Origin of the sequence: Propionispira raffinosivorans DSM 20765 (genome assembly GCF_000381065.1) — a bacterium.
In the GTDB taxonomy this organism is placed as follows: Bacteria; Bacillota; Negativicutes; order Selenomonadales; family Selenomonadaceae; genus Propionispira; species Propionispira raffinosivorans.
The window spans coordinates 1-45,334 of record NZ_KB905868.1; the positions used below are offsets into that span (position 1 = coordinate 1).

60 protein-coding genes are annotated in these 45,334 nt (G+C 38.6%); 6 read left to right on the plus strand and 54 right to left on the minus strand.

The window, feature by feature from the left end; all coding sequences use genetic code 11:
- Nucleotides 1-358: 358 nt before the first annotated feature.
- From F606_RS0117445 to F606_RS0117715, 52 genes are all read right to left on the minus strand, one after another.
- Nucleotides 359-1,360: an HNH endonuclease gene (locus tag F606_RS0117445; protein WP_019555181.1), complete on the minus strand. Its 1,002-nt coding sequence runs from the start codon at nucleotides 1,358-1,360 to the stop codon at nucleotides 359-361.
- Nucleotides 1,342-3,180, minus strand: a complete 1,839-nt coding sequence (locus F606_RS0117450) for a DNA cytosine methyltransferase (RefSeq protein WP_019555182.1) — start codon at nucleotides 3,178-3,180, stop codon at nucleotides 1,342-1,344. Before F606_RS0117450 ends, F606_RS0117445 begins: the two co-directional genes overlap by 19 nt.
- Nucleotides 3,181-3,694: 514 nt before the next feature.
- The gene (locus F606_RS0117455; protein WP_019555183.1) at nucleotides 3,695-4,531 is read right to left on the minus strand and encodes a LamG domain-containing protein; all 837 of its coding nucleotides are present in this window, start codon (nucleotides 4,529-4,531) and stop codon (nucleotides 3,695-3,697) included.
- Nucleotides 4,532-4,800: 269 nt separating this feature from the next.
- Nucleotides 4,801-5,295, minus strand: coding sequence for a hypothetical protein (locus tag F606_RS0117460; RefSeq protein ID WP_154651206.1), 495 nt, complete (start codon nucleotides 5,293-5,295; stop codon nucleotides 4,801-4,803).
- A 42-nt stretch (nucleotides 5,296-5,337) separates the two neighbouring features.
- Nucleotides 5,338-5,949: a hypothetical protein gene (locus F606_RS21565; RefSeq protein ID WP_019555185.1), complete on the minus strand. Its 612-nt coding sequence runs from the start codon at nucleotides 5,947-5,949 to the stop codon at nucleotides 5,338-5,340.
- Nucleotides 5,950-5,976: 27 nt separating this feature from the next.
- A complete protein-coding gene (locus tag F606_RS0117470; protein ID WP_019555186.1) occupies nucleotides 5,977-6,180 on the minus strand; it encodes a hypothetical protein in 204 nt (67 codons plus the stop codon).
- Nucleotides 6,161-6,328, minus strand: coding sequence for a hypothetical protein (locus F606_RS21570; protein ID WP_211210097.1), 168 nt, complete (start codon nucleotides 6,326-6,328; stop codon nucleotides 6,161-6,163). Before F606_RS21570 ends, F606_RS0117470 begins: the two co-directional genes overlap by 20 nt.
- A gap of 27 nt (nucleotides 6,329-6,355) precedes the next feature.
- A complete protein-coding gene (locus tag F606_RS0117480; RefSeq protein ID WP_019555188.1) occupies nucleotides 6,356-6,550 on the minus strand; it encodes a hypothetical protein in 195 nt (64 codons plus the stop codon).
- 50 nt (nucleotides 6,551-6,600) lie between these two features.
- The gene (locus F606_RS23280; RefSeq protein WP_019555189.1) at nucleotides 6,601-6,744 is read right to left on the minus strand and encodes a hypothetical protein; all 144 of its coding nucleotides are present in this window, start codon (nucleotides 6,742-6,744) and stop codon (nucleotides 6,601-6,603) included.
- Nucleotides 6,737-7,108 (minus strand): hypothetical protein, encoded by a 372-nt coding sequence (locus tag F606_RS0117490; protein ID WP_019555190.1) that lies wholly within the window; start codon nucleotides 7,106-7,108, stop codon nucleotides 6,737-6,739. The genes F606_RS23280 and F606_RS0117490 overlap by 8 nt, the downstream gene beginning before the upstream one ends.
- Before the next feature lie 11 nt (nucleotides 7,109-7,119).
- Nucleotides 7,120-8,643, minus strand: a complete 1,524-nt coding sequence (gene pilV / locus F606_RS23565; RefSeq protein ID WP_019555191.1) for a pyocin knob domain-containing protein — start codon at nucleotides 8,641-8,643, stop codon at nucleotides 7,120-7,122.
- Nucleotides 8,636-9,187, minus strand: a complete 552-nt coding sequence (locus tag F606_RS0117500; RefSeq protein ID WP_019555192.1) for a putative phage tail protein — start codon at nucleotides 9,185-9,187, stop codon at nucleotides 8,636-8,638. The genes pilV and F606_RS0117500 overlap by 8 nt, the downstream gene beginning before the upstream one ends.
- Nucleotides 9,180-10,244 carry a baseplate J/gp47 family protein gene (locus F606_RS0117505; RefSeq protein ID WP_019555193.1) on the minus strand — a complete coding sequence of 355 codons (1,065 nt, stop codon included), beginning with the start codon at nucleotides 10,242-10,244 and terminating at the stop codon, nucleotides 9,180-9,182. The genes F606_RS0117500 and F606_RS0117505 overlap by 8 nt, the downstream gene beginning before the upstream one ends.
- Complete coding sequence (locus F606_RS0117510) at nucleotides 10,244-10,657, minus strand: DUF2634 domain-containing protein (RefSeq protein WP_019555194.1); 414 nt, start codon at nucleotides 10,655-10,657, stop codon at nucleotides 10,244-10,246. The genes F606_RS0117505 and F606_RS0117510 overlap by 1 nt, the downstream gene beginning before the upstream one ends.
- Before the next feature lie 4 nt (nucleotides 10,658-10,661).
- Entirely contained in the window at nucleotides 10,662-11,069 is a 408-nt protein-coding gene (locus F606_RS21575) for a DUF2577 domain-containing protein (protein WP_019555195.1), read from the minus strand.
- The gene (locus tag F606_RS0117520; RefSeq protein ID WP_051083369.1) at nucleotides 11,066-12,031 is read right to left on the minus strand and encodes an XkdQ/YqbQ family protein; all 966 of its coding nucleotides are present in this window, start codon (nucleotides 12,029-12,031) and stop codon (nucleotides 11,066-11,068) included. The genes F606_RS21575 and F606_RS0117520 overlap by 4 nt, the downstream gene beginning before the upstream one ends.
- A gap of 1 nt (nucleotide 12,032) precedes the next feature.
- The gene (locus tag F606_RS21580) at nucleotides 12,033-12,737 is read right to left on the minus strand and encodes a hypothetical protein (RefSeq protein ID WP_019555197.1); all 705 of its coding nucleotides are present in this window, start codon (nucleotides 12,735-12,737) and stop codon (nucleotides 12,033-12,035) included.
- Nucleotides 12,737-14,833 carry a tape measure protein gene (locus F606_RS0117530; protein ID WP_019555198.1) on the minus strand — a complete coding sequence of 699 codons (2,097 nt, stop codon included), beginning with the start codon at nucleotides 14,831-14,833 and terminating at the stop codon, nucleotides 12,737-12,739. Before F606_RS0117530 ends, F606_RS21580 begins: the two co-directional genes overlap by 1 nt.
- 112 nt (nucleotides 14,834-14,945) lie before the next feature.
- Complete coding sequence (locus F606_RS0117535; protein ID WP_019555199.1) at nucleotides 14,946-15,509, minus strand: hypothetical protein; 564 nt, start codon at nucleotides 15,507-15,509, stop codon at nucleotides 14,946-14,948.
- 226 nt (nucleotides 15,510-15,735) lie between these two features.
- Complete coding sequence (locus tag F606_RS0117540) at nucleotides 15,736-16,167, minus strand: phage tail assembly chaperone (protein WP_019555200.1); 432 nt, start codon at nucleotides 16,165-16,167, stop codon at nucleotides 15,736-15,738.
- A 16-nt stretch (nucleotides 16,168-16,183) separates the two neighbouring features.
- Entirely contained in the window at nucleotides 16,184-16,663 is a 480-nt protein-coding gene (locus F606_RS0117545) for a phage tail tube protein (protein ID WP_019555201.1), read from the minus strand.
- Nucleotides 16,664-16,684: 21 nt separating this feature from the next.
- Nucleotides 16,685-18,040: a phage tail sheath C-terminal domain-containing protein gene (locus F606_RS0117550; RefSeq protein ID WP_019555202.1), complete on the minus strand. Its 1,356-nt coding sequence runs from the start codon at nucleotides 18,038-18,040 to the stop codon at nucleotides 16,685-16,687.
- A gap of 6 nt (nucleotides 18,041-18,046) precedes the next feature.
- Nucleotides 18,047-18,256: a hypothetical protein gene (locus F606_RS21585; protein WP_019555203.1), complete on the minus strand. Its 210-nt coding sequence runs from the start codon at nucleotides 18,254-18,256 to the stop codon at nucleotides 18,047-18,049.
- A 2-nt stretch (nucleotides 18,257-18,258) separates the two neighbouring features.
- A complete protein-coding gene (locus tag F606_RS0117560) occupies nucleotides 18,259-18,693 on the minus strand; it encodes a phage tail terminator family protein (protein WP_019555204.1) in 435 nt (144 codons plus the stop codon).
- Nucleotides 18,683-19,243, minus strand: a complete 561-nt coding sequence (locus F606_RS0117565) for an HK97 gp10 family phage protein (RefSeq protein ID WP_019555205.1) — start codon at nucleotides 19,241-19,243, stop codon at nucleotides 18,683-18,685. Before F606_RS0117565 ends, F606_RS0117560 begins: the two co-directional genes overlap by 11 nt.
- Nucleotides 19,243-19,626, minus strand: coding sequence for a hypothetical protein (locus F606_RS0117570; RefSeq protein WP_019555206.1), 384 nt, complete (start codon nucleotides 19,624-19,626; stop codon nucleotides 19,243-19,245). The genes F606_RS0117565 and F606_RS0117570 overlap by 1 nt, the downstream gene beginning before the upstream one ends.
- Nucleotides 19,623-19,970, minus strand: coding sequence for a phage head-tail connector protein (locus tag F606_RS0117575; RefSeq protein WP_019555207.1), 348 nt, complete (start codon nucleotides 19,968-19,970; stop codon nucleotides 19,623-19,625). The genes F606_RS0117570 and F606_RS0117575 overlap by 4 nt, the downstream gene beginning before the upstream one ends.
- Nucleotides 19,971-19,975: 5 nt before the next feature.
- Nucleotides 19,976-20,974, minus strand: a complete 999-nt coding sequence (locus F606_RS0117580) for a major capsid protein (RefSeq protein ID WP_019555208.1) — start codon at nucleotides 20,972-20,974, stop codon at nucleotides 19,976-19,978.
- Between the two features lie 15 nt (nucleotides 20,975-20,989).
- On the minus strand, nucleotides 20,990-21,610 hold the full coding sequence (locus F606_RS0117585; protein WP_019555209.1) for a phage scaffolding protein: 621 nt from the start codon (nucleotides 21,608-21,610) through the stop codon (nucleotides 20,990-20,992).
- Nucleotides 21,607-21,771, minus strand: coding sequence for a hypothetical protein (locus F606_RS23570; protein WP_019555210.1), 165 nt, complete (start codon nucleotides 21,769-21,771; stop codon nucleotides 21,607-21,609). The genes F606_RS0117585 and F606_RS23570 overlap by 4 nt, the downstream gene beginning before the upstream one ends.
- Before the next feature lie 79 nt (nucleotides 21,772-21,850).
- A complete protein-coding gene (locus F606_RS23285; protein ID WP_019555211.1) occupies nucleotides 21,851-22,000 on the minus strand; it encodes a hypothetical protein in 150 nt (49 codons plus the stop codon).
- Nucleotides 21,961-23,829, minus strand: coding sequence for a minor capsid protein (locus F606_RS22810; RefSeq protein ID WP_019555212.1), 1,869 nt, complete (start codon nucleotides 23,827-23,829; stop codon nucleotides 21,961-21,963). The genes F606_RS23285 and F606_RS22810 overlap by 40 nt, the downstream gene beginning before the upstream one ends.
- A complete protein-coding gene (locus F606_RS0117605; protein WP_019555213.1) occupies nucleotides 23,816-25,225 on the minus strand; it encodes a phage portal protein in 1,410 nt (469 codons plus the stop codon). The genes F606_RS22810 and F606_RS0117605 overlap by 14 nt, the downstream gene beginning before the upstream one ends.
- Nucleotides 25,226-25,238: 13 nt before the next feature.
- Nucleotides 25,239-26,486 (minus strand): PBSX family phage terminase large subunit, encoded by a 1,248-nt coding sequence (locus F606_RS0117610; protein ID WP_245542147.1) that lies wholly within the window; start codon nucleotides 26,484-26,486, stop codon nucleotides 25,239-25,241.
- The gene (gene terS / locus F606_RS0117615) at nucleotides 26,476-27,219 is read right to left on the minus strand and encodes a phage terminase small subunit (RefSeq protein WP_019555215.1); all 744 of its coding nucleotides are present in this window, start codon (nucleotides 27,217-27,219) and stop codon (nucleotides 26,476-26,478) included. The genes F606_RS0117610 and terS overlap by 11 nt, the downstream gene beginning before the upstream one ends.
- A gap of 593 nt (nucleotides 27,220-27,812) precedes the next feature.
- A complete protein-coding gene (locus F606_RS21595) occupies nucleotides 27,813-28,322 on the minus strand; it encodes a sigma-70 family RNA polymerase sigma factor (RefSeq protein ID WP_019555217.1) in 510 nt (169 codons plus the stop codon).
- Nucleotides 28,323-28,358: 36 nt separating this feature from the next.
- Nucleotides 28,359-28,586: a hypothetical protein gene (locus F606_RS0117630; protein ID WP_019555218.1), complete on the minus strand. Its 228-nt coding sequence runs from the start codon at nucleotides 28,584-28,586 to the stop codon at nucleotides 28,359-28,361.
- Nucleotides 28,583-28,777: a hypothetical protein gene (locus tag F606_RS0117635; protein WP_019555219.1), complete on the minus strand. Its 195-nt coding sequence runs from the start codon at nucleotides 28,775-28,777 to the stop codon at nucleotides 28,583-28,585. Before F606_RS0117635 ends, F606_RS0117630 begins: the two co-directional genes overlap by 4 nt.
- A gap of 46 nt (nucleotides 28,778-28,823) precedes the next feature.
- Nucleotides 28,824-29,111: a hypothetical protein gene (locus tag F606_RS0117640; protein WP_019555220.1), complete on the minus strand. Its 288-nt coding sequence runs from the start codon at nucleotides 29,109-29,111 to the stop codon at nucleotides 28,824-28,826.
- On the minus strand, nucleotides 29,108-29,452 hold the full coding sequence (locus F606_RS0117645) for a hypothetical protein (protein WP_019555221.1): 345 nt from the start codon (nucleotides 29,450-29,452) through the stop codon (nucleotides 29,108-29,110). Before F606_RS0117645 ends, F606_RS0117640 begins: the two co-directional genes overlap by 4 nt.
- A gap of 202 nt (nucleotides 29,453-29,654) precedes the next feature.
- Nucleotides 29,655-30,248, minus strand: coding sequence for an HNH endonuclease signature motif containing protein (locus F606_RS0117655; RefSeq protein ID WP_019555223.1), 594 nt, complete (start codon nucleotides 30,246-30,248; stop codon nucleotides 29,655-29,657).
- A gap of 1 nt (nucleotide 30,249) precedes the next feature.
- Nucleotides 30,250-30,483, minus strand: a complete 234-nt coding sequence (locus F606_RS0117660; protein WP_019555224.1) for a hypothetical protein — start codon at nucleotides 30,481-30,483, stop codon at nucleotides 30,250-30,252.
- Nucleotides 30,484-30,496: 13 nt separating this feature from the next.
- Entirely contained in the window at nucleotides 30,497-30,898 is a 402-nt protein-coding gene (locus F606_RS0117665) for a RusA family crossover junction endodeoxyribonuclease (RefSeq protein ID WP_019555225.1), read from the minus strand.
- The gene (locus F606_RS0117670) at nucleotides 30,882-31,121 is read right to left on the minus strand and encodes a hypothetical protein (protein ID WP_019555226.1); all 240 of its coding nucleotides are present in this window, start codon (nucleotides 31,119-31,121) and stop codon (nucleotides 30,882-30,884) included. The genes F606_RS0117665 and F606_RS0117670 overlap by 17 nt, the downstream gene beginning before the upstream one ends.
- A 334-nt stretch (nucleotides 31,122-31,455) precedes the next feature.
- On the minus strand, nucleotides 31,456-33,699 hold the full coding sequence (locus F606_RS0117675) for an AAA family ATPase (protein ID WP_026329476.1): 2,244 nt from the start codon (nucleotides 33,697-33,699) through the stop codon (nucleotides 31,456-31,458).
- A 2-nt stretch (nucleotides 33,700-33,701) separates the two neighbouring features.
- Nucleotides 33,702-35,291: a DEAD/DEAH box helicase gene (locus tag F606_RS0117680; protein ID WP_019555228.1), complete on the minus strand. Its 1,590-nt coding sequence runs from the start codon at nucleotides 35,289-35,291 to the stop codon at nucleotides 33,702-33,704.
- Nucleotides 35,291-35,752 (minus strand): hypothetical protein, encoded by a 462-nt coding sequence (locus F606_RS0117685; RefSeq protein WP_019555229.1) that lies wholly within the window; start codon nucleotides 35,750-35,752, stop codon nucleotides 35,291-35,293. Before F606_RS0117685 ends, F606_RS0117680 begins: the two co-directional genes overlap by 1 nt.
- A 23-nt stretch (nucleotides 35,753-35,775) precedes the next feature.
- A complete protein-coding gene (locus tag F606_RS0117690) occupies nucleotides 35,776-36,987 on the minus strand; it encodes an ATP-binding protein (RefSeq protein WP_019555230.1) in 1,212 nt (403 codons plus the stop codon).
- Nucleotides 36,987-38,288, minus strand: coding sequence for an AAA family ATPase (locus tag F606_RS0117695; RefSeq protein ID WP_019555231.1), 1,302 nt, complete (start codon nucleotides 38,286-38,288; stop codon nucleotides 36,987-36,989). The genes F606_RS0117690 and F606_RS0117695 overlap by 1 nt, the downstream gene beginning before the upstream one ends.
- A 44-nt stretch (nucleotides 38,289-38,332) precedes the next feature.
- Complete coding sequence (locus F606_RS0117700; RefSeq protein WP_019555232.1) at nucleotides 38,333-38,632, minus strand: hypothetical protein; 300 nt, start codon at nucleotides 38,630-38,632, stop codon at nucleotides 38,333-38,335.
- Between the two features lie 268 nt (nucleotides 38,633-38,900).
- On the minus strand, nucleotides 38,901-39,227 hold the full coding sequence (locus F606_RS0117710) for a LysM peptidoglycan-binding domain-containing protein (protein ID WP_019555233.1): 327 nt from the start codon (nucleotides 39,225-39,227) through the stop codon (nucleotides 38,901-38,903).
- 5 nt (nucleotides 39,228-39,232) lie between these two features.
- Nucleotides 39,233-39,541 (minus strand): hypothetical protein, encoded by a 309-nt coding sequence (locus F606_RS0117715; protein ID WP_019555234.1) that lies wholly within the window; start codon nucleotides 39,539-39,541, stop codon nucleotides 39,233-39,235.
- 229 nt (nucleotides 39,542-39,770) lie between these two features.
- On the opposite strand from F606_RS0117715, the gene F606_RS0117720 reads away from it, so the two are divergent.
- On the plus strand, nucleotides 39,771-40,592 hold the full coding sequence (locus F606_RS0117720) for a hypothetical protein (protein ID WP_019555235.1): 822 nt from the start codon (nucleotides 39,771-39,773) through the stop codon (nucleotides 40,590-40,592).
- Between the two features lie 217 nt (nucleotides 40,593-40,809).
- Here the strand turns inward: F606_RS0117720 and F606_RS0117730 are convergent, their stop codons facing one another.
- Both F606_RS0117730 and F606_RS0117735 read right to left on the minus strand, forming a co-directional pair.
- Complete coding sequence (locus F606_RS0117730) at nucleotides 40,810-41,016, minus strand: hypothetical protein (RefSeq protein ID WP_019555237.1); 207 nt, start codon at nucleotides 41,014-41,016, stop codon at nucleotides 40,810-40,812.
- A gap of 59 nt (nucleotides 41,017-41,075) precedes the next feature.
- Nucleotides 41,076-41,285 carry a hypothetical protein gene (locus F606_RS0117735; protein ID WP_019555238.1) on the minus strand — a complete coding sequence of 70 codons (210 nt, stop codon included), beginning with the start codon at nucleotides 41,283-41,285 and terminating at the stop codon, nucleotides 41,076-41,078.
- A gap of 181 nt (nucleotides 41,286-41,466) precedes the next feature.
- On the opposite strand from F606_RS0117735, the gene F606_RS22465 reads away from it, so the two are divergent.
- The 5 genes from F606_RS22465 to F606_RS0117760 all read left to right on the plus strand — a co-directional run bounded on the left by F606_RS22465 (nucleotide 41,467) and on the right by F606_RS0117760 (nucleotide 45,183).
- Nucleotides 41,467-41,934: a helix-turn-helix domain-containing protein gene (locus F606_RS22465; protein WP_019555239.1), complete on the plus strand. Its 468-nt coding sequence runs from the start codon at nucleotides 41,467-41,469 to the stop codon at nucleotides 41,932-41,934.
- A gap of 4 nt (nucleotides 41,935-41,938) precedes the next feature.
- A complete protein-coding gene (locus F606_RS22055; RefSeq protein WP_019555240.1) occupies nucleotides 41,939-42,364 on the plus strand; it encodes an ImmA/IrrE family metallo-endopeptidase in 426 nt (141 codons plus the stop codon).
- Nucleotides 42,365-42,434: 70 nt separating this feature from the next.
- Complete coding sequence (locus F606_RS0117750) at nucleotides 42,435-43,055, plus strand: Fic family protein (protein ID WP_211210099.1); 621 nt, start codon at nucleotides 42,435-42,437, stop codon at nucleotides 43,053-43,055.
- Nucleotides 43,056-43,145: 90 nt separating this feature from the next.
- The gene (locus F606_RS0117755) at nucleotides 43,146-43,838 is read left to right on the plus strand and encodes a Fic family protein (protein WP_281166782.1); all 693 of its coding nucleotides are present in this window, start codon (nucleotides 43,146-43,148) and stop codon (nucleotides 43,836-43,838) included.
- A gap of 130 nt (nucleotides 43,839-43,968) precedes the next feature.
- Nucleotides 43,969-45,183 carry a tyrosine-type recombinase/integrase gene (locus F606_RS0117760; protein WP_019555243.1) on the plus strand — a complete coding sequence of 405 codons (1,215 nt, stop codon included), beginning with the start codon at nucleotides 43,969-43,971 and terminating at the stop codon, nucleotides 45,181-45,183.
- The last annotated feature ends 151 nt before the right edge of the window (nucleotides 45,184-45,334 follow it).

Genomic DNA, 45,334 nt, shown 5'->3' on the forward strand with positions numbered 1-45,334 from the left:
ACTTTTATAAAATAAAAAACGCTCCCGAACCTCGGAAGCGGTGTATTCATTGGTGCGACTGCCGCGATTCGAACGCGGGACCCACGGCTTAGAAGTGCGAAAAATGGGCATCACCAGCCCTAACAATCCAGTAAAATCAGCACTTTGTTTCTCGTAAACTCTCAAAAAGCACATATTAAAACCTATTTTTTATAGACTATTGCACACCTATTGCACACCTCAAAAGTTTAACAAAAGCTTTGACTAATACACAATTCTCGTTGCTAGAGCTTCAAGAATTGATGTTATAAGAGGGGAACAGTCATTTTGTCTTCTAAATTAGAATTAAACATCTTCTAACTGCGTGGTTTGAACTTTATTAGTTTTTATATACTTCTATTCTATGATAAGCCAAATAAATTATTCTTTTATTATCTAATGGCAATTTATCAATAAATTTATCCTGATAAATCCCCAATCTTTTCTGATTCATAGGAGAAAGCCACGGTGACACAATCAATCGTTTGTCATCAGAAAAACTAATAAAGCCTTGATCAAATAACTTATCATATGTAGGTGTCAAAATAAACCCGTTTTTGCAATCAACTTTTTCTTTGTCATTTGACTTTGCCCAAGGTTTAATATGCGATGCTATTAATAAACGTTCATCATTCACCATAGTAAATGGACAATACATACAATCCTCCAATAACTTTTCCCGATACATTCCTTGACCGATCCTTGCTTTTATTAGCCGTTCCTTTTCTTTTGCCTTTATTTCTGTATTATCTTCTATATTCTTTAGTTCTGAAATTTCAATAGGAGAATTGTATTTCAGAATATCAGATTTATAATCCAAAAACATTTTATAATAATAATAAATTTTGCCGGTTTTACTCTTCAATTTTAATATAGAAACATAAGATATATTGGGTAATCCTATCCGGCGCATAAATAAATAATACTCAGAATTTGAATTAATATATATTCGAGGCGGTTGTACCTCTGAACAAAATATTTTAAAATTTAAAATGGCATTTTTATATTTACTTGCCTCACTTTCTAAATTCGAAAAATTCTCCCTCATTTCATTTTTATTGACATATGGCTGCTGTGGATTATAATATTCATCTTTAGCATTTTGCAAATACTTTATAAAATCATTTCCCACAAAAAAACATTCTCCTTGAAAATCGCCAAAGAAATCCTTTATATGTTGCTTAGTCACATTTCCAACATATAGCTTCCCCTCGCCATGCCCACTTCCAATCTTATTATCCTTTATAATAGAATCCGCCAACGTTATATTTTCCAAGGCATCTAAAACTTCATAAGATTCATCTAAAATATTTATTTTACTGCTTATAAATTCTTCAGACATATTCTTTCCTCCAATAATTCAGGGTAAGAGTCCAGTACTTTTTTCATTATTGCAATCAAAACATCGACTACTATAGAGTTGCCAGCCTGTTGGTACATTGATGTATCTGCTACTACTTGTTGAAAGCTATCACAAAACCCCATTAAGCGCAGACATTCTCTCGGAGTAAGTTTCCTAAGTCTTCCCTCTGTTGTAACGTAATTATCCACACCAGCACGATGCATTTTGTGCATTGTTGTCAATAAAGGTCGTGCTATATCCAAATCAACTTTTGGTCGCGAATAAAACCCTTTCGTCCCAGATGCAAGAACATATTTTTTTACTTTTTCTGATAAAAAATATTTTTCAAGATCCTGCATTGTTTTTTCTTTATCTTTGTTTTCTTCAACAAAGACAAAATCGCCATGCCAATTGAATTGCTGATTTTTCTTTTGACACAACTGGATTTCTCCATCAATCTGTGTAAATTTTTTCGTCAAATTTTTTTCTTTGGTTACAAATTCCACGCCTTTTTTATTTAGGTAATATTTCCCTGACACATTATCTAACAAAAAATCTTTTACTGTCGTTTCCAACTTTATAGGATCAGGGAAGTAAAACTTTTTTTTCAAATGAAGATCATTTCTAAATCCTACAACAAACACTCGTTCTCTATTTTGAGGAATCCCATAATCTTTTGCATTGAGCACATGGTGTTCCCATTGATATCCTAAATCATCAAAAACTTTTTTCATTGTTTCCCATGTATTTCCATTATCATTGCTAAGTACAGCTTTTACATTTTCATAAATAAAAACTTTAGGTCGTATTATGCTAATCAAACGTGCATACTCATAAAATAATGTTCCTCTTGTATCTTCCAACCCACGCTGTTTTCCTACCATACTAAAAGATTGACAGGGGCTTCCACCAACAAATAAATCTATTTTATCTTTATAATATTGCCCATCAATTAATGAGACATTCCAGTGAAAGTTTTGGGGGGCAAGGTCATAATTTGCTAAATAACTTTTCCGAACATGATTTTGCAATATATATGGCTTATATAATGCATCGACTACGGCCTTTTTCTCTTTAGAACTCAACAATGAGGCAATTTTCTTTTTTAAATGATATTCATTGATTTTTTCATGTAACATCCCCACTCGTTCAGCTATGTCTCGTATTTGTTTTATGATTTTTTTCCCTTGAATATCTTCCAAAATCATGTATGCAGCCGATAATTCATCAATTACAGGTTTCCAGTCTATATTGTCTGTACTTTCAAAGATGACCATACTTGTATTAAAATCCGAACGATGAGTCTTCTGGTCAAGATATTGTAAATCATTATTTTTTTTGAAGTCATTTATACATTCAACGGTATACTGAAGTCTTTTCAAAAAAAGATCTTGCCTGTTACTTGCCTGTTCCAGCCTGTCTAGAAATCCCTTATATTCTTTAATACGTATTTTCTTTATGTCTTGTTGTGCCACAATCTTTTTTAGTACTATTTCTATATGCGATGTTGAAAATGTGTCTATTTTTTTATCAATCAACTCTGACACTTCAAAATAAGCGTCAAGATTACTTTGAAGTGTCTCTTCCATCTGTTTTTTATACAACCTATCATCATTAGTTTCAGGAACATATTCCATTATTTTCTCTTTAAGATATAAAAATTCCTCATTAATCTTATCAATATTGACATCGATCTTCTTGCTAAATATATCCACATCACCATTGTCACATGCAAAAACAATCTCATGATTTAGATTCATACGTCGCAATGCTTGTTCAATAGCTCCTATGCCACTAAATACTGTACCTAATTTAATCATTAGAAACTCCTCTTCACTCACAACTTAAAGTATCATTATATCACATTTTATCATATAACGAGCTATGAAAGAACAAATGATCTATTATTTTATTTTTGCGTAAACTTATCGTTTTCCAGTCTATTGATAGATTCCCGTACTGCTACCATAACAGCAATAAAAAAGTGTCCTGGATAACCTAACACTTTATCAATAAAATTTAATTTATAAACACGTGATAATAAATTAAATTACTTACGAAGTTACAGTCGTAATGTTACTCATATGTTCTCTACGATACTTCATAATCACATTACCATGTATATTCTAGTTTCACGATACCTTTTTTTACCCTCAACATTATAATCAACACCAACGCCAACATACTTACCATCATTCGTGATTTTTTTGCAACGGAATATCACTCCAATCCTGTATATCTTTTGGTGCATAGCTAACAGCATGCAGGATTTTGTACAAATAAACGGGACTACATCCAATTGGAAATAGTCCCGTTTACTAAATTTATTTACTTTTAAATGACTTCAAAACTGATAATTTTTTCAAATGCGACATATTCCGTACTTACCTGAGTACCAATCTTTTTGCTAAGGCCATAAGCATTCGTGTCTGTACTGGCATGGCGGTTGTACCATTTCACAAATGCTGCTATTTCCTCTGCTGAAAGCTGGTAATCATGATCACTGGAATCATTCAACGTAATCCGCAATAAATTATTAGTTTTAGTGGGCATAGGATCAAAGTTTTCTGTCCACCGAGCAATATTAGAAATACGGAATTCATCAATATAACCTGGGAAGAAAGAGTTATCAGCCACATCATATCCAATTGTTATATTTGCTGATGGAGCTAATATTGATAATGGACTTGTCGCAGTAGAAGTTAAAACTCCGTTTTTAAACCCATAAAACGTATTACCATTTCTTACTATAGCATAATGGTTTAATTGATTTAAATTTTGTGTACCAAGATTAAATCCATTTAATATATCCCAAGAAGAGCCATTTGATGTCAAGCATACATAGTTTGGTCCCCCATCAAGCGATGCTTGTCCGACAACAAAAGGTGGATATTTCCCTTGCATAACAGATAAAACTCGTGATGTTTTAGCAAAGCTTGTTCTATACTCCCACCAATCAATTGTAAAATCACCAGAACCAAAATTAAAATCGTTCGAATTTGGAGTTGTTAAATAGCTACTGCCATCCAAATATAAACTTTTTCCACCAAACTTACTTTGTACTGACGATATAGCCGCACTGCCATTAGCCGTCCACACTTTTCCCGTTTCATCTTTAAAATCACCGTCAAAGTGCAATAATGATACTGTATTTGTGTCAACTTGATACATAAATATTACCTCCAAATATTTTTTTATTGTCGCGTATATTTTTTAAACTAATATTTTTAAAACTCTTCGAACATTATTTATAAACAAAATGCTGGCCAGCATTGTTTATAAGGTAATCCATAAGCATGCATTCTTATCTTTACCAAAAATAGTATTCATTTCTATGTTTAATATCGAACACATGTTCTATTATAACACTTTTATAGAAATAAAAAAAGCGGTAGACACTACATTTTTATAGTATCTACCGCTTAAATTTAATAAATATTTTATTTTGCTACAGCATACCCCAAAGATAATGCCGCTATAGCTTCCCAGATATTCTTTTGTGTTTTTAGCTTACTCTGCAGTTTTTCCTGCTCCTGCTCGTATTTCTTGAAGGATTGATTCGCATTCTGCAATTCTTGATTGGCTATCTGCAAGGATTGCTGCGCTGCTGCTGTTTGAACTTTGAGCGTCGCTAACTGCGTTTGCAATGTTTGTATTTGATTCTGCGATTCGGTCAGCTGTTGTTTGAGCAGCTCGATTTGACTGGTCAAGATTGACGACTGTTCGCTCGCTGTCGTCAAGTCCTGACTGGACTGACTTAATAGCGTCTTCAGCTTTTCGTTGTTGCTCTGCAGTTGTGTCAAGTTGTTCTGTAACGTCGTTAGCTGTTGTTCCGTTATTTGGTACGTCTCGGAACAAAAACCAACCGAGGGCGATAAGAATAATGGCAGCAAGAATATAGCCACCGATACGTATATAAGTTTTAGTTTGTTCATTCAATTTTTCCACCCCTTAAAATAATTTGTACAAAGTCAATATTACTCAGCCTTAGCATTTTCTTCATATACAGGCACACCATATGCTGATAAATCCAAACTAGCGACATAATCAAATGTATTATCTGCTCGATTTGCATATCCTGTGGCATAATCTTCGCAACTTGCAGCCGATGCATACTGTTCATGAAATAAATCCCGTACTGTTGCCAGCGACCTAAGATCATAGCCTCTTTCTTGCCGACGCTGCAAAAACCTCGACACTACATAATGACTGGTTGGGCACCAAATACCGGCATAAATCGTACAACGGCTATCGTCAAGCGTTTCAACCTCCTGTAATGTATCCACATAAGTTGCAGTGTCTTCTGCTAGTAAAGCAATTTGTGCATCTTGACCTTCCTGTGAATCAAGCAACTGTGCTAATGAGTCAAGTTCACCAGCTGCCTCGATATCGCTATAAGTTCGCCCTGCATAATAGTCGCCACCTGGTATCGAAGATAGTAACGACTCTGCTCTGCCGCCTTCCCATTGTGAACAACCTATACTTGGATAATCACCGGCTGTGCTGCATGACACCGCATTAAATCCACCTTCAGCACCAGTATTTACAAGCCCTTTTGCTATTTCTCTAGCTAATTCTTCTTTTGTCATTTTTCATTGCCCCTTTTCATTTTTATTTTAAATTGATAAATCTTCCGGATAGGCGTATTTATCGCCGTCCTTATAATCGATATGCAACACTTGCCCATCAAAACTCACAAATCCATCGATGGAATTTTTTAAGCTTTCATTCGCGCAATTGCTGTCCTGAAAGATTGCCCGAATTTTATTGCGCTCTGTTTCTGTCAACGGTTTACCACCTTTAATTACTGTGATTATCATTTGTATCAACTCCTCTCTTTTCTGCTTTACCGCCCATATACCCAACCAAGCCGCTTGCAATGGACATTGCAAGTTCATTTAGTCCAAAAAAAATCGCCGTCATCAAAGCTGCAACCAGCCCGATTCCGACGATTTTTTCTGTATTCATTTTTTCACCCAAACCACATCATCCCCTTTAATTATGAATAGCACCATATATTGCAATGGCTGTTGTAATTGCCCATGCAATGGTATTGCTATACCCTTTTCCCGCTTTTTCACGTTCAGACAGCATAGTTTCTAATCTTGCTGTTCTTTCTGCCATTTCCCGAATTTGATCAGATAGATTATCTATTTTTCCATATAACCTTTGAATTGCATCATCACCCATGTGTACCTCCAAATTTTCGACATAAAGATAACCCTGCGACTGGCAGAGTTTTATTCATTTGTTTTAGCCTCTGCAATTTTAGCCGGTTCTGCTTTTTCTATAATCTCGCGCCGGAGATTATCCGGGCATTTTTTATTTTCACAATACCCTTTATCATTCACTTTTTTTGCACAAAACTTACACCGTTCAGCCATTGCTTACCGCCTCCAATTTACCCTGATATTCTTTCATTAAATCGGCATACTCTGCTTTAAGTTCTGCAATTGTATCTGTATCATCCGCAAGGGATGCCGTTGCTAATGAATCTTTTAGTGCATCAAGTTTTACTTTGTATTCAGACTCTAATGCAGCGAGTTTAGCAGATTTTATTTCTGTTGGAGTTTGAACAATCTCACGAATTTGAATTTTACCATCAACGACGCTTAAATCAGACGGATTAATCCATTGCTCATATTCCATTATTGTTGATTCGGTATCATCTTTATCAATAAGACCTTCTAATCTGCCTTTGTCTTCGCATAGGCAACTTACCTTTTCATTTTTAATTAAGTAAAACATACATTTTCCCCTTAATAATTAATACCATATATTTGTATAATACGTGAATTTTGAGTGGCTAATTTCCATACAGTTTCACTAGATAATGGATGATCAGCCGTACCACGTTTAGTATTTCCGTAAACATACCATTGTGTATCATCTAATGCTTTGTGTAGGCTAAAAAAATATGCTGTAGAAAAAGCAACGCTTAGTTCCCATTGTTCCCATAAGGATTGTCCATACGCCTCTGTATTATCATTAGTATATTCTATTAATATCTTATCAAAATTTTTGTATGACTGAGTTAAATAAATATCTCCATTCCCCTGCGCGGTTATACCTGTACCGGCATAATTACTAACTTCTAACCCTTTGCTGGTATTAAGTAATGGTGTAAATACGGGAGTGCCTCTCCCTGTTACTCTGTTTTTTAATGCATCAGCAGTATAACCATTTACGTTTCCTGCACCATTAGCATAATTAACGTTGAAATTAGATGGATTATATACATACATATTGGTTCCATCACTACCACCCCATAACCATGTTGGCTGTCCTGATTGACCAGACCAATTCCACGTCTTTCCGATTAGTTTGTTTGAATTATCTGCTGTACCATGTAAGGCTCCATTAAATCCGCCGTCAGCTTGAAAAACACCTTTAGTATATACATTTTTATCATTATAAGCACGAATCCAAGTAGCGTCAGACATATGCCAGCCGCCACCCCATTTTTGATTATACCAGCCTGTATCCCCAGTCGTTTTAAACCAATCGGGTGTATAAATTGTTGGAACAGTTAGTTGTCCGGTAAGTGTTCCACCCGTGAGAGGCAGCACCTTATCGGTTGTAGCAACTTGTTTCCATGCTGACCATACATTATTATTTTTGATTCTAGAATAAACAGTATTATCGTAGTTTGGTCCAAATTCAAAAGCCATTTGATGTGCGTATGCATCAGAATGTGCATGATGATATACATTTGCATCAGAAACACCGCTTGGCAAACCAGTAGTACAGTAATAGAACCCTGTGTTGAGAATCAAATTAGCATTTTCAAGCAGGTTCTTTTGAATACCAAGTCCAAATCCACTGGGTGCAAAAGCACTTGCATGTTTACCATCTACCGTATCCGCATTCGCTATCGTCCCATCCGTTGTGGCAACCTGCTTCCAGGCTGACCACACACCTTTTGTTTTCGTTCTTACAAATATAATACTGGGCGAATTATCCGAACCATATGAAGCGGCTTGTTGATAGTACCAGGCCGTGTCACTATGGCTCATATTAATAACATACCACCAGCCCCCCTGACTAGGAGTATTCGCAAGATTAGTGCCTCTATAAAATCCTGTTGCTCTATCAGCATTTAAATCTTGACCTGATATATCCGTTGCAGCAGTTCCTAGTCCAAAACCGGATGGTGCTTTTTTAATAACCAATTCCGTAAGTGCATCATCTATAAGATCTGCATTTTTATTAAAATCATCAACATTATAAAATTCTTCTTGCAAGGGTTTTATAAGTTTAAAATTTTGCGTAGAGTTAGCCATTTGGTATCACCTCGTTTCGTAATGTATTATGCGTATATTTTCTTAATTGTTCATGCGTCAATTTGCCAAGTGTAAAGTGCTGATTATACAGTAAATCAACAAATAACGTCATATTCATTGGTACAATTCTTTCTAACATTTCTTGCACTGATTCAAGATTTTTCTTGGCGATCAGCTCAACTCGAACCTCAAGGCTAAACAGATTATTCACCAAATTTATGCGATATCCATTCGCACCACATAAATTTGCTAATTTTTGTTTTAGATCGGGTACTGTGTAAGGTAACATTTCGTTATATCGCATCAATAATCTAAATTTGCGCTCATCTAACGTATCTGACGCTTTGGGTGTAATTTTAAGCATTATCTCACGTCTGGAAACACCGTTTTTTGTTGAATCTAAAATAAACTGATCGTTCAAGCAATCATCTAAAGCAAGCCAAATAATTTTAAACATTTCATTTTCTCTGGCAGCAATTTCATGAAATTCTTTTGCTTCTTTTACTACAGACGGATAGTATCTTGAAACATCTACATCACGCATGTATACTCCCCCTAACTGGAATTGAATCAGCGGGAATCGTAAAATTAGCGGCTGTGTCATTTATAGTTGTTCCCTCTACATCGAGAATTCCGGTAACATCTAGTATTCTTGTTTCAAGTTGACTGATTCTGACAATCAAGTTTTCATTATCTGCCCAATTTTTAGCTAATTCTTTGAAATAATCATCAATTACAACTTCAATATTTGTTTTGCACTCTTCGAATGACCACCCATTTTGGTATGTTAATTTAGCTGAAATATTTATTGTTTCTGCGCCAACGCCAAAAACAGTCACAACATGATCGATCGGTGCAATTCCAAGCCCATCACCGGCGTTTACGGTTGGATCAATTAAGGTCTGAACCTTATTAACCATTTCTGTAGATGGTGCTTTATATTCTGAATTAATAATCACCAGCTTTACCGTTCCGCCACCTTTCCATGCACGATACGGCTTCACGCCACCGACTCCATTAATTTTATTTACTTTTTCAATGTAATCAGCTCGATTGCCACCAAACGCAATATTTTCAAAACTTGCCAGATATCTTTTTCGAAAAGCCTCTGTCGTTTCTTCATCTTCGCCCGGGATTGTCACATCGCTGAGTCCAGCTGTTTGCAGTCCTGCAATATAATCAATCGATATCATGTTTCCGGTGGGTTTATTTCCAATCGTACCAGCCGTTTCACACTGCAATAAAAAAACGCCGCTACTGATTTTTTCAGTAACCGCGTAATTTACATCGTCATAGGAAAAGCGAGATCCAATCGGTATTTCGAGTGCTGCAGGTGTAAAAATCCCCTTCACCTGCGCATACGTGGCAGGCTCCGGACTAAGGCCTCTTTCTTTTGCACGTTTTATTAAATATGGCCGTTCCGCTGTATCACCATAGCTATTTTTCATGTAATAATCGCACATTGCATAAAGAAGCATAAATTCAATCGCCGCTGGCATAGCGCTGTCATAAACAACGCTGCCTTCACGCTTATCAATATCATTTGCTACATTTGACATCATTCGTTTAAAAATAACATCCTCTGTTTGATTTTCATACATTATCCAATCTTCACCACCTTGTCTACCTCAATCACTCCAGCAACAGTCACAGCCTTAAACTTTGCCAAAACATTCCCTTTATTATCATGTGATAAATCAAACTCCGTTACATCATTGATACGATCATCCTGCACCAGAGCTTCACGGATCCGACGCGGCAATTCCGAAAACACCCAGGGAATTGGTTTGCCGAAGAGTTCTTCTAATTCAACCCCATAATTCCAACTATAAATAACATATTTATAGCGTTCGGTGTTGAGGATTTTATAGATGGCCTGCTCAATCGCTGCGAGATCATCCGTCATCCCGACTATTTTTTCATCTTCGATTAGCATTTTATACGTTTTATTTGGCTGACTAACAATTGTCGCCGTTGTTGTTATCTCTATACCAGTATCCGGCAATAATCCCATGTAATCACCCCCACTGTCCGGACAAATTCGAATGGTTAAATGTACGGCTTAAAATACAATATTCCTGCCCTCCGGCCTGCCTCACCAAAATAACCGATTCCCCAACATGCAGACTATTAAAAACTCGAATCCGTTTACGACCAGTGTAATCATGATTATGTGATTCGTATGCTGGATAACCAGATCCGCCACCGCGATTTTCAGTAACATGATTTACTTCGATATCCACGTCATAGTCTCGAACGGCATCGGTCAATATAAGAAATTCTTCTGTAATGATGTCCCGCTGTTCAATACGTACAGACAAAGGATTTTCAGATTCAACCACACCGACAATATAATCTGTGAGTTTCCCGGCATCCATGGTCTGCTTCATTAAAGCTTGCATCGTTTGCATCAATTGAGCACTCATCCTGTAATCACATCCCCTCGCAATGTTAAATCCATTACATGCTGATTATTACTGAATTTATGTTTAACGGATTCCACGATAACCTGTTTTGTTAGCTGCATATCACCTAAATTCAAATTCACATAAAGCATGGTACCAGCCCGAGCCCGAACATCACCTGCAGCATTTTGAATGGACAACGTTCTTCTAACGCGATCGTGCATTTTTAACTTTGCATCTGCCATTTCTTTAAAGTTCAACGCTTTCTTTACATTTACAGATTCCGTAAGCTGCAGCACACCCCATTTTTTAATGGCTTCACTGTCATAAGGCTTCCATACATCGCGCTTTCCTGTTTCCTTATTATCATAATAAAGCTTGACGCGACTATACGTATCTTTATCGATCGAAGACTCATAAGAAAAGTTCTCGGCGGTTTCAGCATCAATCAGAATATCCAATTTTAGTTTTTCAATATCTACAAGTGTAAGCTTGCCAAAGTCATCGTATAAAACGTATATTTTTTTTGTATTTTCCATCGTCATATCAAGCATTGTCTGCATAATATCAAACAGTGCTTCATTACTGCCGCGATATTTGGGAATGAAATACTCGGTATCGGCGATATTACCAATCTTCAGCTGAAAATCTTCGGAAATCTGACGAATTGCATCACTGGCTTTCGTTTCGACAAAAGAATAAATATCCTTATTTTTCAGGTACCGCAATTGATCATAGGCTGTAACTGAAATGGAATTATCTTTATTTCGCTTTTTAATAAACACATACCCGTAAAATAAATTTGTGCCGCCGTAATTCATCTGTACCGTGTTGCCCTCATTAAAAATAAGAATACTATCTTTTAGCACCTTAAAGGTAAGCTTTCCCGGTGTTCCTTTACGATTTAATTCCCATATAACATCATCTTGAACGGCTGGCCAATAGTATTTATCCGTCTCACGATTATGAATAATAATTTGCATATCAGCCAAGGTGCAACACCGTACCTTCCATACTGCCAATTGGATTACTCATTCCATTGCTGGACAATACCGTTCTCCAGTCTAAAGATCCACCAGAAACACCTTTGCACACTTCCCACATCGACTGCTCATTGCGAATTTTATAGATGGCTGGTGTTTCTCGATCGGTTGCTGGTCTTGTCTCTTTGACTTTAAAATGCTGCTTACCATCGGCATCGGTCGTAACTTCACACTCCTTGGTCGCGTATGGCTTATATTGTTTAAGCTTCAACGGTACCACAAGATCAAAGCCATCGGCAAAATCTTCATTGACTGCATAATCTTCGATTGTCACAAGCATATTGGTGTCCCATAACATGCGGTATTGAGAATTCATTCTTGAAATAACAAGCCGCATTGGGGTTTGTGTTGTTTTTGCAGATTTAAAAGTATCGAGAAAATAGTCTGCTTTTTTAAATGAAAAACTACTGCCCATCAGTTTATTACTCAACGAATCCGCAAAGGATGTATCATAATTGGCAAACGGATACTTTGCATTTGGCAGCCGTGCGTCAAAAGATATTTCCGTAAGCCCTGCCGATTTAATGATGTTCACTTCACCTTCATTAATAAGATCGATGGTCTTATTCTTGTTTTTAATTTTTATAGACATCTTCGCCGGTGGTACCGGCAGCATCGTCATACCCAGAAAAAAATAATAAGCCATTATGGATGCACCTTCTCTGCACCAGCATTCATCGCATCAAACAGGCTGTCATTCATATATCGCACCATACCATCGATATCAGTATCACTGCTTACATTATTGTGAATTCCACCCATTTCAATTTTGACTTCCGCTGTTGTATATTTATTAATAACTTCCTGCTCTGCAATATCTCGTAAATATTTAATATCCTCATCGGTAATTTCCATGGCTTCTTTTACTTTTCCGGTATTGTCAGCAGTATCTTTGGTGTTTTTACCAATATCCCCAGCACTTTCACCACTAGAAACACTTGGAGCTTGCGGAATGCTTGGAGCACTCGGTAATAATCCACCAAGCCCTCTCGCGCCAATATCATGCCCTTTCATGAAATTTCCGCTTGAATAGTCCATACTATAGGCCGAAAAATCAACGCCACCGCTTATTGGTATTTTTGATGCTAACCCTTTGCCCCAATTTACAAAACCAACTTCCATGCCTGGTATCTTATTGATTAGACCTATAATTTCATTTACAGATCGACCCACTAACTCTACAATACCATTCCAAATCACTGCAAACAGATTATAAATAGCAGCAGTCGGATTTTTAAAGGCATTTCCCAGAAACTCCACAAAGGCTAAAAATATATTCCAAACAATTGCAACTGTATTGTAGATCTGTCCTCCCATCCAAAAGAATAGCCCCACTATAATTCCAGTTGCTGAAATACTAGTGCCCGCAAAATGATTAACGGCATAAACCGCCAAATAAAATATACCAATGACTGCTATCACACCAAAAATAATCCATGTAAGTGGACAAGCATATAATGCAGCATTTAATCCATCTTGTGCAATTGTCAAACCAATTATAGCTGCCGTTTCTGCGGCAGATGCAGCGGCATGAGCAGCAGCCATCGTTGCTGCAAATCCAGCATTTCCAGCTATTGCAAGCAGCACGAATGCTAAACCAACAAAAACAGGCTCCATAATTGCTCCATTGGCTATAACAATGCCAGATAACCAACGAACATTATTAATCAAGCCCGCAACTGCCTGCCCAACAACTATAAATGTTTGTCCTGCCATTTCCCCAAACGATCTCATACTTTCACTATTCGCAATTGCAGAAAGTTGATTGAAAACTGGTACAAAGGCTCGAAAAGCAGTCGTCTGCATGTTTTGCCATACTTGCCCCCAAGTCATTGGCATAGCCGCAAATTTAGTATTGATTTCATCCGTTGCTCCTAAAATAGCATTTTTCATAATATCCGCTGTAATTTTTCCTTCACTAGATAATTGTTTCAATTGCCCTTGTGTTACGCCCATAAAATGTGCCACAATTTGTTCGATCATTGGTGCAGCTTCTGCAATGGACCTAAATTCATCTCCTTGCAGTTTCCCACTGCCAAGTGCCTGCGTAAGCTGCAGCATGGCATCTTTTTGCTGCTCTAGTCCGGTCCCGCCAACAGTAAAGAGTTTTTGAATATTTTCAACAAACGGGACAATTACTTGTGGATCAGGAAAGGCCTCTTTTGCAGTCAATCCAATTTTTGCCACAGCATCGGCCATACCCGAATAACTACCTCGCGCTCTTAAAGCAGAATAATAGATCTGATCATTGAGAGCTACAGCTTGTTCTTGGCTGCTTGTTATTAGCTTAATTCTGGCTACAATTCCACTATATTCATCACTCAATGCAGTAAGCTTATTTGCAGCTTGTGTTAACAATTCGACAATTTTCGTGATAGCCATAACTACCATACTTGCCAGCGTGAATTTCGCAAATGCATTCCCCATAGAATCTCCTATTCTGTTGACTGCACCAGATATTCCATTTACATTATTTTTTAAATTATTTGCCGACGTAGAAGCAGCATTAAATCCACCTGCACTTGCATAAGCTGCCGCTCCAATATTTTCAATTTGAATGGCGGCTGCATGCGGCACAGCATTTTCTATTTTATTTGCCGCCACAGCTGCTTTTTCAAATTTCCCAGTTGTAGCCTCAGCAGCCTTGGCCATCTTTTGAAACTGTGGCGTAACACCATCCGACAAAGCAATTGACTGCTCAATTGTTGCCAAAATATCACCATCCTTTCTATAAGCAGGCATAAAAAATCCGCCCTATATAAACGGGCCTCTTCCTACTAACAGTTTTATGCTTTCAACTGTCTACTGTAAAAAAGAGAACCTGTCCATATTGGGCGGTTTTATCTGAATAAGCTTACTTTAGCACGCCTCCTGAATCTAATTTAACTGTATCATTTCCACGTTTCCCCACATTTGCCTTATGCTTATAATCAATATAACACTGAACAATTCGTTCAGCATCTGTTGAAAACGCCTGCGTCTCAAACCAATCATTATATGCTCCCGGAAAATTTTTTCTAAGAAAAAGTTCAAATGCTGTTCCTGGATATGACAAAAATACATTATTAGTTTTTGCCCGAGTTATCTTATATTCAGTATCATTATAAGTAAAATAAAAATACTCATTCAAATCAATTCCCCTAAGATCCTGATAGGTAACATGCATAGAAGTAAAATTGTCATCAGACGTATCCTGAAAATATATTTGAAATTTATCGTCTCTTGGGTATCCACTCATTTTCAAATATCCATCATAAGCACCTTCTCCATCCGTGACAACTAAATTTTTTGCATAAATTTTTGTTTGATTAACGATTACAAAGTATTGGTCATCTGTTTTTTCTTTGGACGTCTCTGCAAAACATGTCGATATCAAAAAAAAGCAGAAGACCATTAATAAAATAATTTTTCGTGTCATCTTCATACATCCTCATCCATGATATTTTCCCACTATTATATCATAAATTAATGATGTTTTCTTTTTGCATCTTCTGCCTCTTTTTTATCCCGTTTCATTTTTATTGCAATCGCTGCAAAAACAAAGGCTCTTTCATTCTCTGGAAGACTAAATAACTCATGCGGAAATTTATGAAATTTAAGGAGGGCGTAATATGCTATATTCGCATATGGATCGCCCTCCTCAATTAGTTTTTTGCCTGTTTAATCTTTTCATCCATCCCAACTTGAAAACCGTTGGCTTGCGTTACAGCCATATAAAGGTCCGTATATTCGCCAGGTGTCAGCATCTTTTTGACGAGTTCTTCAGCTCCGACAACACCATAAGATTCTTGCAGCTGTGCACTGTTTAAATTTGGATACACGACACATTCACAAATTAATGCCGTTGCGTATTTATCTTGATCAAGCGACGTTGCAGTCTGCCGTGATCCTGGAATAAACTCTTTTTTCTTACATGAATTTTGAAGTGACTCATTTTCATCACTTGTAAGAACACGAATCTCCCAATCCATCGGGCTTTTATCAGCCCCTAAAAATCTTTTTGATGCCACATATTTTACATTTTCTGCTTTAATTGCATTTTCGGCCAAAAAAGCCTGTAAATTATCTTCTGCCATTTATATCAATCCTCTCTTATTGCATACCATTAAGCTGCGTGAATTCTTCGGGAAGTTCAAAATCTTCAAATGTAAAGTCTACATCCTGCTCAAGCCAATCTCCATCCGCATCAAAAGAGGACAGAATCGATTCATCAAGATTGCAATCCTTGTAAATAACAGTCTGCCGACCTGCAGAGGATGTTTTATCTTCATTGGTCGTCTGAATATCAAAATAAATATCCTCGCCTGTATCTTTGTACTTTTTAACAAGTTTCGTAAACATGGATGTCGTATGATAGATTGTCATTTTTCCGGTACCTTCACCGCCGGTTGTTTTATGTCCTACCATGGTACGTCCAAGAATCGGCACTTCTTTTTTTGTCTTCTTGAATTTCCCTTCAAAATTCTTTGCCTGCAGCAATAAATAACGATTTCCATCAACCGTTATATAACAGCTGGCCAATTTTGCCGCTACAGCATCTTTGGCCAGCATCGTTCTAATTGCATCACCCATTTATATATTCGCCTCCTTCACTTACGCTACAATTACATTCATGTACAGTTTTTCCATACACATGGTTGGCTGCACCTGGTATTCACTCAAAACTGATTCCTTGGATTCGCCTTGTGTAGGAATTGGAACATCATCCGGACTAAAGTTTTGGATGGCCCTCACGCGTTGATATTCCTTGTGAAGCGCTACGATATCTCCCCACAGAGCAACACGGCCATCCGGATCATTCTGCTCTTTGCCAAGATACGTTTTATTAAAGAGCCGTGCCACATCAATCGCAATCTGATCCAAAACTCGAATAACCTGATTTGCTGAAAAATCTTCATTTTTCTTTTTGCTAAACGAAGTAAATGTATTGATATCCCTCAAAATATTAACATTGCCAACCACGTTCCCCGATACAGAATCGGTCACGCCATGGAAAATCAGCATACCATCTGTAATGGCTTTTTCAAGTTCGGATTGTTTATATGTTGTATCAATCGTAAATTCACCGTCATAGGTTTTATTGGTACAAGATGCATTGATGGCACAAGACGACTCTGCACCGGTTACCCAATACACGGCTGCTGCTGGAGAAACGCCATCATCCTTTACCTTATTTTTTATAGAAATAACCCCTTCAAAGTCAACGCCTAACTTATTATAGAGAACCGTTTGGAATTTCGCACCGACTGCATCACGCATACGTCTTGTAAACTGAATAAATAAATCTTGAATGGTAGTGTCTGTACCTACATACCCCAGCGTATTGAAATAGTACGGTTCGATCTTATCAAGATATTCCTGATACTGAATACCACTTACTGCATCGCCATTCGTGCCGCCAGCAAGCGGCGTACCTGCCGTTGCGGTCATTGCATCCGTACGAATAAACGTTACATAATCATTATCGGCTGTATCATCCCAGCCACCGACAGCTGCCTGCTTATCGACTATAGTTTTGGAGCTATCCACCGCCATATAAGTCGTTACATCAAATTTGGTTGCATCATCGACATTGGCTGCGATAACAACCGTCAAATCATTGCCTCGAATCCCGCCATATTTTGCTGCAGCAATGACGCATTTTGCTTTAGCTGTATTGTTATTGATTCGGTAAAAATAACCCGTTTTTAGATTTTTGAATAGGTCCCGCAGGCCTTTAAGTTTATCTGAAGTATAATCATAACCGAAATATTTCATACTATATTTTTGAAAATCATCCGCACCAACGGTAAAAACTTCACCTTCTGGACCCCAATCAAGCGTCAGTGGCATGGTTCCATAACCGCGATCGGCAATATCGGTTTTTGCCCGAACTTTGCTGACAAAATTTATATATGCACCTGGTAGTTTTTTATTTTGAAACAGCCAGGTACCTCCTCCTAACGCCATATATCATTACTCCTTTCCATTGATTTTTTCTTTAATCGGTTTCGAAAAAAGCGTTTTAATTTTCGCATCTGCTTCTTTTAATGTATATTCTCGATCCGGATCCAGCGCAATCATGATGATATCGCATTGTTCACGGTATTTTTTTGAGCCAGCCAAGGCTTCGCGTGTATACGTCGGTTCTACTGCTATTGCTGCTGTTTTTTCTTCATCAGCCATACTTAATCACTACCTTTCAAGTGTTGTGTTTGTGCAAGTGTCTGCATTTTAGGAACTGGATCGAGCACCCGAAACACAAAAATATTATAATTCACGAAAAAATGCAGCACGTCATTCTGCACATTGGCAGACATATCGGTACCACGAATCAAATCATCTCCAAGATTGATGTATTCCATTCCCATAAAAATTGTTTGCTTAATCGCATTGCATTCGCGCGTAATACTTTTACCGGTTTTTGGGAAATACTGAATATCAAAACTGTGCGTTTGTTGATAGCGATTGCGCATCACAAGCTCTTGCCCATCTGTCAAATCGACGACGAAAAAGCAGGGTTCTTTAAAATCCTGCTTAACCTCATCAATATGAATTTCATACGCTTCGCCAAATAATTCGTACAACCTCTTAGCGATTCCATCAATCATCTCATTTTCCATCCAGCACCTCCCTCAAAAACACTTCAAATTTCCTTTTGATGATTCCCGGAGCCTGCGACTGTAGCTCTTTTTCTGAAATTGTCATCATGAACTGCCCTTTCACCCAGCCAGCTTTTAGCCGTTTTCCAATCGCCTGCACAAATCGACCAGGTTCTTGCCGATGGCCGAATTCTACATAACTGGCATACGATACAGGATTTGTAATTGTAATTTGATAGTTACGCCCAACCTTATCCACTTTGAGCGACTGCGCATATTGTAAGGAATTTACCGTACCACCGGACTCTGCTTCGGCTTCTGTTTTAGCCGTCCAGCCCCGTCGTAATACACCTCCTTGCGAAATACGCTTTTGCTTATTCTTGCCATTGCCCAAAACAACCGTTTCAAAAGTACCTTTCCCGACTGGCGTCCGCTTAATAACTTTCGCTAAAAAGCGCGCCGCAAGTTCTCTGGCACAGTCTTCATAAAACTGTTGTTTTTGTTGTCCATTTGCAGCTTTTTCTAATCGTTTTTGAAACGCTTTTAATTGACTAAAATCTGACTTACCCATTATGGATGCTCCTCATACAGCTCAAGGTTAATTTCTTGATGCGTTGAATAAACAGCCGCCTTACCGCTTTGCTTATAGGCTTCTGTACGGCCGTTCTGCACCACGTTTATTTTACTGCCGGGTTTAATTACAAGATCCGGTGCTATAAATAATGTAATGGATTGTTCTAGTGAATCAGCCGTTTGTGAAGGCCCTGTTGCCGGTGCCGAAGAATACGACAACCGACATGCTTGATCTTTGTAGGCTGTAATGTCCTTCTCTTCGGTAATATGTGTTACTGGATCTTTCACTTTCCCATATTCAGTAACAGTGCAACGGCCTTCATATGTTTTTTCCTGAGCTTTTCTGGCTAAACGCCGAGCCCGATCGATTGCACTTGTCATTTCCAGCTCACCCGCCTATATCGATTTAACTGCATTGTGTAATTTTTAAGCAAAGTATCTTTAAAATTTGAATCAACACCGGTTCTAAACTGCGTTGTGGTATCGCCTTCGGCAATGGATGAAACGATCATCGGCAGATCCGCTTCTCCAATACTCTCATTTCTGTATAAATCAATTGCCATCCGGTAAGCGGTGCGCAAAAGACCCGATGGCAATTCAGAAATATTACAATAATTCAAGATTGTTTCACTCACATCGTCCAGGATAAACGCAAGATTTACATCCTGCGTTGTATCCGTGACCGCAATTCCGAGCAAAGATTTTAACGTTTCAACAGTCAACATGACAATCACCCAATCTTATGTTTGAAAGCAACGATGCGGATCTGTTTCGGTTCATATACCGGCAGCCAGTTTTGAGCATCTTTCAATTCGGCACGGCTTGGACCTTCGACTTTTGCAACCTTTGCATTCGTAAATTTAACGCCGCGTGGATGCAGAATCATTGTTTTACGATTGATGAGATAATCCACACCCGATCCTTTCTTTTTATCACGGTCAATTTCAGTCGCTACAAAACCAACCGGCGAACCATTGCCCAGAGCAATCGCTCCCTGACCAAACAGATACGAGGTGTAAACTCCATCAACGACCGGACAACCATCGTCAATCACAACACGTTTGCCCTGATATGCATCAAATGACACATCGACACTTGGATGTTCTGTCGTAATTAAATTCTGTTTTTTGAGATAGGACCACGTTGCGCTATGCATAGCCACCGCTGTGAGTTGCGCTTGGGCATCTCCTAAAAGCTGTTGTGCATCAATAAAGGAGCTTGCTGACCAGAGTTTCCCTGCATCGCTCTTCACTCCTGAAATATCGAGTAAATTTGTTGCAAGCGGCGTTGTGGCTGCACCACCATCTGGTGTGTACGTACCAAAAATGCCATTCAATACGGCAATCAGTTCTTTTTGCATATCACGCGCCCAAAAGCTTGCAACTAAACTTGCAATGGCTGCCATCGGATCTGAGCCGGCAAGCGCCGCGGCAAGGTCTGTACCAGCCCACATTTTAGCCCGACGGATAATGGCTGCCACATCTTTTTTCGATTCGATTTTACTTGCTTCAAGGTCAGCATCTTCAATAATCTGTTCGGATTCACCTGTAAGATCAGCAAAGAACGGCATATTGATGGTTGGTGCTGCCTGACTTGCTAAACGGTCAAATTCTGCATCTGTTGTGATAATACCGCACTGGATTAGAGCGGATAACTCGGCCGTACGTCGAATAACATACGGATTGAAAAGAGCGGGTACGATCACATCGGATAATTTTGTAATTGGCATATTCTATATTCCCCCTTAAATTGTGACTCCTGCTTCAGCAGCCAAAGCTTTTGCCTGTGCAGGATTTTCTGTTAATATTTTTCCTTGTTCTGTGAGATTGAAACTGTCTTTTGCAAATGGATTTTTACTGGCGCTGCCATCCGCACCACCATTTGGCACATAGTTTGCTTTGCCAGTCGCAGGTTTAAACAAAAACGCTTTACTCTCCTGCAGCGTTTTCACCTGTTCATCAAGACCTGTTATTTTGCCATCCTCCGATAAAATAAGCTTGGACTTATCGAACAAGCCCGCAACAAGATCCACATCCTGCGCCTTATCTGCAATGGCTAATTTAATGGCGTTGGTAAATTGTAAATCCTTGAGTTTGGTTTCATATTCAGCAGTACTCGTTTTATTTGCTGTCTGTAAATCCCCAATTTGTTTTTTCAGACCTTCCACATCACCAGTCGACTTTTTCAACGAATCAAGCTGTTTATCACGTTCAACAACCTGACCTTCCAGGTCTTTCTTAGCTTCATTGACTTCGTTAAAACGTTCCTTGGTAACATATCCCTTGAATTCCTCACTACTAGCCGCCGCAACTTTTTGAGCAGTTGCTTCATCAAGCCCTAAAGCTATTAATTGTTCTTTTGTCAATTGAAATCATCCCTTCGTTCACATTTTTTAGCGCGGTTCATTCCGCTGTTGTCGTCTTGTTCTTTATCGCCTGCAATACTAAAAAGGCGAAACTCAGCTGATGTTATGACCGAAACATCTACGGAGATAAGTGGATCACCGCCTTTCACCTTGCAACACAAACCATTTTACAAAAACAATCATCCGGATTCCTCCTTAAAAATGGGTATAAAAATACCACCTACTGAAAAAGTAAGTGGTTTAATATATCGGTAATTCAATTAAACATGATTCATAATCCATTTTAATTCCGTCTTTTGCAGCATTTTCAGCTAAGTCAATGTAATCCTGAATGTCTTTTTCGCTATACCCTAACTCTTTTGCTCTTTTTCTAAATTCATCTTTTTCCATTCAGCATACTTCCTTTCAATGATTTCGCCTATCTCTTTCGCAATAGCGCGCGGATTTGGATTATTGCAATACTCAGACCAAGCCTCTGCGATAAATTCACTATATCGATTTTTATTATTATTTTTCCATGCATATCTAGATAATTGTTCTGTTATTTCATTTACAGTATGCCCATCAAACAAAATTTTCACAGAATTAAGATTAGATATGCCAAGCATTCCATCAATTTGATGCCCGACTTCATGATCTAACACAGAACGTATTGTGTCACATCCAACCGGATGAAACTTATTCATTACATCGAATTGAAGATTTTCAAGCAATTTCCCAGCATCTTTTCCTTGTACTTTGTTAAAAGCAACACCTGCGAATTCTTGAAAGGCTTCCGTTTTGGGTAGCCAGCTCGATGCATAGACATCAGAAGGTACCCGCATCATAGACATAAATTTTTTCAGTTCTTGCTCTGCATAAGGTTTTAGCCTTTCCACATCAATGCCAGGATTTTGCTTAATAAAATTATCCAAAAAAACCTGTCTGGCAACTGGTTTTAATTGGTCATTACGCTTATGACATTCCCCGGTAAAATTAAATTGCTGTCTTAGCTCCGGAAATGCATTAAAGCTGTCTGTCAATCCGCGATTCCATTCATTGGCAACCTGCACGTCCAATCCTGTATAATCTGCATGTTTTATACCCAGGGTAGTCGTAGCAAATTGATTAGCCTCATTGATGGTTTTTACTTCTTTATATACTACTTTCTTTATACCATTATCCACTGCTTTTTGCAATCCTTCTTTTGAGCCATTACCAACAAATGATTTTTTCCAGTCTTCATATTTCATAGTAGCTGGCACATGATACGTTTTGCCCTTTTCATTACGCGCGGCACGTTTACCATTATCATCTTCAAAATATGGAGCTGTACAACTGCGACACCAACAATGAAAAGGCGGTGCCGTTGTTCCTGGTTGAAAATCCGACATAGCAAAAACTTTACCGTCTAAATGACGGCATATGCTGGATGTTTTTCTATCAAGCGTGGCAACAATCTCATATTTATTGACGCCTAAATTATTAAAACAATCTTTTTGACTGGCAGATGCAAAAAAAGCAGATTCGGTCATAACCAACTTGCCGGCTGCACTCTTTGAACGATTCATATTTTCAGATAAGGTACGGATCACTTTGTCTAAGCCATCACCACGAATTGTTGCCTGTGTAAGTTCGGTATGAAGTTGATTCAACAGCTTATCTTTGTTATCCCATACCCTGTCCGAGAAATTCTTACCGTCCGGCGTCCATGGTTTTGATACAATCTGTTGTATACTGACCTCATTTAATCGCTGCAGTTGCGTTCCGACACCAATACCTTTTTGCAGTTCAAACGCTGTATGGTAATAGCCATCCGCATACATCTGCTGCATTGTTTTATCTAAACCATCTAGCTGATTGCCATACAAAACTTCAAGAGACTGCTGAAACTGTAGCTTCATAGATTCAAGTTTTGAAATATGAACTTTTGCTGAAGCGTTTTCAAGCTGTTTGATCCATGTGGGACTTACATTATTTTCTTCACCATGCTTGATATAGTCTCCAACAGTCCAGTGAAACTCTTTGAGTTCATTGGCAGTAAGAAGTTTTTTCGCATCGACATAAGAAATATTATTATTGACCGCAAGGCGCTTATACCATACAGATACATCGCGTTCCATAGCCTGTAATGCAATACGGTATTGTTGTTCAACTTCCGTGTAATAATCGAGACCTTGATCTAAAAGAGCGAGTTCTAACTGTTCAAAGCGACCGCGCCAATATTCAGCGTTTGGCATTTACATCGACCCCTTTAGACGAACTATCTTTATTTGAAAAGGTTTGCTTATAGTTATCCATTTCAGAGAGCTGGTCTTCTTTTTCTTTGGCCAACTGTTTTTCTTCTTCTTCGGCATTTTCCACAAATGGATGATTTTTTATAATTGTCTTGCTTGAAATAATACCGACCGAATCTTTGCAGATTGTTGCAAGCTCTAAATCATTGGCTATCGATGTGCGGGTCCATGTTTGCGTGATGTTTGTAACAGCAATATTTTTCGCCTGGCAGATTGCTCTCACCAGATCGCCAAAGCCTAAACGAAATTCTGTTTCCATGAGTCCGGCTTTTAGCTCCAAAAGCGAATACAGGTATTTTAGGGCAACACCGGAAGCATTTCCAAAATCTTGTGGCTGCGGATCCACACCTTGCCCCTGTTCAAATATGCCTTTGCGAGTCATATCCAAAAGTTTCTCTCTCGCCTCGATTGGAATATCGATTGTCACCGTTTCAAGACCTGACCGATCATCTGCACCAGTCGACTCCATTTTTACCGTTTTATATTTCTTGATATCAGACAAAAAGCTGTTGAGGTCGGTGCCATTATAATTGGTCAGTAAGAAAATGATTTCTTGAATGTCTTCAAGATCATTGGCAAAGCCGCTGTAAACCTTATCATATGTATCAACCAAGGCTTTTACATTATCCAAATCACTGACTGCAATATTGTTGTTTGGAAATGGTATAAAGGGTACCCGACCCAATGAATGCTTTAGCTGATTTGGTTCTTCACCAACCCCTGCATCCACAAAATTCATAAACAACGAGTATGCCACAAGCCCTGTATCAATTGTATCCTCAGCAGCTTTCTGATAAGCCCAGCATTCTGTATCTGTCCAGTATTCGTAAATATCCCACGTTTTGCCCTCATTATCAATATTTTTATAAACACGCAGCACCGCCAAAAGTTCTTTTTTTAGGTGAGTGGACCATATGGGGATAATCTGCTTTGAATCGACAATGCCATATTCAAATTCATTGTTTTCATTCATCCAATAATGGAGCCAGGCCATACCGGCATTGGATGCATTAACGCAAAGATCTTTGCAGTTTTTAGCGTATATATCGCCCAAAGTATCTGCTATCACTTGATTATTGGATGAATTGCCAACATCAAACAGCGGAGGGGCGGTAAACATATATGACGCTTTCTGATTGACCAAAAGCCCATAAAAATTGCGCGGCACTCGGTTATCAGCACTGCGCAAAGGATTTTCTGTTTCATCATCTGGTTTTGTTTTATAGAGAATATCATTCTTGTTTCGATAATATCGCTCTGCCGTCAACACATTGACAATCACGTTTGAATGGCCAAGCGTGTGCTTCGCTATCAGCTTTTTTGCCGTTAATATATCCAAATATATCACCCCCTTATTTTAATACGCTCATGCCACTTCTCCGCATTTCATCTTCACAACCATAACGAATCGCATCGATCGCATGATTGTTTCTGTCTGGATAGGCGCTGATAAATTCACCATCTTTATTTTTCTCATACTCATAATTCACAATTTCCTTGTAGGTATGCGGACAACGACGCTTATCAATTACAATCTTTGCTAATCCCTGCAGCCATTTCATCCCATATTCAACAGAATCGGGACCTTTTTTAGCGCCCCAAATATTTAAACCATAACCACGCATTTCAGAAATGGATTTTGGTTCTGCACTATCTCCAGTTACGCGGCGCTGGCCCACTTTATCTTTAATTTTTTCATATGCCCTTTTATTGCTTAACTTTTGTTGATATACTTCGTCAAAAATATAAAGTATTTCATTCTTTTTATCATAATGCATATCAACAAACGCAAATGGATCCACAGCGAAACCAAAGTCTAAACCGTGTTTTCGACGGTCAAACATCAAAATTTCTTCATCCGTAATCATGCGCTCTTCCACATTATCAAACACGCTGCCACCGGTTCCGGTAACTTCGCCAAGATATTCATGCCGATACAGTTCTTCACGGCTGTTTTTAAGCTTTTCAGCTTCAAGGAAAAACTGTTCGCCAAGCCAATCATTCGGCACTTGCAAATAGGTCGTGTGACTAATCAGACGATCTGCATCATCAATCATCTGTTCACTATTTACCCAACTATCTCGGCTTTTTGGCGGATTGAATGAACTAAAACACCAAAACTCTTTACCACCACGCATGAGCGATTGATTGAGACTTCGTATTTCTTCCATACCGGTGAACTGGTCCAGTTCTTCATACCAAACAATACCAACATATCCAAAAGGCAGCTTGATCGATTTTATTTTCGTCTTATCGTCAACACCAAAGAAAAGAATCTTTTGACCGGTGTGCTTATACGTAATTTCCAGCGGGCTTGTCTTGAATTTAAATTTCGAGGTAAGTCCCAGCTGCTCTATACCCCATTGAATCTGGTTAAACACACTATTTCTGAGCGTATTGCCGACTTTTCGAAGGACTACTGCATGACAATTGGGATGCTGTTTGAGTAAGAGTGGCACCTCAATACTGATAAACGAAGACTTTGTGCTGCCACGACCGCCTTTATTCCAATAGTGCGTATGACCATGTTTCTTTATATCACGGTGGACCTTTCGAAATGCTGGTGCGATAATCTCACTTAATCGAATTTTATTCATCATCACCATCATCTCCAATATCATCTATGATGCTTACCCCATCACTGTCATCGCCACCCTTTCTCAATGTTTCAACCTCAGCCCGTAATTTATCTACTCTCAGACGCTGCTCTTCTGTAGCCATTTCAGATCGGCAAAGTTCTTCGTACTGTTTAAGCATATTGGTCAATGCTGTCATAGCCGTAGATTGCGCTTTTAGGAATGTAGCCTGCTTATCCCATGCAAATTGCAATTCATATTCTTCTTCCCATGATGAATCACCACTTTTCTGGCGTTTAAGAACCTTCGTCAAATCTTCATGATTCTCAACATACATTACCTTCTGTGCCCGAAGTATCGCTGCATACTTGAGGCAAATATTCCCCCAAAGAATGTCGATTGGCGAAACCTCTGCCAATTCTTTTGCAATCTCCAATGTTTCGGGCGGCAAAAACTTTGCAAACAGTCCATGAGTCATAGCGTTTGCATTATGCGGGGGCGGACCACCTTTATTACCAAGTCCATTTTTATTATTGAGCGGCGCACCATGCCCTTTTGCATTTTGATTGCCAATAGGTGCACCTATTTTGCTTTTAGGTGCACCATTTTTAGGTGCACCTTCTCTGCACCATCCGTGGCGCTTTTTCCATGAATTGACGGTATTGATACTCACCTCATATTTTTCAGCAATATCCTTGTATTTCATTCCCGCCAAATAATCGATTTTTGCTTTTTCTGCTTGTTCATTTACAGCCATATCACATACTCACCAACTCCCTATTTTTGCTATTTCGCCGGCAATCCGTAGGCAAAATATATTATTATTAATATAAACTCATAATAATTAAGCCACAAATGCAAAAAGTTCCAATAACACTTGGTTATCGAAACAGTATTTTATGTCTTAATTTATACTGCCTACCTCACCTGCCTCCTGATTTTAGGCATAAGAAAAGACAGCTCCATAAAAAGCTGTCCACAAATTACATATTTTGTTATAATAAATATCGGACTAGCGTCAACTAGTCCGACAAACTGAATACAAGGAGGTGAATCCCTTGAAGTTCCATTTATCCTTTGAAATCGATCCGATGGCACTCATCAAGGTGGTAGCACTTATTGCTTTTATCTTGAAAGTGCTTGCCTAGCCCCGTATTCAACCGAAACGTCCTGTTACCGCAGGGCGTTTTTGGTATATAAATCACAACTTAATTATACTTTACTTTATAAATCTATGCAATCCCTTTGTATACGAAAAGCCGCCGACAAACATGCCGACGGCTCTATTTCTTCTCACAAATTTTTATACTATCATATTACTACTTTGAAAACGACATTGCAAGGACATCTTTACGACATTACCGATAGCCCGTCAATGCCGAATATTAGGGCACTTAGCTTTTCTATTGCGAACTTTACGTCACGCTGACAAGTACGAATATCAATGTTTTGCTCTTCAGCAAGATCTTTTGTCGACTTCCCCTGAAGATAATATCCTACCACTATTTCAAATTTTCTTTGATTATCGGTCTGCTTACAATATGCATTAAATAACTCTAGCATCACATCAATATGGTCCACCATAATCCTCGTTCGAATATTACTACGACGTATTGATTCTATATACACGTCCTTATCCGTATTATCTATATTATCAAGAATATCTATAGCACTTAAATTACATACATCATCGTCGTCCAGTGTACTTACTGAATTATCACAGTGCTCTTTAAGTGCATTATAATTTTTCATCAGCAGCCGCGTGTTATAAAGGCGTCTATCATGCCTAACCTTTTTCTGCTTGGCATCATGTTTCCGGACAGTCTCAACAACCAATGCTATTATTTCCTCTTTCGTCATCCTACGACCTCCTGATCTTCCATTCCGATTTTACCATTATGCCAGTGATTTCACCGCTGGCATTTTCTTTTTATCTGCTACATATCGCTCAAACAGCCCAATATCCAGCCACTTCTCTTTCCAGTGATCTGCATAATCAAACTTGTATCCTCGAACCTGCCCGATACTATCTTCATAAGCCACGGTCACATGCGACAAGCGATAAAGCTTGAAATACGATACCACGATAAACACGACCGGCACCAACAAAACCATATACATCATTTATTCACCACACCTTTTTTAGTATTGAGTAAATCACCCTTCACCTCAAAATAGATAAATCGACTACTTTTCCTAACTGGATCCACAGCACCATATTTTTTCAATAGGCGCTTAAATACTGGATATTGCTTGATTGGTACTTTTAACCGCGTATATACTTCATTTTCTATTTGAATCAATCGCCTTTCCATTCCGAAACCTCCTCTTAATCAATATCAAACGCCTTTTCTGTCAACCTCAATTAGTATCATCAGGTTTCATAATATTGCCTATGATAGCTTGCTCATATTCCTTCAGCATTACATCCATTACTAACTTATTATTTTTAAGGTCCTTCCAGATATCTGGACATTTATCATGAATAAGTCTAACCTGCTCTTCAACGGTTAACGGTATTTCATACTTCTGCTGATTTTCTAAGGCTTTGATGGCTTCATCACATGCATCACCAAATTCAGGCTTTGGAAATGGCGATGAATTCATATAGTCTCGTATTTGCTTTAATTTTCCGATCGTGTCCATCATTCTTCACCTTCTAACGCTTTATTCCAGCACTCCTGACAATCACTTGTAGGATAATTGCAATCTTTTCTTACTTCTAAATCAACAGAACCTGCGCAATCTGGGCCATTACATATTCTTATATAAATATCCGGGCATTTATCTCTAATCAGCCGCAACTGCCCTTTGATATCCAACGACATTATATTGCTGGTGTCAGCAACATTGTCGGCTTCGCGGCGTTCCTTTAGCTCTATGAGCGCAAGGAATACGTTTTTATTGTGTTCGTGCCTGCATGACATCCTCTGCCTTATACCTTTTGTCTTTTCTATTGTCTTTTGCAGTATTTCATCACTTAATCGCATTATCAGCCCTCCAAGCCATAAGCCTTATTCACGTATTCGCTCAACGTCACCATTCTAACGTCAGACCGATCCTCATTTGTTTGAGTTGTTTCCGCTGCCAAGATCTCGGCAAATCGGTTGCTTGGTTTTTTGTTCTTACTATTCCATTCCCGAAAAGGCTTTATTCTATGCCTAATTCGGTGAATCGATAATATTCTATTTATCATTTTCCTTTCTTTTTCCGTTCATTGAGTTTTGAGTATAGTTTCGCTAGGTTCAATCCAGATTTCGTAAGCTCTGTATTTTGAGTAATTAGGGACCTTTTATTCATAATCAAAAATTCTGTTCGTTGCACTAAAACCAAATTATCTAACTCAAAATTCTTCGTATTTCTGTCCGCAAATATAATTACATACCCTCGGGGTTTCTTGCCATGTGCAGATTCCCAAATAAGAATATGCTTACCAACCCATGTATGAGGGTCTGCCACTTTAATATCTACATACCCATCACCATTAACCCGTTCCGACCCCACCGGCAGATAGTTGTGCGGTTTCTGACCTTTTTTAAACATTCCAATGTTTCTCGGCATATCAGGATATTTTTTCCCCTTATTTACGGGAATGTGTCCTTTGGGAAAATGCCCATTAAGACCACTGCTAAGATTATGATTCTTCTTGTACGTATTAATTTGCCGACACGTTAGAGATAACCCGAAGCACGTATTCATCAAATCAGCAAGATCGCTGTTTGAAATATTTTTTACATGTTGCTTTAGATATTCTGCTTGATCCGAAGAAAAAAGATTATCCGCCATTTTATCCCTCCAGCATTTTCGGGCGATCCGTTTTATCTGCACTTAAATTATCTTCATACGCGACCTTTGCTTTTAAAACCAGAGCACCATTGGCAATAATTTGCGACGCTACATCCGTTACAGCTTCAGTCCTTCGGATCTCTTCGGCTAGCTTATCACCCGTTAAATCTTCATCGTTTAGTCTTTCAAGCTGTGCAAACAAATGATTATTTAAATCACCAAGAGTATTTTTCACGCTTTATCGCTCCTCACACTTTTTCAATTTTTACGTAAATGCCTTGCCTGTCACTCCAAAACTTTTCAGTGATCTCACTTGCCACCTGGGCATCATCACCCCAAAACTCAAGCTTGGTCATAACATCTTTTAGTAGCTTAATCATATTGTCCGTATCTGGCTTTGTAGCTTTATACTCACCAGATTGATGCTTACCTGTAACTGGAAATAACCACTTTGTCATGAGCCTCACAGTCCCAGTAAACGGTTTTCCCGGTCTATGCGGGGCAAAATATGTCTCGAACTTATTTCGCGCGTCTGCAAGCTCAGGCGGCTCATAAAAATGTGGTTTGCCATTTACCACAGACACTTTCTTTTCCTGGTGAGTTACAGTCGGCACCCGCATCGGAATAAAAAATTCAATTGTTCGGCTCATAATCTACCCCCTGCCATTTACCAGTTTCATGATTATAAAAAACGTCACCGGATTGCTTAATCTGATCCCAAATGAAATCAAGAATAGATGGTCTTTCGATCAGCCATTTAATAACCTGGCTATTTTTAGGCGAATACTCACACTCTGGCAATTTATGAAAAAGCGGTGGAAGATTTCTAGCAACAATTAATTTTTCACTACGCCTCTTTGCTGTATTTTTCATTTTTAAAATCACCCTTTCATTATTGAGAATTATTTCCATTTACCGCTTTGGAAGAAATTTTTATTTTGTCAAGGATAGTGAAAAGTATGTCGGGGGGCTTTCTACGCCCCCGACTATTTTTTCCCTTGACCCGCAGGTGGAAAAACAATTTGTATTATTTATAATAATAGGTTTTTCTTCCGATTCGGAAAAAGTCGATTTTAACCGATATTTTCTTCCGATTCGGAAAACGGAAAAAGTCGGTAGTTTTCTTCCTACAAGAATCGGAAAAAGTCGGTATTGTTTCGATATTTTCCGATTCGGAAGAAAAAGAAAATTATCGACTTTTTCCATATTAACTTTCCTTTTTTGTCACCACTCCATGATTATCTATTACAAATCCTTCATGTTCTTTTAGATGATTTTTTACAGTTTTTTCCGTTACACCACCATATTCAGCCATGCTTTTTACGGTTACTTCATTACCAAATGATTTCACAATATCATACGTAGATTCGACCGATTTCCTGCGATCATTCTTATGATCATCGGGTGATTTTTTCTTTTTAAAGTTTTTTCTCCAACTTTGCTGGTCACCTTCTGCATCAATATCTTTAAGAACACCAATATCGTCCACATGATGAAGTGGATAGTCAAACCAAAGGTCAATGGGTGGAAACTTCGGGAACTCACGAAGTGTACCTTCAATGCGCCAAGCTGTACGCTGGCGAACCTTTTGCCGAGCAATATACACATAGTTATTCGTAAGTGATGCATATGCATCTACCGTCAAAACCTTATGACAGTAGTCGAGCATGACCCGTTCGCTACATTGATCATCTTGTGAAATATCATCTTCCCATTTTGGATAATGTTCTTCAAGAAAAGCCACACAGGCCGCACAAACAGCTTTATTTTCTTCTTGCTTCACTAAATCCTCTGTGATTTCAAGTTCAATCAGATCGAGTAATGCATCTGGATCGCGGGCAAATACACCGGAGCCGGATGCTCTGTCCATGGAGCGTTTGCCTCCTTGTGCACCTTTACTGTGATGATGGCAATAAATAACCGCACAGCCAAGCTCGGTACATACCTTATCAAATTGGTTACAAAAGTTGGCCATCTGATCCGCGCTGTTTTCATCACCAGTAATAACCTTGTAAATTGGATCGATAATGATGGCAAGATAATTTTTCTTAGCAGCACGTCGTATAAGTTTTGGCGCTAATTTATCCATTGGTACGGACTTGCCTCTGAGATTCCAAATATCAATATTGGAAAGATGCTCTGGCTTCAGCCCGAGATCTTCATAAACATCTTTGAATCGATGCAAGCAGCTTGCCCTGTCTAACTCGAGATTTACATATAGAATTCGCCCCTGGGCGCAATCCCATTGAATCCATTTCTTACCTTCAGCAATTGCTATACATAACTCAATTAAGCTGAAGGACTTACCTGCTTTTGATGGTCCGGCAATCAGCATTTTATGACCTTGGCGCAGCATATTATCAATCAGTGGTGGTGCGAGATCCGGCAGGTTGTCCCAGGCATCCGCCATACTTTCCGGATTGGGCAGATCATCATTCACCGCCTCAATCCATTCCTGCCATTCAGCGAAACTTGTTTTCCCGATATTAGTATCCACAAGCCATTGTTTACGCGCATTGCGGATAACACCAGGCATTCTCGAAAGCCTCGAGGGATTGCGGTTTTGACTATCGATTTCTAATCCATTTTTCTTACATACCGCATAGAGATAATCCACGCGTTTACGGTATTCTTCATAACTTCCCGCATCGATCCGAACGATTGCATGCAGACTCTTACCGCCAGAATGCACCAGACAGGCAACAGGAAGCTCCAGTGTGCGAATAATTTCATTTTGCTTATCAATCTCCATGCTGTCGGATTCAACCAGCGCAAAACGAAACTCTGTAACATTCTCGTTTTTAACGCCTTTCCCATCGAGGGGATTGAAGCGGATCCACGCGCCGCATGCTTCGTTATAATCACCAAATACACCGCCAACATCGCCATCACAAATATTTAAAAGCTCAATAAGTTCACCTGCAGTCCGATCAAAATTCCCCTTTGTGGGGAGATATTTATTGTCGCCTTCTTTTTGCCAGGAAGTTGTGACATAGCCTACATTTTCGGTACTGTCAAAGAGTGTTTCTAAATATTTGATAAGATCTTTGACCGGATTCCATGTTTGCGGTTCAATCACTTCTTTGCCTTCCAGCCAATTCTTATCGATGAGGACTTTATTTTCTTTGGTGCTGCCAATAAAATCATCCCAGTCAAGTTCTTTATCTTCTCCACTAGAATAAGGTGGCTGCCAGCCGCTGCGTTTTGCCATATCAACAATCGTGCCGGCTGTAACTAGATTGGTTGTTGTTCCTAAAAAGCTGGTCCATTTTTTAAAACATTCGCCGGCATGATACCGGGCAGTATCTCTTGCGCTCCACTGATCCCAATCGGATGCCGTATAGCCTTCTTCTTTTAAGGCCATCCCAACATTTACCCAATCTTGATAGGTAAGAGCTGCCGGATCAATATACGCCAATAACGGCAGCAAATCATTTTTGTTATCATCCAAAGTCAAAAGTCACCTCCTGGACAATATTCCTGCGGAACGATTCCCTGGGGAATATGCCATCCTCCTCCTGCAATTCGATCAATTAAGTGTTTTGCGTGGTCAAACTGCCATGTTCCGACATGTTGAAACCCGCGGCTTTCTAAAAAGCGGATCTGTTTCGGTGTTGTAAGTCCGTCTACCTTCCGCTTATCCAAACGATCCAAAAGTTTCGCCGCTTTCCCTGCATTTTCAATTTCATCGGGAAAAATGCCTAACTTTTCAAGCGTTTTTGCCTGTTTATCACTTGGCGGTCCCATTTCCCAACCGAAAGCCGGCACATACCCAGAAAGGTCTTCTGACTGTATCGACATTTCAAATTGCAAGGGGTCCACAAGTTTCCGTTTCCTCTTTTTCATTTCTGCCAGTTTTTTGGCCAAAGCTTCCTCGCGCTGTGCTATAACATCCTCTGCTGCTTGTTTTTCCACAACTTCCAAATCAAGAGGACATGGCGAGTCTTCTATTTTTTCCGTCATTTTCTTTGCAATATCTTCACTGGACGCAAGCAAATTTGCGGGCCGGCAAAGCTCATGGCGTTCTGTCATCCATAAAAAATCTAAGAGTAATAATTCTTCCTTGCCAGGAAATAGCCTTGTACCACGCCCCACCATTTGGCAATAAAGGCTGCGTACTTTAGTTGGTCTTAAAACAATGACACAATCAACACTCGGACAATCCCAGCCTTCGGTAAGCAGCATAGAATTGCAAAGCACATTATATTTTCCTGCTTGAAAATCCTGCAGTACTTCGGCACGATCTTCACTATTGCCATTCACTTCGGCCGCTTTAAAGCCGGCTTCATTTAAAATATCTCTAAATTTCTGGCTGGTCTTTACAAGCGGCAAAAATATAACAATTTTACGATCGATACAATACTTCACCATTTCCTGTGCGATCTGAAAAAGATACGGATCCAGCAGCGTTCCGAGATCACCTGCTTTAAAATCACCGCTTTGCATTCCCACACCTGTAAGATCCAATTTCAGCGGTATGGTCTGTGCTTGAATCTTGCAAAGATACCCTTCGCGAATTGCTTTCGGTAGTGTATATTCATAAGCCATGCTGTTAAAATAGGCGCCAAGGTTTTGCATATCGCCCCGATCGGGTGTAGCGGTTACGCCGAGCACATCTGCTTCCTCAAAATATTGCAAAACATTTTGATAGCTGTCCGATATACAGTGATGTGCTTCATCCACAATAATCACGTCAAAATAATTTTTGCTGAAACGCTTCAGCCTTTTTTCTCTTGTTAAAGTTTGTACCGAGCCAACAACGACTCGGTACCAGCTGCCAATACAGCTTTCTTCTGCTTTTTCCACCGAACATGTAAGTCCGGTGGCTTTTTTTATCTTGTCACTTGCCTGGTCGAGAAGTTCCCCGCGATGCGCCATAATTAGTACACGGCTGCCATTGCGGACACAATCTTCGGTGACCTTAGCAAATACGATGGTCTTTCCGCACCCCGTCGGAAGTACGAGAAGCGTGCGCTTATTGCCTTTTCCCCACTCATCATGTATAGCAGCCCGCGCTTCCTCCTGGTACGTGCGAAGTTCCATTAAAAGGATCCGGGTTTAAAAGTAGTTGGTTGAGTGGTTTCTTCATCAGGATATATAAACTGTTTCACTTCATTGAATTTTTTACCATCATAAATTCGAATTCCAATTTTTGCTCGGCCTGTAGATCCCATCACTTTATTCCAGTCCATTTTGAGTTTTTCTCCATGTTTTTTCTGACCAATCCCACGGAAGAATGCACATAATAAACCTTCGCATTTACTGTGTAAGAAAAGATTATGGCGAATCGATGCCACACCTTCCGGTGATTCAACTTCCAGTACGATTTTTGCCTGGTTGCACGGCCCGATCTTATCGCTGCCAGGATATCTGGAACGTTCAAAACTTGCTACGCGAAACGCATATTCCCCTTCTGGTAACAAGATAAACTCGTTTTCCTTCTCGATTGTGTCATCCCACGCAAGTTCTGCTCCCATATCTGTTCCCATTTGTTCAAATCCCATATTTATATCCTCCTAAAATTTTGTTAAAACGGTATTTTTTGTTGTTCAATCATATTAAATACTTGATCCCAGGCTGCAATCAGGCAGCCATCAATAAAGCTTTGATCATAGTTTTCAATCGGCGTTCCGGCCGGATAGTATCCCTTACTGGATACTGCCTCCTGGATCTCTTGAACCGTCACATTATTACGTTTCATAAGATCAGCAAGCTTAGGCGGTACACCGCTTAAATCATTTTGTGCCGGTGTTTTTGGTTCTGGTTTTTCTTGTGTTTGTATTGGCGCAGGTTCTTTTTGTTTTTTGATTCCTGCTTCATATTCTTCCTTACTAATTTCATGTGACATGCCGTCACCATCCAGTAAAGGCTCTCCTTTTTTCAAAATCCAATACGCATCTGATTCGGGATGGTACATATACATGTCATGATCCGCTATATTTTTATCTTGCACTGGTTTCGGTGCTTCAGCTTTCTTTTCCACATTTACTGGCACGGGTGTCGCTTGCTGCATGGATTTATCATTTGGAATGCAATACGCGATGGATGCATAATCAAACGCTAATTCTGTTGCAAGATCGTGTCGATTTTTTGCATCCCAGCAAGGATGATGCTGGGAATGCATAACCCGCGTGCCGCCTTGGGCTTTTTTCTTTTTGTCGACCTCAACTACATATTGCTTATAATTTGCGAAAAGTACCATATCGGCCCATTCTTTTACCAGTGCCGAGGTTTGGGAACCGGTCTTGTTACCCAGTTTCAATTCATATCGATCATAACTGCCACATTCATCCGGCAATTCAAATTTTCGAATGGTTGAATGTGCCGTAAGTACAATATTGATGCCAACCTCCGTTACATCACTCAAAAGATTGAGCAGCTTGCCAAACTCTTCTTTTACGAAAATATATCCTTTGCCATAGCCAAAATCCTCAATACCTTTTTTATCATAGATAGAGCAAACATGGGCCACGCAAAGCTGTTCTGCCCAATCAATTGTGTCGATAATAAGTGTCTTGCAGCAACCAGGCGTTTTTTTCACTTCCTGAATAGTTTGCATCATCATAGTCCAGCTGCTCGGTTTTGGTACCCGAGCAACATCCATTAAATTTGTACTTCCTTCCGTATCGATAAATAGTGGCTCCGGAAACGAAGCGGCAAAGGTTGATTTTCCGATGCCTTCTGGACCGTATACCACAACTTTTTGCGCTTTAAAAACTGGACCTCTAATAATTTCCATCAAAATTTACCTTCTTCCCATACTTTTTTACCAGTAGGTATCGCCGTTTCAAACGGCATTTCTTCCCCCTTAATATAACCATCCTCAATAATAATGCTGCACTCATCGGACGTACTGACTCTGGTAGCAATAGCCTGCAAGCCTTCTGCTTCAAGCCATGTACCAAATTCCTGCAGCGTTTCAATATCCATCTGTTCAAGCTTATCCATAAGAACGAAACCACACTCCGGATTCAGTTTGCGAATAATCGCCGTGGCAACTTTGAGTTGTTCACTGGCACTCATGTTGTCCCATTTATATCCTTTATAAGTAAGTTCCCCTTTGTCTACCGATAAATCTGGCAGTGGAAGATCTGCGTTATTCAAAAGAGCTGTGCGCTGTTTACGGATATCCGCAATTTCCTGCGTAATGCCATCCACCTGCTTAGAATATTCTTCGGCATCCATTTCAGCCTTTTCGCGGTCCATATTGGCACGAATTTTCATATTGAGCATATCGATATCATTAATATTTTTTTCAAGTTCCGCTGTATTTTCATCATGAAGATCCAACGCCGATTTTTGGGCAATCACGAGATCTGCAGATATTTTTGCGTGTTCTTCTTTTTTAATAAGCAAGGCTTCTTCCATCCGAATTACTTCTTGCTGTAAAATCACGGCTCTCTGTTTTAAAATATCAACCGACTGCCGTTTACGAGCGTTCTCACCATTTCTAGCAAGAATATCCTGCTGCTTCCGGATCAATTCGGCTGCCGATACAGGCTCTTTCGGAACATCGGGATGCATATCCAGCTCAGCTGCATATTTCTTTTTCTGATCGGCAATACGTCCAATTTCAGTACGGCGATTATAAAGCTGTTGTTCTTTGAGATCGAGTGCCCCCAGTTTGTCACCGACACCAATAATCTGTAACAAGGAATCCCCTTTTTCTTTATTAGATGCCTGCATAAACTTTGGCAGATTCAGTGCCAGCTGTTCGACAAGTTCATCTAAAAGTCGCTGCCCACTTTTATTCCCTTTCGAATCGATTACTTTCAAATCGCTATTTTTCCCCTTACGCTCTACAATCAATCCATTCGAAAGTTCAATATGAAGATGCGGTGGAGTCATCGAACCATTACGCTGCGCCTGCGACGGCTGAAATTTATTACCGCCAAGTACCCAGGCAATGGCATCAAGGACGGATGTTTTCCCCTGCCCGTTTTTACCACCAATAATAGTTAACCCATTTTGAGAAGGCTCCAACCTTACTGCCTTTACACGCTTTACATTTTCTATCTCAAGATTATTAATCTTAATCATTTCCAAGCCTCCTGTAATATGTTATAATTTTCTAATAAAGATTTTTACTTACCCTTCAAATCCGCATTGGTTGCCGCCAATGCGGATTTTTCTATGAGTTCTTCCATCAAATGAATATCTTGCATATTCAGGCTAATCGCATTCATGATCATAGATGGCGGCTCCGATGCTCTTTCGTTAGCCACACAAAAATCGGATGTAATCTTACTACGTGCGATAACTCTGCACCAAAGCTTTTTCCCACCGCTGATCTTTACGATCGTGTAATCACTTGGCTGCGCAAAATATATACGCAACCCTCTAAACTTGTCTGGAATATCATCGACTGTTAATTCTTCTGGCAAACTTCTCACCTCCTCTCAATAATGGAATCTTGTTACCAATTCCTGAACCTTTTTCGACTTGGATGATTTTCTTGGTATACACATTCGATCATCATGGCAAACCGGAAGAAGCCGATCACGAACCACTAACAAATCATAATTGTCTTCCGACTCAAATCTACGCCCACAACGGTAACAATGTGTTTTCATCGAAACATCACAAACCCTAAAATAACGCCAATGATAAATACCACCAGGTACCCTCTTGGCATTAAAATGTTAAACCGTCTCATTCCTCATCCACCTTTACCCAATAATTAATACGCAGTTCATCACCAGGATAAATCTCACATTCACTCGGTCGCTCTAAAAGCCAAGGATTCAATTCTTTTATTCCAGATTTAAATTCCAAAATATAACGTCGACCGCCAGTATTTTTCTGCAAAAACTCCTCAGATATACTCCAAAGCGAATCACCCACTTGAACCGTGTAAGTATCCTCTACTAGCTCTACTTTTGGATAATTACCACCAGTTAAAATGACTGTAGATCCAATCACTAGACCACAAACTACAAGCTTTTTAAGCGAGTTATTTAAATATTCCTTTACTAACATAATTCTCACCTTGCTTTCTCAATAAGTCCTAATCTAACTTTGTCGGGCAATCTCCCTTTATGTTTTTTATTTTTAACCATTGGAGGGATAGCAGCTATGTTAATTGGAACAGGCATAGACATTGCAATTTGATTAGCATTTTGATTTGAGAAGGTTTTTAAAAATTCTAAACCAGCTTCGATATGAACTTTTGCATGACAAGCACCTAACATTACATGAGGTAATTGCCCTTGCTTAACCAATGCACGTATTAATCGTTCTGGTAAACTCACACGTTTAGAAAACTTTGCAATTGACTCAAAAACTTCATCCATATAATTCACCTCACTTTTTTATACTGATTTCTCAATTGCGTACTTAATTGACATTTCATTAATAATCAACACATAGCCCTCTATTAATTTCTTATCATCCGCAATTACAAATCACTCTAAATTATTATTGATATTCGGCTGGTACTAAATTCATTTGTTACCTCACTTTCCTGTTGTAGGATATTATTAGTATTTTGTTGAATTATGATCTTGAGGAGTGAGTCATAAGATGCAAATTGAAAAACACAAAGAAGCCTGTCACATACTTTCTAAAATCGATAAAAATCCATTACAGTATTTAATAATTCATTATTCTTGTGAAAGTTTTTTAAATCTACCTAACGGTACTTCTGCAAGGATTACCTCTATAGCAATAAGATATTTTGAAAATGGTCAAACTGATTCATTTTCTATACATAAAACAGCAGAACGAAAAGGAATACCACTGGAAGATATTAAACAATATTACGATGAATTAGAATTAGATATGTTAAAAGAATACATGACCTATCTCGCTCATCATCAAAATTTTTTCTTTATTCATTGGAATATGCGTGATGGAAATTATGGATTCAAGGCAATTGAACATCGCTACTTAGTTTTAAAAAACAAAAAAAACGACTCCGATATGTTGCAAATAATTCCCGATACTAATAAAATCGACTTATCTATATTATTAATAAAAAAATACGGAAGCCAATATATTGAAGACCCCAGAATACCCAAACTAGTAGAAAAAAACCAACTAAATCCAAGAGACTTTTTAACAGGTACACAAGAAGCTACCGCGTTTGAACAACAAGAATACATTAAGCTTCACTTATCCACCCTCAGTAAAACTCGTGTACTGGATAGTTTTCTGTCTATGGCAATTGAGAATACACTTAAAACAAATTCCAAATTTGTTCAAATATATGGTTATTCTCCACAGGCTCTATGGACAGTGTCTAACGAAAAATGGTATTTTGCTCTTTTATTTGCAATTGTTTCTTTTATATTAGGAAAATACAGTGACATCATTGTTAGTTCTTTTATCCGCCTAGTACCGTAGTTAACCACCCCAAGAGCCCACATCGAATAGCTCCAAACACGATAGATATATCAACCTTTTGGCTGTTTAGTACAACTTCGACAATTTCTAGGAATACAATCATATATACTATTGTGATTACAGAAACACTAGTTTGCATTTATTAATGCTCCTTTCTATCCTTTCATGCTAATTTGTCTCTGAATTAAATAAGTTTAATAAATGAACGTTTTAGCATTTATAAAGATGCTTTCGATTCTTTTTCAAGCTTTGGAGAATAATCTGGTAAAACAACACTATAATGAGTAACACTTTGAGCTACCATTTCAGCAGTTGAAATAATTTGAGCAGTATTAAAACCTTCATCTCTTAACATGCAGATGATTTTTGATACTGCTTTTTTCTTTTGTTCTTCACGTTTTTTAAATTCTTCGTATGATAACATTCCGCTCCCCCTTTCATGCCGATTTGTTTTCAAATTTGTTTTGTTGAATTAAAATCTACTCAATGAGCAAAAAAAATTTTCTGTTGCTCCTCGAGGCTTTTAAATTTCAATATAACGTACATTTTGGCTATTTCACTAGCTTTAAACTCTGTTATATTATTGATTTTTTTATAAAGCCCCATATTTGATATACCTAGTTTTCTAGCAACTTCTAGCTTGGTTAGACCTGCCCGTTTAATTGCCAATTCAAATTCTAAAGTATTCGTCATATTCCCACCTCTCATATTTATATTTGTGTAGATTTATTTTCTACAAGGCAATAATATCATTCTGTAGAATAAAAGTCAACACTTTTGTTTTTAAATATAAATTTTTGTTGATTTTAAATTTACAGTGTAGTATATTAAATATAAACAAAAGTTTATTATTTATAGGGATGTGAAAAAATAAATGCTTGAATTATATAAACGTATACGATTAAAAAGAGAAGAGCTCAATCTTTCGCAGGATGAATTGGCTAGAAAACTTGGATATAAATCACGTTCTTCTATAAATAAAATAGAAAAAGGAGAAAACGATATTCCTCAATCTAAAATAGTTGCTTTTGCTGAGGCTTTAGAAACTACACCTGAATATTTAATGGGTTGGGAAAATTCCATACCGATTTCCAATACATCATCCGTTCCAAATCTAGTAGAAATTATCCGTAATGATTCCTATACTCTTGCCGGACGTACACCTACACCAGCCGACAGAACCTACTTATCCAATATGGTTGATACCTATATAGATGAATCATCTGATCAAACGATTGCAGCACATCGTACAGATAGTCCATCCGCTGATCTTCCTGAAGAGGCACTTCAATCTATTGAAGAATTTAAAAATTTCGTCAGAGCAAAATATAAAAAGGACTGAGACCATGGAAGGTATGATTGCGCTCGCAGAAAGCGAACATATAAAAATTGATTATTATTCTTTTAATGACCCACTTAAAGGCATCTATTTTGTGGAGCAAGGCTTACCGCCTGTTATTGGACTTGATTATTCCCTGCAAAATGATTTGCCACTGCTTCGTTCCGTTCTGGCTGAAGAACTTGGGCATCATTTTACCAGCGTAGGAAATTGTATACCTCGACAGTTTTTTAATTACTCGGCGCGGCAGCATATTGATAAAGCTGAGTATAAAGCTTTAAGATGGGCCGCAAATTATTTGATCACGGATGATGCCTTATTAAATGCTTTCCAAAATTGCATTGACACCGTCAGCGAATTGGCTGAACATTTTATGGTAACACCAGAAATGATTAATTTACGACTAAAACTATTTGAAAAACCTATTCATTAAAATAAAGAATCGCCCATGCAGCAACAAGAACGATCGAAAGGAATTGATTCATTTGAATAAAACCATGTGGATGGCAAAAAAGATGTTACCGGAATACGTGTTTGACGCTGCTCAACTTGAAGGAAACCCCATGACTTTCCCAGAAATACAAACTTTGCTTGATGGAATCACTGTCGGTGGACACAAGATTAGCGATGCCCAACAAATTTTAAACCTCCAAGAAGCCTGGAAAAAAGCATTTGCTTACGCCAATAAAAATACACTTATTATCGATAAGACACTCTATCTTGATATACATAGCAGCGTTGCTAAAGAAGAAGCGATGGAATGGGGTGTTTTCCGTTCTGGATCTGTTGGGATTGCTGGGACAACATCTTATTCTGCTCCAGATGCTTCCTGTCTGAATGATATTTTCGACAAAGAACTGCCGGTGATTTTATCAATCAGAAATATTGAGGAACGCGCGATTCGCCTTTTTCTCTGGGGTGCTTATAATCAGTTCTTTTGGGATGGAAATAAACGCACCAGTCGTATTGTTACTAACATTGTGTTAATGCATTATGATGTGGGAATCTTCAATATAAAAGCAAAAGATATTGTTGAATTTAATACATTGATGGTAGATTTTTATAATACAAATGAAACCACCTACATTTACCCCTTTTTGAAAGAAAAATGCATTGTAAAATAAAAAAACGTTCCTAGATAACAGGAACGTACAAAACTAGGAAGTGATCATATGGATTTCACAAAAATAGAAGAACTCCGTACAACGCTTAAAATGATACAACCACTAAATACTGGTGAACTAAAACGTTTGCGCGATGAATTCATTATTGATAATACTTACAACTCAAATGCAATCGAAGGAAATGTCTTAACGCTGGAAGAAACAGCACTCATTCTTCAATTAGGTATTACGATTGCAGAAAAACCAATCAAGGATCATCTAGAAGCGATCGGTCACAAGGATGCTTTTGAATACATCATTCAGATTGCTGCTGACGAAACCGACCTTACTGAACACGTCATCAAAACCGTTCATTCTCTTGTACTCATAAATGATGCAAACAATCGTGGAGTCTACCGTAGCTTACCAGTGAAAATCCTTGGTTCTGAGCATATACCCATACAACCATATTTAGTGCCGATACAAATGGAAGAACTTGTCCAAGATTACACAAAGATGCAGCAAGAAAAGCATATCATTGAAGCAATTGCTGAATTTCACCTTCGCTTTGAAAGTATCCATCCATTCATTGATGGCAATGGTCGTACTGGGCGTCTTCTTATGAATCTGGAACTTATCAAAGCGGGTATGATGCCAGTCAATATTAAATTTACAGATCGTCTTAAGTATTATAATACTTTTGATGCTTATCGAAACGACAATGATATCGAAGCAATGACGGCTCTTATTGCCAATTATGAAGTTGAGGAATTAGAAAAACATATTCAAATTTTAGCTCAATAATATAAAAAAACCGCCCAGTGCTACCAACACTGAACGGCTTATGGGGTAACTAACCTGAGGTCAATCACCTAACCCACTTAAATTATACTTGATTGACCTCTAAAAATAAACAAGTTAGAGGTATTAAATTATGAAAAAACGTGCAAATGGCGAAGGTACCATCTATTTTGATGAAAAGAAGCAGCTTTATAGAGCTATGCTTATGACTCCTGCAGGTAAACGTATGACAAAATCATCCAAAGATGAAATCCTTGTCAAAGATTGGTTAAATGAGCAGCGGCTCTTAATCGGTCGTAACCAGCATGTTGAGCCATCTGCGCTGACACTTTATCAATGGCTTGTAACCTTTGTAGAAAACTACGCAAAACCAAAAGTAAGACAACGCACCTACGAGCGATATGAATCCCTTATTTATCATACTGAGATGCTGGGGAATATCCCAATTCAAAAAATAACTCCAATACACCTACAAACTCTATATAATTCCATGCTGGAAATAGGATTTTCTGGGGAAACGACTAAGAAAGTCCATCAGCTCATTAATGCTGCTTTTCATCGCGCACAAATTAATAAATACATTCAAAGCAATCCTGCAGAATTAGTAGATACCCCCAAAGTAATACGTAAAGAAATCGAAATTTTTAATAAAAATGAAGTTGAACTACTTTTAGATCAAGCAAAAACTTCAAAATACTACCCATTTTTATTATTAGCTTTTACAAGCGGAATGAGGCTAGGTGAATTGCTAGGCTTAAGATGGCAGGATATCGATATGACAAACAATCAAGTAAGTGTAAATCAGAGCCTGCAAAATACGAATAAAATTGGCATCATTTTTGAACCACCTAAAACTAAAAATAGTAAACGTAAAATAACAATCCCTTTACAGACAATTACCGCTTTAAAAGAGCATAAAAAAGAATGGTCCAAAAGTAAACTCAAAAATCCTGACGCCCTATACCCGGATTTAGTTTTTGTAACATCAAAACATACTCCGCTATTGCCACAAAATTTTTTAAAACGTTTTTGGAAACGTGTACAAATCGATGTAGAATTTAAAATGAATAAATTTGAAGCTAAACCCATGAGCGTAAAACAAACAGTAGATGATATTTTATCTGCGTGTAGGAAGCGAAAAGATTGGCAACAATTGACGCATCGGAATTTCCATGTAATCAGGCATACTTACGCAACTACATTACTAGCTGCCGGTGTCCCTATTATTGATGTATCGCGTTCACTCGGTCATGCCAGAGTATCAACGACACTTGACATCTATGGTCACGCTATTCCAGAAAACAAACAAGTAATTGCCGATGAAATTGCAAATGCTTTTTTAAAATAACAAAAGGATGTCTCATTTTATTGAGACATCCTTAATTTTTTATCATCGTTGCACACTCGTTGCACACTTTTATAAAATAAAAAACGCTCCCGAACCTCGGAAGCGGTGTATTCATTGGTGCGACTGCCGCGATTCGAACGCGGGACCCACG

Excerpts from the sequence above, each read along its gene's own strand:
- F606_RS0117565 (WP_019555205.1), bottom strand. The coding sequence starts at position 19,243 with ATGGGTAAGTCAGATTTTAGTCAATTAAAAGCGTTTCAAAAACGATTA.
- F606_RS0117445 (WP_019555181.1), bottom strand. The coding sequence starts at position 1,360 with ATGTCTGAAGAATTTATAAGCAGTAAAATAAATATTTTAGATGAATCT.
- F606_RS0117645 (WP_019555221.1), bottom strand. The coding sequence starts at position 29,452 with ATGCGATTAAGTGATGAAATACTGCAAAAGACAATAGAAAAGACAAAA.
- F606_RS0117655 (WP_019555223.1), bottom strand. The coding sequence starts at position 30,248 with ATGGCGGATAATCTTTTTTCTTCGGATCAAGCAGAATATCTAAAGCAA.
- F606_RS23280 (WP_019555189.1), bottom strand. The coding sequence starts at position 6,744 with ATGGCTGAACGGTGTAAGTTTTGTGCAAAAAAAGTGAATGATAAAGGG.
- F606_RS0117755 (WP_281166782.1), top strand. The coding sequence starts at position 43,146 with ATGATACAACCACTAAATACTGGTGAACTAAAACGTTTGCGCGATGAA.
- F606_RS0117510 (WP_019555194.1), bottom strand. The coding sequence starts at position 10,657 with ATGGGATTATTGCCGGATACTGGTATAGAGATAACAACAACGGCGACA.
- F606_RS21570 (WP_211210097.1), bottom strand. The coding sequence starts at position 6,328 with ATGAATACAGAAAAAATCGTCGGAATCGGGCTGGTTGCAGCTTTGATG.
- terS (WP_019555215.1), bottom strand. The coding sequence starts at position 27,219 with ATGGCTGTAAATGAACAAGCAGAAAAAGCAAAAATCGATTATTTGGCG.
- F606_RS0117760 (WP_019555243.1), top strand. The coding sequence starts at position 43,969 with ATGAAAAAACGTGCAAATGGCGAAGGTACCATCTATTTTGATGAAAAG.
- pilV (WP_019555191.1), bottom strand. The coding sequence starts at position 8,643 with ATGGCTAACTCTACGCAAAATTTTAAACTTATAAAACCCTTGCAAGAA.
- F606_RS21595 (WP_019555217.1), bottom strand. The coding sequence starts at position 28,322 with ATGACGAAAGAGGAAATAATAGCATTGGTTGTTGAGACTGTCCGGAAA.
- F606_RS0117470 (WP_019555186.1), bottom strand. The coding sequence starts at position 6,180 with ATGATAATCACAGTAATTAAAGGTGGTAAACCGTTGACAGAAACAGAG.
- F606_RS0117490 (WP_019555190.1), bottom strand. The coding sequence starts at position 7,108 with ATGTTTTACTTAATTAAAAATGAAAAGGTAAGTTGCCTATGCGAAGAC.
- F606_RS0117480 (WP_019555188.1), bottom strand. The coding sequence starts at position 6,550 with ATGGGTGATGATGCAATTCAAAGGTTATATGGAAAAATAGATAATCTA.
- F606_RS0117540 (WP_019555200.1), bottom strand. The coding sequence starts at position 16,167 with ATGGCAGAAGATAATTTACAGGCTTTTTTGGCCGAAAATGCAATTAAA.
- F606_RS21580 (WP_019555197.1), bottom strand. The coding sequence starts at position 12,737 with ATGGCTTATTATTTTTTTCTGGGTATGACGATGCTGCCGGTACCACCG.
- F606_RS0117535 (WP_019555199.1), bottom strand. The coding sequence starts at position 15,509 with ATGACACGAAAAATTATTTTATTAATGGTCTTCTGCTTTTTTTTGATA.
- F606_RS0117720 (WP_019555235.1), top strand. The coding sequence starts at position 39,771 with ATGCAAATTGAAAAACACAAAGAAGCCTGTCACATACTTTCTAAAATC.
- F606_RS22810 (WP_019555212.1), bottom strand. The coding sequence starts at position 23,829 with ATGCCAAACGCTGAATATTGGCGCGGTCGCTTTGAACAGTTAGAACTC.
- F606_RS0117610 (WP_245542147.1), bottom strand. The coding sequence starts at position 26,486 with ATGATGAATAAAATTCGATTAAGTGAGATTATCGCACCAGCATTTCGA.
- F606_RS0117670 (WP_019555226.1), bottom strand. The coding sequence starts at position 31,121 with ATGAAAAATACAGCAAAGAGGCGTAGTGAAAAATTAATTGTTGCTAGA.
- F606_RS0117545 (WP_019555201.1), bottom strand. The coding sequence starts at position 16,663 with ATGGGTGATGCAATTAGAACGATGCTGGCCAAAGATGCTGTAGCGGCA.
- F606_RS0117630 (WP_019555218.1), bottom strand. The coding sequence starts at position 28,586 with ATGATGTATATGGTTTTGTTGGTGCCGGTCGTGTTTATCGTGGTATCG.
- F606_RS0117520 (WP_051083369.1), bottom strand. The coding sequence starts at position 12,031 with ATGCAAATTATTATTCATAATCGTGAGACGGATAAATACTATTGGCCA.
- F606_RS22465 (WP_019555239.1), top strand. The coding sequence starts at position 41,467 with ATGCTTGAATTATATAAACGTATACGATTAAAAAGAGAAGAGCTCAAT.
- F606_RS23285 (WP_019555211.1), bottom strand. The coding sequence starts at position 22,000 with ATGGAAAAAGATGAATTTAGAAAAAGAGCAAAAGAGTTAGGGTATAGC.
- F606_RS0117500 (WP_019555192.1), bottom strand. The coding sequence starts at position 9,187 with ATGCGTGATGTAGATGTTTCAAGATACTATCCGTCTGTAGTAAAAGAA.
- F606_RS0117575 (WP_019555207.1), bottom strand. The coding sequence starts at position 19,970 with ATGTTGACTGTTGAAACGTTAAAATCTTTGCTCGGAATTGCGGTCACG.
- F606_RS21565 (WP_019555185.1), bottom strand. The coding sequence starts at position 5,949 with ATGACAAAAGAAGAATTAGCTAGAGAAATAGCAAAAGGGCTTGTAAAT.
- F606_RS0117680 (WP_019555228.1), bottom strand. The coding sequence starts at position 35,291 with ATGGAACTTCGCACGTACCAGGAGGAAGCGCGGGCTGCTATACATGAT.
- F606_RS0117460 (WP_154651206.1), bottom strand. The coding sequence starts at position 5,295 with ATGAACAAACTAAAACTTATATACGTATCGGTGGCTATATTCTTGCTG.
- F606_RS0117750 (WP_211210099.1), top strand. The coding sequence starts at position 42,435 with ATGGCAAAAAAGATGTTACCGGAATACGTGTTTGACGCTGCTCAACTT.
- F606_RS0117690 (WP_019555230.1), bottom strand. The coding sequence starts at position 36,987 with ATGGAAATTATTAGAGGTCCAGTTTTTAAAGCGCAAAAAGTTGTGGTA.
- F606_RS0117695 (WP_019555231.1), bottom strand. The coding sequence starts at position 38,288 with ATGATTAAGATTAATAATCTTGAGATAGAAAATGTAAAGCGTGTAAAG.
- F606_RS0117715 (WP_019555234.1), bottom strand. The coding sequence starts at position 39,541 with ATGGATGAAGTTTTTGAGTCAATTGCAAAGTTTTCTAAACGTGTGAGT.
- F606_RS0117570 (WP_019555206.1), bottom strand. The coding sequence starts at position 19,626 with ATGACAAGTGCAATCGATCGGGCTCGGCGTTTAGCCAGAAAAGCTCAG.
- F606_RS0117710 (WP_019555233.1), bottom strand. The coding sequence starts at position 39,227 with ATGTTAGTAAAGGAATATTTAAATAACTCGCTTAAAAAGCTTGTAGTT.
- F606_RS0117580 (WP_019555208.1), bottom strand. The coding sequence starts at position 20,974 with ATGCCAATTACAAAATTATCCGATGTGATCGTACCCGCTCTTTTCAAT.
- F606_RS0117640 (WP_019555220.1), bottom strand. The coding sequence starts at position 29,111 with ATGATGGACACGATCGGAAAATTAAAGCAAATACGAGACTATATGAAT.
- F606_RS22055 (WP_019555240.1), top strand. The coding sequence starts at position 41,939 with ATGGAAGGTATGATTGCGCTCGCAGAAAGCGAACATATAAAAATTGAT.
- F606_RS0117530 (WP_019555198.1), bottom strand. The coding sequence starts at position 14,833 with ATGCCTGCTTATAGAAAGGATGGTGATATTTTGGCAACAATTGAGCAG.
- F606_RS0117560 (WP_019555204.1), bottom strand. The coding sequence starts at position 18,693 with ATGGAAAATGAGATGATTGATGGAATCGCTAAGAGGTTGTACGAATTA.
- F606_RS0117730 (WP_019555237.1), bottom strand. The coding sequence starts at position 41,016 with ATGTTATCATACGAAGAATTTAAAAAACGTGAAGAACAAAAGAAAAAA.
- F606_RS0117685 (WP_019555229.1), bottom strand. The coding sequence starts at position 35,752 with ATGGGATTTGAACAAATGGGAACAGATATGGGAGCAGAACTTGCGTGG.
- F606_RS0117665 (WP_019555225.1), bottom strand. The coding sequence starts at position 30,898 with ATGAGCCGAACAATTGAATTTTTTATTCCGATGCGGGTGCCGACTGTA.
- F606_RS0117635 (WP_019555219.1), bottom strand. The coding sequence starts at position 28,777 with ATGGAAAGGCGATTGATTCAAATAGAAAATGAAGTATATACGCGGTTA.
- F606_RS0117550 (WP_019555202.1), bottom strand. The coding sequence starts at position 18,040 with ATGGCGTTAGGAGGAGGTACCTGGCTGTTTCAAAATAAAAAACTACCA.
- F606_RS21585 (WP_019555203.1), bottom strand. The coding sequence starts at position 18,256 with ATGGCTGATGAAGAAAAAACAGCAGCAATAGCAGTAGAACCGACGTAT.
- F606_RS21575 (WP_019555195.1), bottom strand. The coding sequence starts at position 11,069 with ATGAGTGCTCAATTGATGCAAACGATGCAAGCTTTAATGAAGCAGACC.
- F606_RS0117505 (WP_019555193.1), bottom strand. The coding sequence starts at position 10,244 with ATGTATGAAAATCAAACAGAGGATGTTATTTTTAAACGAATGATGTCA.
- F606_RS0117735 (WP_019555238.1), bottom strand. The coding sequence starts at position 41,285 with ATGACGAATACTTTAGAATTTGAATTGGCAATTAAACGGGCAGGTCTA.
- F606_RS0117450 (WP_019555182.1), bottom strand. The coding sequence starts at position 3,180 with ATGATTAAATTAGGTACAGTATTTAGTGGCATAGGAGCTATTGAACAA.
- F606_RS0117455 (WP_019555183.1), bottom strand. The coding sequence starts at position 4,531 with ATGTATCAAGTTGACACAAATACAGTATCATTATTGCACTTTGACGGT.